Source organism: Frankia sp. EI5c (genome assembly GCF_001636565.1).
GTDB lineage: Bacteria > Actinomycetota > Actinomycetes > Frankiales > Frankiaceae > Parafrankia.
In genome coordinates this window covers 1-49,459 of the sequence record NZ_LRTK01000076.1, presented here as the reverse complement: position 1 = coordinate 49,459, position 49,459 = coordinate 1, and the positions used below count along the sequence as shown (strand labels likewise).

Genomic DNA, 49,459 nt, shown 5'->3' with positions numbered 1-49,459 from the left:
CGCCCATACCGCTCCAGGAACCCGAACGTCGACAACGGCTCGAAAATCGACGTCCACACCGTGTTGTAGTTCACCGACGACGCCATCACCGCCACCAGCGCCTCACCCGGCCCCAGCTCCGGCGTCGCCACCTCATCCACATGCAACGACTCCCGCGGATCCTTGTCCCGCGACGCCCGCCCCTCGAACAACCCCACCTCGTCCTTGCGCACCACCACCCCCCGGTACGACTCCGGCACCGGCAGGGCCGCGAACTCGGCCCGCCGCGCCGCCGAGGGCTCCCCGGCCGTCATGATCGCGTCGAGAACGTGCTTCATGTTCGATCTACCTCCGGCTGTCGTGAACTGAGGGGTGTCGGTGTGGGTCGCGACGCGATAGAACTTCTGGGACAACCTTGGAGGCTCGGCGCGCGTCAGACGTTCTGTGACCGCGCCCATGACAGTCGTGGAAGGGTGGCGACCCGTGCCTGCGCGGAGCGACGCCACCCGTAGCGCTGTCGCGCGCGATGCCGACGCCGCTCTGACGGCGCTCTACTCCGAGCACTACCGGTCCCTCGTCCGTCTCGCCGCACTGCTGCTGGATGACATCGGACTGTGCGAGGAGGTCGTCCAGGACGCCTACATCCGGGTGCACGGGGCCTGGGGCCGCCTGCAGGACAGGGACAAGGCACTGGCCTACCTCCGTCAGACGGTGGTCAATCTCGCACGATCGACCCTCCGTCGTCGACTGGTTGCTCTCAAGCACGCTCCCAAGCCGATGCCCGACGCGGCGAGCGCGGAGGAGGGGGCCTACTCTCTGGTTGAACGGGCCGCCGTGGTCCAGGCACTGCGCGAGCTGCCCAGACGGCAACGAGAGGCGGTCGTGCTCCGCTACTACGCGGACATGTCGGAGGCTGACGCCGCCGCGGTCATGGGATGCAGCGTCGGGTCGGTCAAGGCCTACACGTCACGAGGGCTCTCGGCGCTGAGCGGCAAGCTGGAGGGCCTGCGGTGAACGGCGGGCTCGAACCCGAGGAGCTCACCCGGCTTCTGCGGGCGGCGGTGGAACCGGTGCGCCCGTCCCCGGACGCGTTGCGGCAGATCCGGGCCGGTGTGGAGCGTCGTCGCTGGTGGCGGCTGCCGCTGATGGCCACCGGCGGCGTGGTGATGGCCGGGCTGATCGCGCTGGCCTTCGTCGCGGTGCGCCCGCATCCCTCCTCGAACCAGGTCGTCGAGCCGGCCGCTCCGCCGCTGGTGACCTCCTCGATCATGGAGCCGAACCCGCCGGCGACGTCGCGCCCGCCCGGCTCCGGCAGCGGCTCGGGTGGCTCCGGTGGCGGGTCGGGCGGTTCCACGACCCGCCGCCCGTCCACCTCCCCGCCGCCGACCACCGCGACGACACCGCCGGAGACGAGCCCGTCGAGCCCGACCGCGAGTTCGACGACGGGGTCGGGAGGCGCCGCCTCCGCCGATCTGCCGACCGCGGTCACCCGGCCGGCGGGCGCGAACGACGTCGACGGTGACGGCAGCCCCGACCAGGTTCGGCTCAATGGCACGAAGGTGGAGGTCGCCTTCTCCCGCGGTGGGTCGGCCGCGGTCGACCTGCCGGGCCTGCAGCTGCCGGCGGTGCGCGCGGTGGTGGACGCGAACGGGGACGGGTTCGCCGAGATCCTGGTCCGCACGGCCAGCCGGGACGGGATCGACGACTACGTCCTGCTGCGTTACGCGGCTCGCGGGGTCATCTCCCAGGCCACCCCCGCGGCGGGCCTCCGGCTGGCGGCCGGCGTGCGCGACGACGGCGGCTTCGGGTTCCGCNGCGACGAGAACGGGCTGCGCGTCATCTCCGGGACGTCGTCGGACGGCGCGGACTTCCAGATCGTCACCACGCCCGTCCAGATCACGCCGGACGGGCTGGTCGCGGGGCAGGCCGTCCGCACCCAGGCGACCGCGGCGAGCGCCAACGCGCAGTTCCTCGCGGCCTGCGGCACCTTTTCCTGACCCGGCCCGTTCCTGACCCGGCCCGGCCCGTCTCCCTGGCCCGGCCCGTCTCCCTGATCTGTCCGGCTCGTCCCGAACCGCCCTGGCGTGCCCGCGTCGGGCGGCGGGATGTTCGTCACACCCCCCGGCCGGGGAGCGGTCCGGAGGCTGGCGTCCCCGGCGCGCGGATCAAGATCACGTTATTGTGGCAGGGAGAGTTCCCAGTTTCTCCCCCCGGCGCGCCGTGGCGCGGCCGCGCCCGGTACCCGTGAACCTCCAGGAGGCGTCCATGCCCGGTTCTGTCATCGTGGCCGGTGCCCGCACCCCGATCGGCAAGCTCTCCGGCGCCCTCAAGGACTTCACCGCCGTCGAGCTCGGCGGAATCGCCATCGCCGGCGCCCTGAAGCGCGCCGGGCTGTCTCCCGAGGCCGTCCAGTACGTGATCATGGGGCAGGTGATCCAGGCGGGGTCGGGCCAGGCGGCCGCCCGGCACGCCGCGGCGAAGGCCGGGGTTCCGCTGACCGTGCCGGCGATGACCCTCAACAAGGTCTGCCTCTCCGGCCTGAACGCCATCGCGCTCGCCGACACCTACATCAACGCCGGTGAGTTCGACGTCGTCGTCGCCGGCGGCATGGAGTCGATGACCCGGGCACCGCACCTGATCCCGGCGCTGCGCCCGGGCGTGAAGTACGGCGACACCACCGTCACCGACTCCATCGCGGCCGACGCGCTGAACTGCGGCTTCGACCAGGTGTCGATGGGTACCGTGACCGACCGCTACAACAGCCGCTACGACATCACCCGCGCGCAGCAGGACGAGTTCAGCGCCCTGTCGCACCAGCGGGCGGCCGCGGCGGCGAAGAACGGGCTGTTCGAGAACGAGATCGTGCCGATCGAGGTGCCGCAGCGCCGCGGTGAGCCGGTCGTCGTCAGCGCCGACGAGGGTGTGCGCGGCGACACCACCGCCGAGAGCCTGGCGAGGCTGCGCGCCGCGTTCGTCGACGGGGGCACGATCACCGCCGGCAACGCCTCCCAGATCTCCGACGGCGCGGCCGCGGTGATCGTCGCCAGCCGGGCCAAGGCCGAGGAGCTGGGCCTGCCGATCCTGGCCGAGGTGGGCCACGCCGGCTACGTCGCCGGGCCGGACAACTCCCTGCAGTCGCAGCCGGCCGAGGCCATCAAGGCGGCGCTGGCGAAGGAGAAGCTGACCCCGGCCGACCTCGACCTGGTCGAGATCAACGAGGCGTTCGCCGCTGTCGGCATCCAGTCGCTCCGGGAGCTCGGGATCAGCACCGACATCACCAACGTCAACGGCGGCGCGATCGCGATCGGGCACCCGGTCGGCATGTCCGGCGCCCGGATCGCGCTGACCCTGGCGCTTGAGCTGCAGCGGCGGGGCGGCGGTGTCGGCGCGGCCGCGCTGTGCGGCGGCGGCGGGCAGGGCGACGCGCTGATCCTGCGCGTCCCGGCCTGACCGTGGGCTCCGCGGGGGTGCGGCCCGTGCGGATGTCCGCGCGGGCCGACCCGGCGGAGCTGACCGCCGCCGCGCTGGCGGGCGACCGCCGCGCGGTGGCCCGCCTGATCTCCCTCGTCGAGGACTCGTCCGCCGCCCTGCGCGAGGTCAGCGCCCTGCTGGCCCCGCACACGGGCCGGGCGCGGGTGATCGGGCTGACCGGGGCACCCGGGGTGGGGAAATCGACCTCGACCTCGGCGCTGGTCCGCGCCTACCGGGCGCGGGGCCAGCGGGTGGGGGTGCTCGCCATCGACCCGAGCTCCCCGTTCACCGGCGGCGCCCTGCTGGGCGACCGGGTCCGGATGGTCGAGCACACCGGCGACCCGGACGTCTTCGTCCGTTCGCTGGCGACCCGGGGCAACCTGGGCGGCCTGTCCTGGGCGACCCCGCAGGCCCTGCGGGTCCTGGACGCCGCCGGCTTCGACGTCGTGCTGGTGGAGACCGTCGGCGTCGGCCAGGCGGAGGTGGATGTAGCCGCCCTCGCGGACACGACGCTGGTCCTGCTGGCACCGGGCATGGGCGACGGCATCCAGGCCGCCAAGGCGGGGATCATGGAGATCGCCGACATCCTGGTCGTCAACAAGGCGGACCGCCCCGGGGCGGACCACACCTACCGGGACCTCGTGGGAGCGCTGCGACTGGCCGGCCCGGCCCGCTGGCGGCCCGAGGTCATGCGCCTGGACGCGGTCAGCGGCCAGGGCCTGCCCGAGTTGCTGGCCGCCATCGACCGGCACCAGAGCTGGCTGGAGTCCGAGGGCGCGCTGCGCGCGGGCCGGCTGCGGCGCGCGTCCGAGGAGATCTCCCAGATCGCGCTGGCGGGCCTGCGGGCCCGGCTGGGTGACCTTGACGACGGCCACCGGCTGGCCGAGCTCGCCGCGCGGGTGGCCGACGGCAGCCTTGACCCCTACAGCGCCGCCGACACTCTCCTGAGCCAGCTCAGGACGGCTTCCCCCGCAGGCCCGACCCCCTGAGGCCCGGGCTCAGCCGGCTGAGCCCGGGCTCAGCCGGCCGTGCGCTCGGGGGCGGTGCGCTCGGAAGCGGTGAGCTGGGAGGTCGCGGCGATCAGGGTCGTGATGTCCAACGGCGTCCCGAGGACCTGCGTGGCGCCGGCGCGGCGCAGGCGGGTCCACTCGTCCGGATCGGCGTCGGCGGCGAGGACCAGTGCCGGCACCATTCCGGCCACCGGGTCGGCCGCGAGCCGGGGGAGCAGGTCCACCGCGGTCACGTCCGGCATGTCGCGGTCGAGCAGCACCAGGGACGGGCGGGCCCGCCGGATCGCCTCGACCGCCAGCGCGCCGCGCGGCACGCTGATGGTGTCGGCCCCGAGCGCGCTGGCCAGCGCGTCGGTGATGAGCTCGCGCATCCCGGGATCTCCGCNGACGTGGACCACGCGCAGGCCACCGGGTTCGAGCTGCTGCTCGCCGGGCGCCTCCTCCGGGTCCTCGTCCGCGTTGTCGTACCGGATGTCGACGGCGTCGAGGACCACGGCGAAGACACTGCCCACCCCGGGCCTGCTGGCCACCGTCAGGACACCGCCCATCGCCGTCACGAGGGCGTGCGAGAGGGCGAGGCCCAGCCCGCTCCCTTCGACGCCGGTGTCCTCCGCGCCGAGCCGCTCGAACGGCCGGAACAGCCGGGACAGCGCGGACGGCGAGAGGCCGACCCCGTCGTCCTCCACCTCGATGCGGATCCGTGACCCCGTCACCGGGACGATGCCGACCCGGACGCTGCCGCCTTCCCGGCCGTACTTGAGCGCGTTGCCGATCAGGTTGAGCAGAACCTGCCAGAGCCGGCGCCGGTCGGCGTCGGCGATGAGCGGCCGGGCCGGGTGGATGACCCGCCGGATGCCGCGGCGCTCCGCCAGCGGCTCCACCAGCTCCACCACCCCCTGGACGATGTCCAGGACGTTCACCGGGCCCTTGTTGATGTCCCCCCGGCCGGCCCGCAGCCGGGCCAGGTCGAGGACGTCGTCGATGAGGGCCTGCATGTGCCGGCCGCCGGTGATGATGCGCTCGACGTCCTCGTGCAGGTCGGGCGTCAGCGGCTCCAGCTCCAGGAGCTGGGCGAAGCCGAGCATCGCGTTCAGCGGCGTGCGCAGCTCGTGCCCGAGCCGGGCGACGAACTCGTCCTTGGAGCGCGAGTCCGCCTCGGCCGCGCTGCGTGCTCGGGCGTCGACCGTGTCGCGCGCGACGATGACGATCCCGCCGGCGGGATCCAGCCGGGCCGTCACCGCGTAGGGGGCCACCGCCCCGCCCGCGTCGACCAGCCGGACGGTGCCCCGCCACACCCCACCCCGGGTCAGCGCCTGCGAGACCGGGTTGGCCAGGTCGGCCCGCGAGGCGGGCTCCACCACGCTCGACAGCTCGTGCAGGTGCGGCGCGGGGCCCACCCGGTCGGCGAGGAACGCGCGCGCGCTGGAGCTGAGCTCGCGGACGCGTCCGTCCGCGCCGACGATCACCACCAGGTCCGTCAGCGTGTCGAGGAGGGTACTCAGCCCCACCTAAGCCTCGTCCGTCTCGTCATAAATCTGCATCCACCCCACGGCGGGTCATGGTAGGGCTTACTGTCAGCGGGCGTTGTCCCGGGTTTGGCTGAGGCGGGTTGCGTCCCGGACTTTGTCGACGTCCGGTGACGAACCGACTCCGCAGAAGTGTAGGCGCCCGGTGTGGGCCGGCCGTGGTAGGTCTGTCGCATGCTTGTTGCTTTCAGCGTCACTCCGGTCGGTGTCGGCGAGGATGTCGCGGCTCCGGTCGCCGCGGCCGTCCGGGTCGTGCGCGACTCCGGGCTGCCCAACGAGACCAACGCGATGTTCACCATGGTCGAAGGTGAGTGGGCCGAGGTCCTGGAGGTCGTGCGGCAGGCCACCGAGGCCGTCGCGGCCCAGTGCGGGCGGGTGAGCCTGGTGCTCAAGGCCGACATCCGGCCCGGTGTCAGCGATGCGCTCCACGGCAAGGTGGCGAGCCTGGAACGGCATCTCGCCGACGGCTGAGCCGGCCCCGCGTGCCGCCNCCGCGGTGTCCGTCCTGAGTGGTCTCAGGGTGGTCGCCTGTTCCCGGGGGCTCGGCTTGGCGTCCGGGCCGGCCCTCAACGGCTCTGAAGGGGCTCTGAAGGGGCTCAGAACGGGCTCTGAGCCGTGTCTGAGCTCTTTCCGAGCACTGCCCGAGCGCCGGGCCGGGAGTCGGCCGGGAATCGGCACGGGCTCGGCTGAGGGCCGGCGAGGGGGCGGCAGGGGCCGGCCACACGCGAAAAAAGTCGCCCGGCGGCACCCGACCCGCTACCGCCGGGTGTAACGATGGAACCATGCAGCGGAGGTCACCTGTCCCACCCGGCCCGCAGCGCAGGGGCGGGCCGGGCCGAATGCCCGACTCTCTCGGCGGGCTGCGGCTCGCCGGCGCCGTTCCCCTCGACCCCAGGCCCGCCCCCCCGCCGCCCCCCGCCGGGCAGCCGGGTCCGGGCGCGGCGCCGCCCGCCGGTGCCGGCGGCCCGGTCGTCGTGGACGTGACGGAGGCGACGTTCGCCACCGAGGTCGTGAACCGCTCCATGGAGGTGCCCGTCGTCCTCGACTTCTGGGCGTCGTGGTGCGGGCCCTGCAAGCAGCTCAGCCCCGTCCTGGAGCGGCTGGCGGCGGCCGACGGCGGTCGCTGGGTGCTCGCCAAGGTCGATGTGGACGCCAACCCCGGCCTGGCACAGGCCGCCGGGGTGCAGGGGATCCCCGCGGTCAAGGCGGTGGTGGGCGGCCGGATCGTCGGTGAGTTCACCGGGGCCATCCCCGAGCGCGAGGCGCGGGCCTGGCTGGACCAGCTGCTCAGCGCGGTCGGGGAGCTGCCGGGCGGGCCGGGCGGCGAGCCCCCGGCGCCGCACCTCGCCGCGGCCCAGGAGGCGATGGCCGCCGGTGACCTGGAGGCCGCGGCCGAGGCATACAAGGCCCAGCTCGCCGAGGCCCCGGCCGATCCGGAGGCCACCATCGGGCTGGCCCGGGTGGCGCTGCTGCGCCGGGTGAGCGGCTACGACGCCGGCTGGCTGCGCCAGCGGCTCGCGGCCGACCCGTACGACGTCGAGGCCGGGCTGGCGGTCGCCGACCTGACGGTGGCCCAGGGCGACCCGGCCACCGCCTTCGACCGGCTGGTGGAGCTCGTCCGCCGGACCTCCGGGGAGGACCGGGAGCGGGTGCGCGCGCATCTGGTCGAGCTCTTCAAGGCGCTGGGCGACGACGAGCCGGCGGTCGCCCCCGCGCGGCGGGCTCTCGCGGCGGCGCTGTTCTGACGCGCTGTTCTGGCGCGCTGTTCTGACGATGGCCGGGCGCCTGGCAGGTGCCGGCGGGGCGGTCCCAGTGCCCCCGCCCGGGCCGGCACCTGCCCGGGCCGGGGCACCTGCCAGGGCCCGCCGGTCTCAGCCGGCGGGTGACTCCTGCGGGTCGTACAGGAACCAGATGGTGCCCAGCGGGGGCAGTGTGAGTGTCGCCGAGGCCGGCAGCCCGTGGGAGGGTTCCGGCAGCGCCGTCACCGCGCCCAGGTTGCCCATGCCGCCGCCGCCGTAGTCGAGCGCGTCGGTGTTGAGGATCTCGCGCCAGCGGCCGGCGAACGGCAGCCCGAGGCGGTGGCCGACATGGCCGACACCGGCGAAGTTCGTCACGCAGGCGAGCACCTGATCGCCGTCGGCCGACCAGCGGGCGAACGCGAGGACGTTGCTCTCCGCGTCGTTCGCGTCGATCCACGAGAACCCGCTGGGCTCGGTGTCGCGCTCCCACAGCGCCGGGGCCCGGAGATAGGCGTGGTTGAGGTCCCGCACGAGCTGCGCCNCCCCGCCGTGCCCGGGGTCGTCGAGCAGGTGCCAGTCCAGGGTGGTGGCCTCGCTCCACTCGTTGTCCTGGGCGAACTCGCAGCCCATGAACAGCAGCTGCTTGCCCGGGTGGGCCCACATGTAGCCGTACAGGGCCCGCAGGTTGGCCAGCTGGGTCCGCCGGTCGCCCGGCATCTTCCGCAGCAGTGAGCCCTTGCCGTGCACCACCTCGTCGTGGCTGAACGGCAGGATGAAGTTCTCGGAGTAGGCGTACATCATCGAGAACGTCATCTGATGGTGGTGGTAGGTGCGGAACACCGGTGCCCTCGACGAGTAGTCCAGGGTGTCGTGCATCCAGCCCATGTTCCACTTGAAGCCGAAGCCCAGGCCGCCGAGGTGGGTCGGGCGGGTCACCCCCGGCCAGGCCGTGGACTCCTCCGCGATCATCATCGCGCCGGGCACAACCCGGTAGACGGTGGCGTTGACCTCCTGCAGGAACTCGACCGCCTCCAGGTTCTCCCGGCCGCCGTGGCGGTTCGGCGTCCAGGCGCCGGAGGGCCGCGAGTAGTCCAGGTAGAGCATCGAGGCGACGGCGTCGACCCGCAGCGCGTCCACATGGAACTCCTGCAGCCAGTACAGCGCGTTGGCCACCAGGAAGTTGCGGACCTCGGNACGTCCGAAGTCGAACACGTAGGTTCCCCAGTCNGGCTGTTCGCCGCGGCGGGGGTCCGGGTGTTCGTAGAGCGGGGCGCCGTCGAAACGGCCGAGCGCGAAGGCATCCCGGGGGAAGTGCGCGGGCACCCAGTCGACGATCACGCCGATACCGGCGGCGTGCAGGGCGTCGACGAGGTGGCGGAAGTCGTCCGGGCTGCCGAAGCGCGAGGTCGGGGCGTAGTAGGACGTGACCTGGTAGCCCCAGGAACCGCCGAACGGGTGCTCGGCGACGGGGAGGAACTCGACGTGGGTGAAGCCGTTCTCCACCAGGTACTCGGGCAGCGTCTCGGCGAGCTCCCGGTAGCTCAGCCCGCGCCGCCACGAACCAAGGTGGATCTCGTAGATGCTGATCGGGGCCGCGTGCCAGGCGGTGGCCGCACGCCTCTCCAGCCAGGCCGCGTCCTGCCAGGTGTAGTGCGACTCGGTGACCACGCTGGCGGTGGCCGGTGGCCGCTCGGTCGCGAAGGCGAGCGGGTCCGCCTTCTGCCGCCACACGCTGTCGACCCCGAGGATCTCGTACTTGTAGCGGGTGCCCGCCTCGACCCCGGGCACGAACAGCTCCCAGACGCCGGACGAGCCCAGTGAGCGCATCGGCAGGCCGCGGCCGTCCCAGAAGTCGAAGTCACCGACCACCNGCACGCCACGGGCGTTCGGGGCCCACACCGCGAAGCTGACCCCCGGCACGGCCCGCTGGCGGCCGGCGACGTCCAGCCGGCGGACATGTGCGCCGAGAACCGTCCAGAGCTGCTCGTGCCGGCCCTCCCCGATCAGGTGCAGGTCCATCTCACCGAGCGTCGGGGCGTGTCGGTAGGGGTCGTCGACGACGTGGGTCGAGTGGGGGTAGCTGACCTCGAACTGGTAGTCGGCCGGCGTGCCGGGGACGACGGTGGCGAACACCCCGCCGCTGTGCAGTCGGATCATCGGGTGGCGGGCGCCGGCCACGAGCGCGGTGACGGCCCTCGCGTCGGGACGCAGCGCGCGCAGGACCGTCCAGTCGCCGGCGGGATGTGCCCCGAGAATGCCGTGCGGGTCGGGGTGGGCGCCACCGACCAGGCGGTCGAGCTCCTCGCGCGGCAGGTCGACCGCGGGGGCGCTGGCCGGGTCCGGCGCCGCGGGCCGCTCCGCCACGGCGATGTCGGTGGGTCGGGACAGGCGCACCGTTTCGGGGCGCCCGTTCACGGACCCGTGCCGTCCCAGGTCGTCGGGATCGTCCACTACGGCCACCTGTCCTTCTGTCTGTCGTCGTCGAGGTCTCGTCGTCGAGATCCCCTTCCGGCCGCGGCCGAAGCCGCCGCCTGCGCCGTCGCGCCGCCGTCCGCCGCGGCCGGGCCGCGCCGGGTCGCGGTCAGGTCGCGCTGTCCGAGCCCTCGAGGGCCGCCGCCACACTCCGTCCCGCGGGGGCGGCGGTGAGCCGGGCGACCGACCGCAGCGGGATGCCGATCCAACCTGGCCGGTGGCGTGCCTCGTACAGCACCTCGTAGACGGCCTTGTCCAGTTCGAGCGCGCGCAGCAGCGCCCCGCCGTCCCGCGGATCGGCGCCGGACTGGGCGCCGTACCCCCGGCAGAACGCGTCGCGGTTGCGCTCGGCCCACTCCAGCGCGCGGTAGGCCAGCGCCGGCTCGTCCTGCCGTTCCAGCAGCATCGACTGGGCCGCGTAGTCGAACGAGCGCAGCATGCCCGCGACGTCGCGCAGCGGGGACTCCAGCACCGTGCGCTCGGAGACCGGCCGGGCCGGTTCGCCCTCGAAGTCGAACAGCACCCACCCGGACTCGACCCGCAGCACCTGGCCCAGGTGCAGATCGCCGTGGATGCGCTGGAACGGGGCCGGATGGTCGGTGGAGCGGACCTCGTCGTAGGCGGACCGCAGCGCCGCCTCGAACGGCGCCAGCTCGGCCAGGGCCGCCAGCGCGCCGTCGAGCCGCCGGTGCAGGTAGTCGGCGACCTCGCCGAGCGCGGCGGCGTCGGCCGGCCGGGTCGGGAGCGCGGCGGCCAGATCGCGGTGCACCTGCGCGGTGGCGGCGCCGAGGCGCTCGGCCTCGGCGGCGAAGTCACCTCCCACCTCGTCGGCGTGCAGGTCGCCCTCGGCATAGAGGTCGCGCACGCTGGCGAGCGCCAGCAGCCAACCCTCGGCACCGGTGCGCAGGAAGTCCTGCATGAACGCGAACGTGGTCGGTACCCCGGAGAGCTGGCCGGACAGCCAGGCGACCGGCCGCGCGACGTGGTCGCTGCCGGCCCGCGCCAGCACCCGGGTGATCTCCAGGTCGGGGTTCATGCCCGGCCACAGCCGGCGGAAGACCTTCAGGATGTACGCCTCGCCGTAGACGATCGAGGTGTTCGACTGCTCGGCCCCCACCGGGCGCGCCGGGAGGTCCTCCTCCGCCAGGGTCTCCACGGTGGTCGCGGTCAGACCCTCGCGGCTCGCGCCGTGCCGCAGGTAGGCCAGCAGGGCGGCGTTGCCGTCGGCGTCACGCAGGCCGTCGTAGACCACACCGGTGGACAGCTCGCCGATCAGGAAGCCCTCGTGGCCGAAGGGCGAGTCCTCCCGGATGACCAGCGGCACCTGGTAGTAGTCGCTCGGCCCGCCGTCGTCGAAGCCGACCCTGACGACGAGCATGCGCAGCACCATGCCCGTGGCCGGGTCGGGGCTCAGGCGGACGTCCTGCTCGACGTGCGGCCGTCCGCCTGGGCGGCCCTTGCCCGCGAACCACCGCTGCCGCGGCAGCCAGTCCGCGAGCAGGGCCGCGAGCTCCGAGTGCTGGTCCGTCATGCTCGACCTCCCTGCGCGCACTCCCTGCGCGTCGCGTCGTCCTCGTCGCCGGCGGGACAGATCGTGGCGTCCAGTCTCTTTCACTACCGAGGCGGGCGTCGAGACCGAACCCGGCAGGTGCCGGGCGGCGCTGCCGGCCCGCCTATTGGGTGAATTCCCCCGAAGCAGTCAGCGCGAACCAGTAGTGCCCGTGGCCGGGCAGGGTCAGCAGGTACGGGAGCTCGCCGACCGGTGGGAAGTGCACCCGGCCGAGCAGCTCGACCGGCACCAGCCCCGAGAAGCGGCGCAGGTCCAGCTCGACGGGCTGCGCGAACCGGGAGAGGTTGGCGACGCACAGTACGCGGTCATCACCGAACTCGCGGACGAACGCGAACACCGACGGGTTGGACGCTCCGAGCTCCTCGTAAGTACCCAGGCCGAAGACGNGGTGCCGTTTGCGGACCTCGATCATCCGCTTCGTCCAGGACAGGAACGACGTCGACATCCGCTGTTCGGCCTCGACGTTCAGCGCCTGGTAGCCGTAGACCGGGTCCATGATCACCGGCAGGTAGAGGCGGGCCGGGTCGGTGGTCGAGAAGCCGGCGTTGCGGTCCGGGGACCACTGCATCGGGGTGCGCACACCGTCCCGGTCGCCGAGATAGATGTTGTCTCCCATACCGATCTCGTCGCCGTAGTACAGCACCGGGCTGCCGGGCAGGGAGAGCAGCAGGGCGGTGAACAGCTCCATCTGGTCGCGGCTGTTGTCCAGCAGCGGGGCGAGCCGGCGGCGGATCCCGATGTTCGCCTTCATACGCGGGTCCTTCGCGTACTCGGCGTACATGTAGTCGCGCTCCTCGTCGGTGACCATCTCCAGGGTCAGCTCGTCGTGGTTGCGCAGGAAGATCCCCCACTGACAGTTCGGCGGGATCTCCGGGGTCTGGGCCAGGATCTCCGAGATCGGGTAGCGCGACTCCCGGCGCACCGCCATGAAGATTCGGGGCATCAGCGGGAAGTGGAAGGCCATGTGGCACTCGTCGTCGTTGCCGAAGTACTGGACGACGTCCGACGGCCACTGGTTCGCCTCGGCGAGCATCACCCGGTCCGCGTACTTGGCGTCGATCTCCTTGCGGACGCGGCGCAGGTACTCGTGGGTCTCCGGCAGGTTCTCCCCGTTCGTGCCCTCACGCACGTACAGGTAGGGGACGGCGTCCAGCCGGAACCCGTCGAGGCCCAGGTCGAGCCAGAAGCGCAGGACCTCCAGCATCGCCTCCTGGACGTCCGGGTTGTCGTAGTTGAGGTCGGGCTGGTGGGAGAAGAAGCGGTGCCAGTAGTACTGGCCGCGGACGGGGTCCCAGGTCCAGTTCGACTTCTCGGTGTCGACGAAGATGATCCGCGCGTCCGGGAACTTGTCGTCGGTGTCGGACCAGACGTAGAAGTCGCCGTACGGGCCGTCGGGGTCCGACCGGGACGCCTGGAACCACGGGTGCTCGTCCGAGGTGTGGTTCATCACCAGGTCGGCGATGATCCGGATGCCGCGCTTGTGGGCCTCGTCGACGAGGTTCACGAAGTCGCCCAGGTCACCGAACTCCGGCAGGATCTGGAAGTAGTCGGCGATGTCGTACCCGCCGTCACGCAGCGGCGAGGAGTAGATCGGCAGCAGCCAGAGGCAGTCGACGCCGAGCCACTCCAGGTAGTCCAGCTTGCCGACCAGACCGCGCAGGTCACCGGTGCCGTCACCGTTGGAGTCGGCGAAGCCNCGCACGAGCACCTCGTAGAACACCGCCCGCTTGAACCACAGCGGGTCGTGGGAGGTCTCGTCCGAGTCGCCGGGAACCGTCTGGCGCAGGGCCTGCTCGGTGAAGGGTTCGGACCCGCTCACGGCACACGCCGCACGGTCAGCACGTGGGCGGGCTCGCTCGGGTCCAGCCGGACGTAGTTCTCCCGGCCCCACTGGTAGGTCGCGCCGGTCATCTCGTCGTGTGCCTCGAAGGTGTCGCCCCACTCGAGCCCGAGCGCGGGCATGTCCAGTCGCACGGTCGTCTCCCGGGCCATGTGCGGGTCAAGGTTGACGACGACGATCACGAGATCGTCGCCCGGGCCGAGGCGCTCGGGTTCGGAGGCGTCGGCTCCCGCGGTGCCCAGCCGTTTCGAGAACGCCATGATCTCGGGTGCGTCGGACTGGTGGATGCGCAGGTTGCGCAGCCAGTGCAGGGCCGGGTGCGCGCGCCGGATCTGGTTCAGGCGCGTCAGATAGGGGGCCAGCGTGGTCCCCGCCCGCTCGGCGCCCGCCCAGTCGCGCGGCCGGTACTGGTACTTCTCCGAGTCGAGGTACTCCTCGCTGCCCGGCCGGACGGCGGTGTTCTCGAACAGCTCGTAGCCGGCGTACACCCCCCAGGTCGGGGAGAGCATCGCCGCCAGGACGGCCNGGATCCGGAACGCCGCGGGGCCGCCGCGCTGCAGATACTCGGGCAGGATGTCCGGCGTGNTCACGAAGAAGTTCGGCCGCATGTAGTGGGCCGAGTCGACCAGTTCCCGGGCGTACTCCTCCAGCTCCCAGCGCTCGTTCCGCCAGGTGAAGTAGGTGTAGGACTGGGTGAAGCCGACCTTGGCGAGTGTGTGCATCATCGGCGGGCGGGTGAACGCCTCCGCCAGGAAGAGCACGTCCGGTTCGGTCGCCTTGACCTGGCCGATGAGCCATTCCCAGAACTCGACCGGCTTGGTGTGCGGATTGTCGACCCGGAAGATGCGCACCCCGCGGGCGGTCCAGAAACGGACCACGCGCAGGATCTCGTGATAAATCCCGACCGGGTCGGAGTCGAAATTCAGCGGATAGATGTCCTGGTACTTCTTCGGTGGATTCTCCGCGTAGGCGATCGAGCCGTCGCTGCGGACGACGAACCATTCCGGGTGGTGCTTGGCCCAGGGATGGTCCGGTGCGCACTGCAGCGCCAGGTCGAGCGCGACCTCCATTCCGAGGGAACGCGTCCGCGCGACGAAGAGGTCGAAGTCGTCCAGTGTCCCCAGGTCCGGGTGCACGGCGTCGTGGCCGCCCCGCACACTGCCGATCGCCCAGGGCGAGCCGGGATCGTCCGGGCCCGGTACCAGTGTGTTGTTCGGCCCCTTGCGGTTGACCTCGCCGATCGGGTGGATCGGCGGCAGGTAGACCACGTCGAAGCCCATCGCGGCGATGGCGGGCAGCCGCTCGGCGGCGGTGAGGAAGGTTCCCGAGCGCGGCGGGTCGAGGCTGGCGCCNTCCGATCGGGGGAACATCTCGTACCAGCTCCCGTACAGCGCGCGCTGTCGGTCGACCCACACGCGGTACAGCGGTGAGCGGGTGACCAGCTCGCGCAGCGGGTGCTCGTCCAGCAGGCGCACCAACCGCGGGGCGCAGGCCGGGGCGATGCGTTGGCGCGGGTCGGGGAGGTCGTCGTCGCGCAGCGCCGCGACCGCCTCGGCCAGCTCGGCCCGGTTCGGCTCCGGCAGCCCGGGCAGCGCGCGCAGCAGCAGCCGGGCGCCGTCCTCGAAGTCGACGGCCAGCTCGTCCGCGGTCTGGCCGGCACCGACCTTGAGCTCGATGCCGTGGCGCCAGGTGGCCACCGGATCGGTCCACGCCTCGACGCGGAAGCCCCACAGGCCTTCACGCCCCACGGTCAGATCCGCCTCGTAGCGGTCCGTGCCCGAACCGGACGGTTTCATCCGGGTGAACGGAGCACCCTGACCGTCGGGACCGGAAAGTACGACATTTGCCNCGACGAGGTCATGGCCCTCGCGGAAGATCGTCGCACTGACGGTGANGGTTTCCCCTTCCACCGCCCGCGACGGCCACTGGCCACAGGAGACGACCGGGCGCACGTCAGAGATGACAACCCGGCCTACTGAACGTCCGATCATCATGGGGACCTTATCCAGACGAACCACGACTCAATGGTCGACCCTGCACATGGCGTTCGATGGCACCGCCACGTGAACTGCATGCAACCACCGGATGGGCCTGTGTTGCTTCAGCGGTGTGTCTGGTCGTGCTGCGCCGATGGTCACGGTCCTGACCGATGTTCCCGGCTTGCTCCGGTCGTTAACCTTCCGCCGGGAATATTGCTCCCGTTGATCTTGTAGTGCTGCTGGAGGTCCAGCTCCTNGGGTCGGGCCGCCGGATCGTGAACCGCCCGCGCGGCCATTTCTGACGGTGTGCCCATCGGGCTGCGGGTGTCACGTGACGATCAGTCGGTGTGTCGGCTGAGTGACAGACCTCGCGGACAACGGTGGGCCTTTGGTGGTGGCAGGCTCAGTGATCTGGGAACTACGACGGACTGTCGTTCGTCTCGCTAACACGGAACTGTTGGACGTGGACCGGTGGACGTGGACCTGCGGAACGCGAACGCTCGTCGACCAGAGCACCGTGACAGGGGAGGCGTGGCACCGGAGCGGCGGCGTGTGGCCGGCTCGCGGCGGGTGGGAGTACGGCCAGGCGGCCGTGCGCCCTCGCGCGCGTTCGCGGCGCCCGGTGCGGTCGTCGGCGTGCCACCGGGCTCGTCCGGGGCCGGGGCGCGTTCGGCGGGGCGCCGGTGTGCGGCCAGCGGTTCCGGGCCTGTGACGTCACTGGTCACCTCGGGCCCGCGCGGGCCGCGGGCGGACACTCCGGTCCGGCGTGCGGCCTTGGGCGTGATGTGTGACGCAGTAGGCTGCCGCCGCCCGTACCCCTGGGTGGGGCGGCTGGCCCGCGGGCAGTGTGACGTCGGCCGGCCGGTGGCCCCGGTCCGGCGATCATTCCGGAACGTCAGACCCTGAACATCGAATCTGGAGGAGCAGTGGGAGTCAGCCTCAGCAAGGGCGGCAACGTGTCGCTGACCAAGGAGGCGCCCGGTCTCACCAACATCGTCGTCGGTCTCGGCTGGGACGTGCGGACGACCACCGGTGACGACTTCGACCTGGACGCGAGCGCGATCGCGTGCCGGGCCGACGGCAAGGTCGTCTCGGACGGGCACTTCATCTTCTTCAACAACCTGAAGAGCCCGGAGGGTGCCATCGAGCACCAGGGCGACAACCTCACGGGTGAGGGCGAGGGCGACGACGAGAAGATCAACGTCGACCTCGCCGGCCTGCCGGCCGAGATCGACAAGATCGTCTTCCCGGTCTCGATCTACGACGCCGAGAAGCGGTCGCAGAGCTTCGGGCAGGTCCGCAACGCGTTCATCCGGGTGGTGAACGCGGCCGGCCAGTCCGAGATCGCGCGTTACGACCTGACCGAGGACGCCTCGACCGAGACCGCGATGGTCTTCGGTGAGGTCTACCGGCACGGTGCGGAGTGGAAGTTCCGCGCCGTCGGCCAGGGCTATGCCTCCGGACTCGCCGGCATCGCCCGGGACTACGGCGTCAACGTCTGATCGGCCGGAAGCGGCGTGGTGGCACCCCGGGTAGGTGGTCCGACCCGGGGTGATCGCTGAGTGGGTTTCCGCCGGCGTCGGATTTCGGTCATGTGGACGAGCCTGTGCCTGAATACGATGCGCGGTGTCCACACCGCCGGGACTACCCGGTGCACTGGATTCAACGCCCGGCGACAGCGCGGTGATGTCATGAGTGGTGGGGTCGGTACGGACCGCGGTCCCCACCCGCGAATGCCTGTCGGAGCACTGCGACTCGGTCCGGGAGGTGTTCGCTAGAAGTGCATGCGCTTCGGATATTTGGTTGGTCGCTCGGGATCACGGTGATCGGGATTGCCGCGGCCGGCGTCATCGGTGGCGGCGACGCGGCGGCGGTGGTCGCGATCCTCGCCATCCTAGAGATCAGCCTGTCGTTCGACAACGCCGTGATCAACGCGACGATCCTGCGACGGATGAGCGAGGTCTGGCAGCGGCTCTTCCTGAGCCTCGGCATCATCATCGCGGTCTTCGGGATGCGGCTGCTGTTCCCGATCGTGATCGTCGCGCTCACCGCGCATCTGAGCCCGGTGGAGGTGTTCGACCTCGCGCTCAACGACGAGGCCGAGTACGCGGCGCGGCTGCACGACGCCCACCCCTCGATCGCCGCCTTCGGTGGGATCTTCCTGTTCATGATCTTCCTGGACTTCATGTTCGACCCCGAGCGTGAGGTCCAGTGGCTGAGGTGGCTGGAGGAGCCGGTCCGCAAGGCCGGCCAGCTGGACGTGCTGCCCGTCGTCACCGCGCTCATCGCGCTGCTGGTCGTCGGTGAGGCGTTCTCCGGCGACCACACCCAGCAGGTGCTGACGGCCGGGGTCGCCGGTCTGGCCACCTACCTCGGCGTCCGCGGGCTCGGCGAGTTCTTCGAAGCCCAGGGCATCGGCGCGGAGGAGGAGGACGAGGCCGCCGCGGGCAGCGTGGCGGCTGGCGACGGCACGCAGAACGGCCAGGCGGTGCCCCAGCGGCGAACCGGTACGCCGAACCTGGTCCTTGCGTCCGGCCGGGCGGCCTTCTTCCTCTTCCTCTACCTGGAAGTGATCGACGCGTCGTTCTCCTTCGACGGAGTGGTCGGCGCGTTCGCGATCTCCCAGAACATCTTCGTCATCGCGGCCGGACTCGGCATCGGGGCGATGTACATCCGGTCGATCACCGTTTACCTCGTCCGGCGCGGGACGCTGGGTGAGTACATCTTCCTGGAGCACGGCGCGCACTACGCGATCGGTGCTCTCGCGGTGATCCTCGCCGTCTCCATCGAGACCGAGGTGCACGAGGTCGTCACCGGGCTGATCGGTGTCGCGTTCATCGGCCTGGCGCTGGTGTCCTCCATCCGTTTCCGCGCGNAGGAGCGGAAGGCGGCGGCGAGCGACCCGGGCACCGGTGCCGACATCGCGGACGGCCCGGCCGACTCCGAGGGGCCGAGCATCGGGGACGGTGACGGCGTGCCGGCGGTCCGCACCCAGACCTGACGGCCGCCGGCCGCTCTTCGCCCGTCCTTATCTCACCGTCGCCACACCCACCAACCGCGAGGGAGCGGATCATGGGAATCGACTACAGCAAGCGACCCGCGGCGCCGGCGGCTGGACCACCGGTGTCGCTGAACAAGGTGACGCTCACCAAGTCCGCGCCGACCGTGTCGCTGAGCAAGCAGGGCGGCGGCGGCCGCCTGCACGTCAACCTCAACTGGAGTCAGAACGGCGCCGGCGGCGCCGGGGGCAAGGGCGGCTTCCTCAAGCGGGTGCTCAGCGCCGCGGGCGGTGGGGTCGACCTCGACCTCGCCTGCCTGTTCGAGCTGGCCGACGGCCGTTCCGGCGTCGTGCAGGCGCTGGGGAACGCGTTCGGCTCGTTCGACAATCCGCCCTACGTCCAGCTTGACGCCGACGACCGCACCGGCGCGGCGACCGGCGGCGAGAACCTGTACGTCAACCTTTCCCGGATCGCCGAGATCCGCCGCCTGCTGGTCTTCGCCTTCATCTACGAGGGGGCGGCTTCCTTCGACCAGGCGAACGCGGTGGTGACGCTGACTCCGGCGCAGGGGGCCCCGATCGAGGTCCATCTCGACGAGCGGGCGGGTGGTTCCCGCATGTGCGCCATCGCGCTGCTGACCAACACCGGCAACGACTTCAGCGTCAGCCGTGAGGTCCGGTACGTCGGCGGTCACCGTGAGCTGGACTCCGCGTACAACTGGGGGCTGAACTGGACTGCCGGCCGCAAGTGACCTGAATGTCATGGCTTGGCCCCGGTTGAGAGGATCGCCGGAAGGGTGCAGGCTGTGCGCAGTGTCCAGTGCCCGCGTTCCGGAATGATCCGTCCAGTGCCGCCTCCTGCCGGGGAAGGGCGTTACACCATGTTCCAGCCACGCCGCTCCTCCCGCACTGGACGTACCGGTGCCGGCTCCGGCCCCGCACCCTCGGACGAGGGGCGGGGCGGGGCCGGGGACACCTACCGGTGGTTCGCGCCCGATCCGCCGCCTGACCCCGCGGACGAGCAGGACGCCGGGCGGGGCGACGCCGACTGGGACGCGGCGGCGGACAGCACCGATCCGGGCCCCGGTGGATACCCCCGCCGTGGCCAGGTCGCCCCGGCGCCGGTCGCCCCGGTGCCGGTCGGGCGGCGCTCCGCCGAGCACGCCCAGGGCGGCCGGGAGTCGGTGTTCGCGCCGGAGAGCTACGAACGAGCCGGGTACGGCCCCCCGGAGGGAGCCGAGGATGCCGAGGCCCGGTACCGGCCCGGGTCGGCAGGCCCGAGCCACCGGGACGCCGCCTACCGGCTGCCCGCGTTCACCGGCGACGGGTACGACCCCACCGGGCGTCCTGACGACGCCGGCCGCTACGGCAGGACGGGTCGTTACGACGAGGCCGACCAGAACGGCGCGACCGGTCGCTACGGCGAGCCTGTGCACCCCGACGACCCGGAACGCTTCGACGACCCGGGCCAGCGGGACGGGACGGGGCAGCGCGGCGGGTACGAGGGCGCCGGTCGGCACGACGGCGACCCTCGGTACGGCGCTGCCGCTCGGGCCGGCGGGTACGAGGGTGCCGGCGGGTACGACGGTGCCGGCGGGTACGACGGTGCCGGCGGGTACGAGAGTGCCGGTAGGCAGGGTGGTGCCGGTGGTTACCGCGGTGCCGGCGGGTACCGCGAACCGGGAGCTTCTGAGGACCTGGACCGGTTCGGTGGCGCCGGGGACTACGACCCCGCGGGGGACTACGACGCCTCAGGGGACTACGACGCGGCTGGAGGTTACGGCGGCACAGGTGGCGAGTACGGCGCCGCCGGGCACGACGACGCCTTCCAGCGCGACGGCGGCGGTGCTGACGGCTATGGCGCTGACCGCTTCGGGGCGGCCGACGGGTACGGGGCCGACGGGTACGACGGGGCTGCCGGCTACCCCGCGCCCGGCCGGCCGGCCGATGCGCCCTACCCCTCTGATGCCGGCTACCCGGGTCCCGATGACACGGACACCGGCTACCCCGGGGACCAGCCATACCAAGGAGACGCTGACGACCTCCCACCGGTGCCCGCAAAGAAGATCGACTTCTTCCGGCGCGACGACTCGCCTCGTTCGGAGCCCGCGGTGCCGCTCGTGCCGCCGCCGACGGTGTCGGNCGACTTCGCGCAGGACAGTCGCGAGATCGCCCGCCCGGAGGCTTTCGACCTGCTGGACTACGAGATCCTCGGCGGAAGCGCCCCCCCGCGGGATGACCTCGCCCCGGCCAGGGATGGCCGAACGCCAGCTCGGGGTACCGCGGCCGCCGGAGCCGCCGTTGTCCCTGCCGACGGCGCCGGCGCCGAAGAGGCAGACTCCGGAGCTGTCGGCGCCGGAGCGGTCACGGATCCTGCCGCCGCGAACCCCTCGGCCCCGGGCACGGACGGCACCGTTTCTGACCGCACCGCCGTTTCTGACCGCACCGCCGTTTCTGACCGCGCCGCCGCTGCCGGCGCCGCCGACGAGCGCCCGGCCCCCGCGGTGGACCCGATGACGTCTTCGTCGCGGGTGCCGGCCACCGCCCTCCCGGGCCTGCGCGGCGCCGACACCGCGGGTGGAAGCGCCCCTGGCGGCGCCCACCCCGGGGAGCCGACCCTCGACCAGCGGGCGCTCGAGCGTCTTACCGAGCGGGTCGACGAACTCGTCCGCCTGCGCCGGCACGACGCCGAGCTCGTCGACCGGCTGCATGCGGAGAACGGCCGGCTGCGCGGCGGCGAACTGACCGAGGCGATCACGCCGTTGCTGCGTGGTCTGATCCGGCTCTATGACCAGATGAGCAGTCTCGGCGCCGAGGACGGGCAGAGCGTGGCGGGGATCCTGCGCAAGCAGCTGCTCCAGATCCTCGACCTGGCCGCGGATGTCCGCCCGTTCACCCCGGAGGTCGGTGATCCGTTCGATCCCGGCCGGTGCCTCGGCGTCCGCAGGGTCGACACGGACAGCCCGGCTCTGGACGGCACGGTCGCGCGGACGGTGCGGCCCGGTTTCCTGCGCGGCGAGTCGACAGTCGTCCGGCCCGCGGAGACAGAGGTCTACCGGTCGCGCTGAGTGCCGACGCGGGCCTCCGTCCGTGTCCGCGTGTGTCCGTATGTGTCCGTGTGGACACGTGTGGGCCTGCCTGGGGGCGGCCGGCTACAAGTACGCCTGACGGCCCCGTCATCATCATGAGGCAGACGCCGACGGGGACACCGCGGGCCGCGGGCTGTCGGTGGCAGCAGTCGTCAGCGGAAGGGAAGATCAGACGGTGGCAGGCACCAAGGTGTTCGGAATAGACCTGGGCACCACCTACTCGTGTATCGCCCAGGTCGACGAGTACGGCCGCCCGGACGTCATCCGCAACATCGAGTCGCAGCCGACGACTCCCTCCGCGGTCCTCTTCGACGCCGGCAGCGCGGGAATCACCGGCGGTGAGAGCGGTGAGAGCGGCGCCGGCGGTGAGAGCGGGGCCGCGGGCTCCTTCGTGGTGGGCTCGCAGGCCAAGCGCCAGGCCCGCATCCGTCCTGACGACGTCGCCCGGCTCGTCAAGCGGCACATGGGCACCTCGGACTGGCGGTTCGTCGCGCACGGCGTCGAGTACAGTGCCGCGTCGGTGTCGAGCCTGGTGCTCAAGGCCCTCGCCGCGGACGCGAAGCGCGCGACCGGGATACCGGTGACCGACGTCGTCATCACCGTCCCGGCCTACTTCGGTGACGAGGAGCGCAAGGCGACCAAGCTCGCCGGCGAGCTCGCCGGCCTCAACGTGGTCGACATCATCAACGAGCCGACCGCCGCCGCGTTCGCCTACGGGTTCGCCCAGGACGGGCAGTCCGCCTCCACCGTGCTCGTGTACGACCTGGGTGGCGGAACCTTCGACACCACGGTGATCCGGCTGGACGGCAACGACATCACCGTGGTCGCGACCGACGGCGACCACGAGCTCGGCGGCGCCGACTGGGACAACGAGATCGTCCGCTACCTGGCGCAGAAGTTCGTCGAGGAGCAGCCGGACGCGGGTGACCCGCTCGACGACGTCTACGACGAGCAGGAGCTGCTCACCGCGGCCGAGGACGCGAAGCTCGCGCTGTCCGGGCGGGAGAGCGTGGACGTCCTCGTCGTGCACGGCGGGCGGCGGTGCAGCGTCACGTTCACCCGCGCCACGCTGGAGGAGATCACCGGGCCGCTGTTGCAGCGCACCGTCGACCTCACCGGCTCGGTTCTGCAGCGGGCGAAGGAGAAGGGGGTCGACACCATCGACCTGTGCCTTCTCGTGGGCGGGATGAGCAAGCTGCCGGCGGTGGCCCGCCGCCTCGGCGAGGCGTTCGGGCTCACCTGCCGGCTCGCCGACCCCGACCTCGCCGTGGCCAAGGGTGCCGCGGTCTACGGGCAGAAGAAGGCGCTGGAGCGGGATGTCCGCGCCCAGCTGGTGGAGAGCGGGCGGCTGCGCCCGGACCAGCCGCTGGACGCGGCGGCGACGGGTGACCTGGAGGTCGCCGCGGCCGCGAGTGCCGCCGCCGCCGGGCTCACCACCTCCTCCGTGGTCGATCTGGTGCGCACCCGGGTGACGGACGTCACCTCCCGCGGCTTCGGGATCTTCGCGGAGGATCGCGGGACGGCGGTGGCGGCCTTCCTGGCCCACCAGAACGACGCCCTGCCGATCCAGGTGAAGCGCACCTTCTACACGATCTCGGACGACCAGGCGGAGGTCGACATCCGGGTCTTCGAGCAGGGCACCGGGGTCGAGTCGACGCGCATCCAGGACAACAAGGTGATCGTGGCCGGCGCGATCAGCGGCATTCCGGCCGGTCACCCCCGCGGCACACCGGTCGAGGTCACCTTCGAGATGGGGCGGGACCAGACAATCAAGGTCACCGCGACCCATGTCGGTGCCTCCGAGCCGCTGGTGCTGCGGGTCACCGCGGGCGTCGGCAGCGAGAGCATGAAGTCGGAGGAGTCGGCGAAGGTCAGTCTCCTCAAACAGCGGGACTGACCACTGCCGTGTCCGCGGACCAGGTTGGGGTCCGTACCCTCGTCCTGGAGCGGAGAGTCCCGGGCGGGCGTTCGGGCGTGCGGGCGGCGGCTAGCGAGGGTGGAGCGGTGAGCGCGGCATTCGACGGCAGCGGCTACCGGCGACGGGTCCTGGCTCCGCTGCGCGCCCGGACACCGGTGGACACCACCGACGCGTTCTGGATAGCGGATCTCGACCCGCGCGAGGAGCACACCGACTCGGAGGTGGCCGCCCAGCTCGCCCGGGTGATGGCGTTCCTGCAGCGGGAACGCAACTCGGCGAAGTACGCGGCGCTGGCGACCGAGCTCGTCCGCCGGCGCGCCGAGTGGGAGGCGCCGCTGCTGGACGGCGACCTCCGCGCGCGGCTGCGTCACCAGGTGCTGGAGGCCCGGCGCAGCGGTGACGCGGAACGGCTCGCCAAGGTCGACGGCTACCTCGTCACGCTGCGTGATCGTTTCGGGGGTATTCCGGCGTCCCGGGTGGACGGCCTGCGGCGGCTCGCCGCCGCCGCCGGTGTGCCCGGGCCGGCGTTCGACGCGCGGCTCGCCCGCGAGACCATCCTTCCCGACGGGGAGGGCGCCGGGGTGCGGGCACTGGCCCCCGAGGTCCGCAACCAGATCCGCCAGCGCCTGGCGGACCTGCGTGTGCTGCGCGGCGGGGACCAGCTCGGCACGGCGTCGCTGTGGGACTTCCTCGGCGTGGAGCCGGACGCCGGGCCGGAGCGCATCCGCGCCGCCTGGGAGGCGGTCGCCGCGGGCAACGCCCGCCGCCCGCACGACCGGGAGAAGACGCTGACGGCCGACCTGCTGGCGCTGGTGCGGTCCCGGCTGATCGAGAGCGACCCGGCGGCCTACACGGCGGGCCTGCTGGCCGATGTGGCGGACGAGCTGCGCCCCACCGTCGAGGAGCATGTGGTGCTCGACGGTGAGCTGACCGCGGTCGCCTACGAGGGCCTGGTCCGGGCGGCGCTGGCCGCCGGCGGCGGTCTCGGGGCGGAGCGGGTGAAGTCGGTCATCCTCGGCATCGCCCGCGATCTCGGCGCCCCGGTGAGCACCGGCGGCCCCGTCGACTACGTGCTGTGCCCCGGCTGTGGGCGTCCCGAGCCGGTCGGCGGTTCGCTCACCTGCCGGTACTGCGACGCGAAGCTGTACACCTCCTGCCCCGCGTGCGCCGCGCTCACCGAGGCGGCCGCGGTGACCTGCCGGCGATGCCGGCACAGCCTGCGGGAGGTCAGGGCGGCCGGTGACGCGCTGACCGCGGTGCGCCAGGCGCTGGAGGGCGGGCGGCCCCGGGAGGCCCGTGACGGGCTGGCCCGCCTCCGCGCCGCGCTCGCGGCGGCCGGTCCGGCTGCCGGCAACGGTGTGGCCGGGGCGGCGGACGAGCTTGAGTCGCTGGTGCGCGCGGCGCTGGGTGCCGCCGAGGCCGGCTGGCGCGCGCTGGCCGAGGAGCGCGCGACCCTGCGCCCGGACGCGGCGGTCGAGCGTGCCCGCTGGCTGGTGGCACGCGCCGCGGACATGCCGGGCCCGGACGGCCGTACGCCGGCGGAGGTGCTCGGTGAGCTGACCGCGGAGCAGGCGGTGATCCGGCGCCGGGTCGAGGCGGCCCGAGGGCTGCCACCGGACCAGCGGGAAGCCGCCCTCGTCGCGGTGCTGGCGACCGCGGCGGACAGCCGCGAGGCGCTGGCCGCGCTCGCCGCCCTGCCGCTGGAGCCGCCGACGGACGTGACCGCGGTGCCGGTGGACGGCGCCGTCGTGCTGCGGTGGCGGCCGTCCCCGTCCGCGGGGCCGGTCAGCTACAAGGTGGAACGGATCGTCGTGGAAGCCGGGTCCAGGCGGGTCGACCGGCAGCCCCTGGGCACGACGAGCTCCACCGAGCTCTCGGACGCGGGTGCCCCGGCCTGGGAGGCGGTGCGGCACGAGGTGACGGCGGTGTCCGGCGAGCGGCGGTCCCGCCCGGTGAGCACCGCGCCCGTGATCGCGGTACGCGACCTCACGGACCTGCGGGCCGAGGCGACTCCGGCCGGTGTCCGCCTCACCTGGCGGCCCGGCGGGCCGTCGGACACGGTGACGATCGAGCGGACGGTCGACCCGGGGTCCACCGCCGCCGCCCCGGCCCGGCGTGCCCGGGTCACCGGCGCCAGCTTCCTGGACCCGGATGTGCTGCCGGGCGCGGGTTATCACTACCGCGCGTTCGTCGAGTACGTCGACGTCGACGGCAGCCCCGCGCGGACGGCGGGGGCCCAGACGACGTTCGGCGTCGTCGCCCGCCCACGGCCGGTTACCGACCTGATGATCGGCACCGAGGACGACCAGGTCTCGTTGCGCTGGACCGCGCCGGCCACGGGGGAGGTGCGGGTCTACACCGTGCCGGTGCCGACCACCGCCGCCGCGGGCTCCGGACCGCTGGCCCTGCTGGGGCCGGAAGGCACCCAGCTGCCGCTCACCGAGCTGGTGCCGCCGCTCAGGCTGGTCGGCGCGAGCCGGAACGGGCATCTGCGGGACGCCGCCGCTCCGCCTGACGCCGGTACCGGTGAGCTGATCTACGTGCCGGTCACGGTCTCCGGCGACCTGGGTGTCGTCGGCCGGTCCGTGCGTCACCGGGTGGCCGCCGCTGTGCCCGCCTTCTCCGCCGGCCCCGCCTTCTCCGCCGGCCCCGCGGCCGCCGGCCTGCCCGGGTCCGCCGGGATACCCGGCGTCCCCGGGCACTTCGGTGCGACGTCAGCACCGGCGACGCCCTCGTCCACCTCGTTCGCCGCGCCGGTCTCCGCTGGTTATGGGCCCGGCCAGGATGTCCTGCCGCAGCTCGGGGGCCCGCTGCCGGCCCTCTCGCCGGGCACCCAGCCGGTGGTGATCGACGTCATGCCGCCTCCGGCCCCGGCGGTCGCCGCGGTACCCGCGGCGGCGGCCTCCACGGCGCCGGCATCGCCCCCCCGAACGCAGCCGCCGGCGCCCGCGCCGATCTCCCGGCCGCAGGCATCGCCGCCGCCACCGCCGCCACCGCCGCAGACACCGCCACCGCCACCGCCGCCGCCGCAGACACCGCCGCAGACGCTGGCCGCACCGCAGACGCTGGCCGCACCGCAGGCACCGGCGCCGCCATACGGTTCGGCTCAAGCCCCGGCGCCGGCTCCGCCGCCCGCACCAGGTCACCCCCCGGTCGCGGCTCCGGCACCGGGGCCGCTGCCGCCGCCCTCGCCGAGCGTGTCCGCGCCGGACCTCACCGACCTGACCTCGGTTTCGTACTCCGTGGCGAAGGCCGGCTGGCGGCGGCGGCGGGTACTGCGGGTCCAGGTTCGCTCCACCGGGCCGACGCCCCGGCTCGTGCTGGTCGCCCGGCCCGGTGAGGAGCCGCCCGGCGCCCCGGCCGAGGGGCAGGTGCTCGCCGACCTGGAGGCCGGTCCGAGCTCGGGTTCGTGGACCATGGAAGTAACGCTGGAGGGCGCCCAGCTGCCGTGGGGGGTCAGGCTTCTGCCGGTGGTGACGCCGGAGGGGCCGGCGGTGTGGGTCGACCATCCTGAGGACGCCCAGCTCGTCATTCGCTGAGAGTTCGTCCGAACCGAGAAGGAATTCTCCGCAGCGCACCCACTCGATCAGGCCGGGCCTGGTCAAGGGCCAGTTGTGTATCCGTTACTTAAACTCACGGTAAGCGGATGGTAGGTGCCGGTGGGTTTTCCCGGCAACGCGCCGGATATTTCCCGGTAGGACCACCCCCGTTCTGGTTAGTCCCTTACGATGAGGCACGTCAGTCGAATGTAGTGCGGCCGGATTCTTCCCGATCCGGCACGCGAAGCCGGAGATTCGGACGGACGCCGTCGGCTCTGGCACCGACGCGGCGCGCTGGGCCCTCACCAGGACGGTGGCGGGCTCGGAGGGGACGAGCCGCGGGCGGCCCTTGTCGGTCCGTCGTGTGCCGGACCGTTGTCCGTCGATGATCCATGCCACGACCGAAAGGCGGCACGCGAGCATGGCCTCGACAACCGGCGGCCGACCGACCCCTCGGGTCGACCGTTCATCCCGAGCCGGGTCCTGCCGGCGTTCCAGAGCTGTCTCCCTGTTCGGCCCGTGGGAGCTGTTCGGCCTGTGGGAGCGGCGCCGCCGCGGCCGGCTCGGCCGCGGGCCGCGGCTGAGCCTGACCGCCGCGTTCGCCCTGTTGCTGCCGTTGGCGCTGGTGGCGCCCGCCGGCGCGGCCCCCACCAGCACCAAACCGAGCCCGACCCGGCCGGCCGGCCCGGAGGGTGCCGGCGGCGCCGAGGGCGCGGGCGGCCAGGAGGTACCCGTCACCGGCCTGACGGCGGGGCCGGCGGCGACCGGGGCACCGACCCTCACCGTGGTGCTTTTCGACGGTGACATCGTGCTCGCGGGCGGCCGTGGCTTCAGCCCCGGCAAGGACGTCGCCGTCACCGCCGCCACCGCCGACCTCGGCGGATCCGCGACGGCCCGGGCTGGGGCGGACGGCCGGTTCATCCTCGGATTCCAGGTGCCCGCCGGTTTCTCCGGCCGGGTGACGGTCACCGCCCGGCAGGACTCGCTGGAGGCGAGCGGCACCCTCGATGTCGTCGAGACGGAGCTGGTCGCCGCGGACCAGGCGGGGGAACCGGAAGCGGATCCGGCGGAGGACCCGGCAGAGGACCGGGTGGTCTCGGCGCCGACCACCCCGGCCACTTCGACCCCGGCCACTTCGGCTCCGGCCACCTCGGCTCCGACCGCTTCCGCGGCGCCCCGTCCGTCCGCGAGTGCGTCGGCCGGTGGCGGGTCGCGTTCGGGTGCCGGTGCGCCCACCACCAGTAGCGTCGGGAAGTTCTCCGGTCTGCCCTGGATGTCGGGTGTCTACCCGTCGCACGTCCTGGCGCAGGTGCTGTCCTTCGGGAACTGGCGCGGGCGGGCGAACGACATCGCGCATGTGTTCACCGTCCGTAGCAAGGGCTGGTCGGCGATGGTCGAGCCCCGCTGGCCGCTGGACCTGTACAAGAACTTCCCCGGCAAGCTGGTCATCAGCCAGCCGACGTTCCCGAAGGGGCAGGGCAGCAACGCGGCCTGCGCCCGCGGCGAGTACGACAAGTACTGGAAGACCTTCGGTACCTTCCTGAAGAACAACGGGCGCGCCGACTCGATCGTGCGAATCGGGTGGGAGTTCAACGGAACCTTCATGTACTGGCATGCGGACAATGCCGGTACGGAATTCCGCGACTGCTTCCGCAAGATTTCTACGGCCATTCGGTCCACTGATCCGGAAGTGAAGATCGACTGGACCTTCAACGCGCACAGCTCACCGGTGCCGAAGACCGGTACGCCGTGGGCCGCGTATCCCGGCGACGAATANGTCGACTACGTGGGTATCGACTCCTACGACTGGTACCCGCCCTCCCGCAACGAGGCCGAGTGGAACAAGCAGTGCAACACCCCGAACGGTCTGTGCTACCTGATCAACTTCGCCCGGGAGCACGGTAAGAAGGTCGGCGTCGGGGAGTGGGGTGTGGCCTCCTGCAGCCGCGGCGGCGGCGGTGACAACGCCTTCTACATCCAGAAGATGTTCGACACGTTCTCTAAGAACACCGACGTGATGGCGTACGAGGCGTACTTCCACGACGCCGCGCCCGGGAACGTCTGCTCGACCATCCAGAACGGCGGCCAGAACCCGAAGGCCGGGTCGCTGTACAAGAAGCTGTTCGGGTCTGCCTGAGGCTGGTCTGCCGCAGGCTGACCGTCTGGCCGGGTCCGCCTGATCTCGGCCTGGCCTGATCTCGACCTCGCCTGATCTCGGCGGTACAGGCCGCCGCCCCGAGTCTCGGGGCGGCGGCCTGTTTGCCTTCGGACAGACAACTGTCCACCTGGCCGTCGTGTGATGTTCTGTCCCGGATGTCACGGGACGCGGGGTACCGTCGGCGGCAGGTGTTCTGCGCTGTGCCGGTGCCCCGTGACCTGCGCTGCCGCACGCTCCGGAGCGGGAGAGCCCCGCCTGCTCCGGGCGCCGTGGGTGGATCTGATCGTCGGACCGTCTTGACAGGAGCGCACCGCTTGCGTCACTTCAGCTTCCTTGACGGGCAGGTCGCCGGGGCGCTGTTCCATCGCGCTCCGCAGGAGATCGTGGCCGCTGACGACCGCCGGCTCGTGGCGACCGCGCTCGGCGCCACCCTCTACGCCCCCGGTACCCGGCCCTGCCTGGCCAGGGATGTCCGGCGGCAGGTGGCCGCCGGTGTGACCTCGATGGTTCTCTGCCTGGAGGACGCCATCGCCGATCACGAGGTGGCCGACGCCGAGGCGAACGTCATCGCCGCGCTGGAGGATCTCGGCCAGTGCCCGCCGGCCTGCGGCGACGGTCCGCCGATGCTGTTCGTCCGGGTACGTGCGATCGCGCAGATGCCGGCCCTGCTGGCGCGTCTGAGCGGGCCGGGCCGAGCCCTGCTGGCGGGATTCGTGTTGCCGAAGTTCGGAATCGAGAACGGTGATCCGGCGCTGGACGCGGTGCTGCGCGGCTCGGAACTGCTCGGCCGCCCGCTGTGGGCCATGCCAGTGCTCGAAAGCCCGTCGGTGATCTACCGCGAATCCCGGGTGGCGGCATTGACCGGCGTCCGCGACCTGATCGACAAACACGCGGACAACGTGCTCGCCGTGCGGCTCGGGGCGACAGATCTCTCCGGGCTGTTCGGGCTTCGCCGCGACCGCGATCTCACCATTTACGACATCGCTGTTGTCCGGGACTGCATCGCTGACATCGTGAACATCTGCGCCCGTGGCGGTGACCATGTTGTCACCGGGCCGGTATGGGAGTACTTCGCGCAGCCCGAGAGACTGTTCGTCAGTGCACTGAGAGTGACGCCGTTCGAAGGGGCGGACCTGGTGCACGGCAGCGGGCGGGGTGCGCGGATCCGATCCGAACTGGTGTCGGCCGACCTCGACCGGCTGATCCGGGAGGTCGTCCTGGACAAGGCGAACGGGCTGATCGGCAAGACGGTGATCCATCCGAGCCATGTGCCGGCGGTGCACGCGCTGTACGTCGTCACCCAGGAGGAGTACGAGGACGCGGAGGTGGTTCTTGCGGGCGACGCGGGCGGGGTCCGGGCCAGCAGTTACGAGAACAAGATGAACGAGCTGCGCCCGCACCGGCTGTGGGCGGAGGCCGTGCGGCGGCGGGCTCGGGCGTTCGGCGTGCTCCGGGAGGGCCTGACGTTCGTCGACGTCCTCGCCGCGACCCAGGACGCGCTCCGATGACCGCCGTGGCCCGCGGGGGACCGCACCGGAGCGGGACACCGGCGGCTTCCCCGGCCCCGGCCCCGGCCCCGGCCCCGGTCCCGGTCCCGGTCCCGGCCCCACTCCCGTCCGACCCGGACTGGCTGTGGGAGGAACTGGGCCTGCGGGTGGAGATCCGCGGACACAACCTCGACCGGCTCGGCCCTGACCGGCTCGGCCTCAGTGGTCTGGAGGCTGGCGGGCGGGACTCCGCGGGGCATGCGCTGCGCCGTCTCGTGGGCCTGGCGCTGCGCCGCAATCCCCGGCGGGCGCATCTGCTGGTCAGCCGGGTTCTCGGCAAGCACCTTCCGGTGCCGCCGGCAGCGGCCCTCGACGCCGGTGCCCGCCTGGCCGCGCTCGTGCGCGCGCTGCCCGAGCCGGGTCACTGGTCCGGCCCGGGACCGGCGGCGGCCGAGGTACCGCTCGTCATCGGCTACTGCGAGACGGCGACGGCCCTCGGCCACTGCGTCTCCGACGGCCTCCCCAACAGCCATTACCTGCACACGACGCGCCGTCGGGTCCCCGGCCACAGCCCGTTGCTGGAGTTCGTGGAGTCCCACTCGCACGCGACGCACCACTGGCTCATGCCGGCGGATCCCGAGGTGCTGACCCGCCCGGGTCGGCTGCTGCTCGTCGACGACGAGCTCTCCACCGGCCGGACCGCGCTGGGCACCATCCGGATCCTGCACGCGTTCGCCCCCCGGACGGACTACGCGGTCGCGGCGCTGGTCGATGCCCGCCCCCCGGCGGCCCGGGCGGCCTTCGAAGCGCTCGCCGCCGAACTGGGCGTGCGGCTGGACGTCGTCTCGCTGGTCGCGGCCACCGTGGCGGTGCCCGAGGACGTGGCCGCCCGCGCCGCCGGCATCCGCGGCCGGCTCGACACCCGCGCAGCGTCGGGCGGTGCCGATCCGCTGGCCGCCGGTGCCGCGGAACCGCCGGGTGCCAGCGCGGCGGTGCCGTCCAGCGCGGCGGTGCCGTCGAGCCCCACGGGGGCCGTGACCCACGTCACGGTGAGCTGGCCGGCTGGCCTGCCGGACGGAGCGCGTCACGGCTGGTCCCAGCGGACCCGGGAACGGCTCACCGCCGAGCTCCCCGCCGTGGCCGGCCAGGTACTGGCGGGGATGCGCGCGGGCGGCGGATCGGAGCCGGCGCGCGGGGGCGAGATCCTGGTCCTGGGTACGGAGGAGCTGATGTACGTGCCGATGCGCCTGGCGGACAGCCTGGCCCAGGTGAGCGGCCGGTCGGTCGTCTACCAGTCGACCACCCGGTCACCCGTCCACCCGCTGGACGTGGACGGCTGCGCGATCCGGTCGTCGCTGACCTTCCCCGCGCCCGACGACCCGGAGCGGGTCAGCCACGTCTACAACGTGACCCCCGGCCGCTACGAGGACATCGTGGTCGTCGTGGACTCCGGCCTGGACGGCCTGGGCCCGGTGCCCGCCGGTCCCGCGCTGGACGGCCTGATCGGCGCGCTGCGCACCTGCGCGCCGGTGACCGTGGTGACCATTCCCTGCTACGTGCCGGCGGACGGCGGGCACCAGGAGCGTGCCGAGTGACTCGCACCAGCCGCGGCGGCCGGCCGCTGATCGGTTCCGGTTCCTACCTGCCGGAGGACGTCACCTTCCTGCTCACCGACCTGAGCGCCGCGAACCTCGAACGGCCCACGGAGGACCGTGAGGAGGGGTTCCAGTCCGGCCGGCACTACTCCGAGGACCTGCCGGTCGAGTTCCAGCCGGACGCCGCCTACCTGGACATCTACCGGCAGGCGCTGGACCGCTCCGCACGGCGGGTGGCGCTGGCCACCGGCGTCGTGGCCGAGCTGGTCCGGCACACCAAGCCGGCGCCGGTGCTCGCCTCGATCGCCCGCGCGGGCACGCCCATCGGCATCCTGATGCGGCGCTGGTACCGGTTCCGCCACGGCCTGGACGTCCCGCACTACGCGATCTCGGTCATCAAGGACCGGGGGGTGGACCACAACGCGCTGCGCCACATCACCGAGCGGCACGACCCCGCCGCGGTCCAGTTCGTGGACGGCTGGACCGGGAAGGGCGTGATGACCAGGGTGCTGGCCGAGGCGGTGGGCGGGCTCGGCCTGGACGACACCCTGGCCGTGCTGGCCGACCCGGCCAGATGCGTGCCGCTGTACGGCACCCGGGACGACTTCCTGATCCCCAGCGCCTGCCTGAACTCCACGGTGAGCGGGCTGGTCAGCCGCACGGTGCTCAACGCCGAGCACATCGGCCCGGACGACTTCCACGGGGCGAAGTTCTACCGCGAGCTCGCGGAGCACGACCTCTCCCGGCACTTCGTCGACACGATCGTCGACCGGTTCGACGAGGTCGCCGACGAGGTGGACCGCGAGTGGCCCCGGCTGTGGTCCGCCGACCGGACGCCGACCTGGGAGGGCTGGGCGGCGGTCGAGCGCATCGCGGCCCAGTTCGACATCCCGGACGTGATCATGGTCAAGCCCGGGGTCGGGGAGGCGACCCGGGTGCTGCTGCGCCGGGTTCCGTGGCGGATCCTGGTCGCCCCCGACCGCCTCGGCGAGCTAGCGCACGTGCTGGCGCTCGCCGAGGCGCGGGGTGTGCCGGTGGAGGAGATGGCCGGCCTGCCGTTCTCCTGTGTCGGGCTGGTCCGGCCGGTCCGTGCCGAGGCGCGGCCGGTGTTCCACACCCCGGCGGCGCGCTGGCGGCCGGTGGCGCCGTGACCGCGCTGCTCGCCTGCGACCTCGACCAGACGCTGATCTTCTCCCGGCACCATTTCCACCTCGTGCCCGGCGTGCCCGAGCCCGAGATCGCCCTGGTCGAGCGGATCGACGGCGTCCCGTCCGCGTACTCCAGCGCCGCGAGCCTGCGGTTGCTGGCGGCACTGCACCGGACGGCGGTGTTCGTTCCGGTCACCACCCGCACGCTCGCCCAGTACCAGCGGATCGATCTCGGGGTGCGGCCCCGGTACGCCGTCGCGGCCAACGGCGGGCACCTGCTGGTCGACGGTGTTCCCGACCCGGCCTGGGCGGCGGAGGTCGCGGCGCGGCTCGCGGGGGCGTGCGCGCCGCTGGCCGAGATGGCGGCGCTGGCCGGTGAGCTCGGCGCCGAGGAGTGGGTGCGCCTCGTCCGGGAGGCCGACGGCCTGTTCGTCTACCTGGTCGCGCACACCCGGGAGGCGATCCCGGACCTGACCCGGGTCGCCGAGCGGGTGGCCGCCGGCGGCTGGGCGCTGTCCCGCCAGGGCCGCAAGGTCTACCTGGTGCCGGAGCCGCTGACCAAGCAGACGGCGGTGGCCGAGGTGGCCCGCCGGGCCGGTGCCACCCGGGTGTTCGCCGCCGGCGACTCCGTCCTCGACCTGCCCATGCTGACGGCGGCCGACCGGGCCGTCCGGCCGGCGCACGGCGAGCTGCACGAGCAGGGCTGGCAGGCTCCGCACCTCACCGTGACCGGTGCCCGTGGGCTGCTGGCCGCCGACGAGCTGCTGGGCCTGCTTGACGCCTGGGTGCGTTCCCCGTGCACCGCCGCACCGTCCACTGCCGCACCGTCCACTGCCGCACCGTCCACTGCCGCACCCGTCCAGCCGTGACCTGACCGTCCAGCCGGGACCCGCCCGGGCATCGTGCGTGTCCTGACCGTGCACCGTGCCGGGACGCCCTTTTCGTGCTCGGCCACGCACGTACGGTGGGCGGTGGGCACCCTCGACGGCTCTGGGAGCCGACGGGCTTCCGTGATACACCGGTGAAACCGGGGTGATCGCGCTGTCGGGGCCTTCGCCGACGTGGGCCGATGTGGGAGGAACGCGTGACCGTGACAGGTGCGGCTGCAGGTGGCGGGGGCGGGGCGGACGGCGCCGGCCTGGCGGCGGAGCTGGAACGGCTGCTGACCGTCGAGCGCTTCGAGCCGCCGGCCGGCTTCGTCCCGCGCCAGCCGGAGGACGCCGACGCGGCAGCGGCCGCCGCCGACCCGCTGCAGTTCTGGGCGGGTAAGGCACGTGACCTGCTGACCTGGGACAAGCCGTTCACCCGGGTGCTCGACGACACGAACCCGCCGTTCTACCGGTGGTTCGACGACGGCGAGCTCAACGTCTCCGCGAACTGCCTGGACCGGCATGTCGCCGCCGGCCTGGGGGAGCGGGTGGCGTACCACTGGCGCGGCGAGGAGGGCGAGCGCCGGGACGTCACCTACGCCGAGCTGCTCGCCGAGACGCAGCGGCTGGCCAACGGGCTGCGCTCGCTGGGTGTGGCCCCCGGCGACGTGGTCGGCATCTATCTGCCGATGATCCCCGAGGTCGCGGTGGCGATGCTCGCCTGCGCGCGCATCGGCGCGGTCCACAACGTGGTCTTCGGCGGGTTCGCGGCCTCCGCGGTGCGGGAGCGGATGGAGGTCTCCGAGGCCAAGGTGCTGATCACCGTGGACGGCGCGCGCCGCAAGGGGCGCACGGCCGCGGTGAAGGCGGGCGTGGACGAGGAGATGGGCGACCTGCCGACGCTGGGGCATGTCGTGGTCGTCCGCTCGACCGGTCCCGTCGGCGGGGCCGAGACCCCGATGACTCCGGGGCGTGATGTCTGGTACCACGAGCTGCTGGCGGCGGCCGAGGCGGAGTGCCCGCCGCTGCCGGTCTCCGCCGAGCACCCGCTGTTCATCCTCTACAGCTCGGGGTCGACGGCGAAGCCGAAGGGCATCCTGCACACCACCGGCGGGTACCTGCTCGGCGCCACGTACACCCATCGCGCGGTCTTCGATCTCGATCCNGGCAGCGATGTCTACTGGTGCTCCGCCGACGTCGGCTGGATCACCGGCCACTCCTACATCGTGTACGGACCGCTCTCCAACGGCGTGACGAGCGTGATGTACGAGGGTGCGCCGGACTATCCCGACTACGACATCTGGTGGCGGCTGATCGCCGAGTACCGGGTGACCGTCTTCTACACCGCGCCGACGGCGATCCGGGCGTGCATCAAGTGGGGCGCGCAGTACCCGGCGCGGCACGACCTGTCATCCCTGCGGATTCTCGGTTCGGTGGGCGAGCCGATCAACCCGAAGGCGTGGCTGTGGTACCACCAGGTGATCGGCGGCGGGCGCTGCCCGATCGTCGACACCTGGTGGCAGACCGAGACCGGCTCGATCATGATCTCCCCGCTCCCGGGTGTCACGGCGACCAAGCCCGGCTCGGCGACGAGACCGCTGCCCGGGATCACGCCCGCGCTGCTGTCCGAGGACGGCCGGCCGGTGACCGAGGGCACCGGCATCCTGGTGCTCACCAGTCCGTGGCCGTCCATGCTGCGCACGCTCTACCGCGACGACGAACGTTTCGTGCAGACGTACTTCTCCCGCTTCGGGCCGCGGACCTACGTGGTCGGCGACGCCGCCCGGCTCGACGCCGACGGGTACTACTGGATCATCGGCCGGATCGACGACGTGATCAACGTGTCGGGGCACCGGCTGTCCACCGCCGAGGTCGAGTCGGCGATCGTCTCGCACGAGGCGGTCGCCGAGGCGGCCGTGGTCGCCCAGGCGGACGAGGACACCGGTCAGGCGATCGTCGCCTTCGTCACGCTGCGCGGCGGGCGGGTCGGTGACGACGCGATGATCGACGAGATTCGTGACCACGTCGCCCACCGGATCGGCAAGCTGGCCCGTCCCCGCCGCGTGATCTGGGCCGACGACCTGCCCAAGACCCGCTCCGGCAAGATCATGCGGCGGCTGCTGCGGGACGTCGCCGAAGGCCGGGAGCTCGGCGACGTCACGACACTTCGGGATCCGGCCGTGATGTCGGCACTGGCGGCAAAGGTGGCCTCCGCCCCGGACGAGTAGCCGTTCCGAGGGGGTCGGGAGCAAGTTGTTACGGCTCTTTCCGCGACGCGCCCAACCCGCGTGTGGCGAGTTCATGCACCGTGTTTAGGCTTCCCGTTTCGTGAGAGCGCTGCGCCGATTCACTGTCCGTGCCCAGCTCCCCGAGCAGCTCGCTGCGCTGGGAGAGCTGGTCCTGAACCTTCGCTGGTCGTGGCACCCGGAGACGCTCGACCTGTTCGAGTCCGTCGATCCGGAGCTGTGGCGGACCTGCAAGGGCGATCCCGTCCGCCTGCTCGGCGAGGTCGACCACGACCGTCTCGTGGCGCTCTCGGCTGACCGGAAGTTCCTCCGCCGGCTCTCCGACGCCGCCGAGGACCTGCAGGACTACCTGACCACCGACCTCTGGTACCAGAAGCAGGCGAACCCGGACGCCCCGCGCGCGATCGCCTACTTCTCGCCGGAGTTCGNCATCACCGAGGTCCTTCCGCAGTATTCCGGCGGTCTCGGCATCCTGGCCGGGGACCACCTGAAGACCGCCAGCGACCTCGGGGTGCCGATCATCGGTGTCGGCCTGCTCTACCGGGCCGGCTACTTCGTCCAGTCGCTGTCGCGGGACGGCTGGCAGCAGGAGCGCTACCCCGGGATCGACCCCCACGGCCTGCCGCTCACCCAGCTCACCGACGCCGACGGTTCCCCGGTGAAGGTCGCGGTCGGACTCCCCGAGGGCCGCACGCTGCACGCGCAGATCTGGAAGGCGCAGGTCGGCCGGGTGCCGCTGCTGCTGCTGGACTCCGACGTCGAGGACAACTCCTCCGCCGAGCGCAGTGTGACCGACCGGCTCTACGGCGGCGGGACGGACCATCGCCTGCTGCAGGAGATGCTGCTGGGCATCGGGGGCGTCCGGGCGCTGCGCGCCTACGCGGCGGTCACCGGCACGCCCGCGCCGGAGGTCTACCACACCAACGAGGGGCACGCGGGCTTCCTCGGGCTGGAGCGCATCCGCGAGCTGACGGAGACCGGCCTGAGCTTCGACGAGGCGCTGGAGGCGGCCCGCGCCGGCACGCTGTTCACCACGCACACACCCGTGCCGGCCGGCATCGACCGGTTCCCCAAGGACCTGGTGGCCCACCACTTCGGCGGTGACAACAGCTGGCCCGGCGTCCCCGTCGAGCGGGTGCTGGAGCTCGGCGCCGAACCCGACCCGAACGTGTTCAACATGGCCCACATGGGCCTGCGGCTGGCCCAGCGCTCCAACGGCGTCAGCAGCCTGCACGGCATCGTCAGCCGGGAGATGTTCGCCGCGCTGTGGCCCGGGTTCGACCACGGCGAGGTGCCGATCGGCTCGGTGACCAACGGCGTGCACGCACCGACCTGGGTGTCGCGGTCCATCGTGGAGCTCGCCGACCGCCAGACCGGCCCCGGCCTGCTCAGCGGGGACGCCGCCGGGTTCGCCCAGTTCGACCGGGTGTCCGAGGAGGCGATCTGGGCGACCCGGCGGGAGCTGCGCGAGCAGCTCGTCGCCGAGGTCCGGCGGCGGGTGCGCGCCTCCTGGCTCCAGCGCGGGGCCGCGCCCGGCGAGCTGGACTGGGTGGAGTCGGTGTTCGATCCCGACGTGCTCACGATCGGCTTCGCGCGCCGGGTGCCGTCCTACAAGCGCCTGACTCTGATGCTGCGGGACTCCGAACGCCTCAAGCGGCTGCTGCTGCACGCCGAGCGCCCCGTCCAGATGGTCATCGCCGGCAAGGCACACCCGGCGGACGACGGCGGCAAGATGCTCGTCCAGCAGATCGTGCAGTTCACCGACAACCCGGCGGTGCGGCACCGGATCGTCTTCCTGCCCGACTACGACATCNGGATGGCCCGGTTCCTCTACGCCGGGTGCGACGTCTGGCTGAACAACCCGCTGCGCCCGCTGGAGGCCTGCGGCACGTCCGNGATGAAGGCGGCGCTGAACGGCTGCCTCAACCTGTCCATCCGGGACGGCTGGTGGGACGAGATGTTCGACGGCCACAACGGCTGGGCGATCCCGACCGCCGACGGCGTGGAGGACCCCGACCGGCGGGACGACATCGAGTCGGCGGCCCTGTACGACCTGCTGGAGAACACCGTCACCGACCGCTTCTACGACCGGGCGGTGCCGGCCGCGCACCCGCCGCGGTGGACGGCGATGGTCCGGCACACCCTGTCGACGCTGGGCCCGCAGGTGCTCGCCACCCGCATGGTGCGGGAGTACGTCGAGCGCTACTACGTCCCCGCCGGGGTGTCCGCCCGCCGGGTGGCGGAGCGGGACCTGGCGGGTGCCCGGGACCTCGCCGCCTGGAAGCGGCGGGTGCGGGACGGCTGGTCGGGTGTGCGGGTCCTCAACGTCGACTCCGCGGGGCTCGGTGACACCCCCCAGGTGGGCCAGTCGCTGGTCGTCCGGGCGACCGTGGACCTCGGCGGGCTCGAGCTCGACGACGTCGACGTGATCGCCTCCTACGGGCGGGTGGACGAGACGGACCGCATCCTCGCCCCGGGCACGCTCTCGCTCAGCGAGGTGGGCGAGGGCGAGGGCGGCCACGGCCACCGATTCGAAGGCACGATCCCGCTCGGCCGGACCGGGCCGTTCGGCTACACCGTGCGGGTGCTGCCGCGGCACCCGCTGACCGCGAGCCCGGCCGAGCTCGGCCTGGTCACCAACCCCTGACCGCGCCCCGGCCCGCGCCGGTCGCCGGACGCCGGACGCCGGTCCCGACCGGGAACCGGGACCGGTGCGGGCCGGTTCAGGGCTGGGTGGGCAGCGCCCGCAGAACCAGGACGGAGTGGCCGGGCACCCGCAGCGTCTCCCCGGCGGCCGCCGTCCACCGGGGTTTGCCGATCGTGTCCGGGAACCCGGCGAGATCGTCCTCGGCGGTGTCCAGCAGGAGCTCGTAACCGGCCGACCACGGCGCGCCCGGCAGGACGACCGGGCCCTCCGCCGCATCCGGACGGATCACGAGCAGCAGGCTGCCCCCGCGGACCGGCTCGCCGGCCGGGTCGGTCCACTCGATCGCGCTTCCGGCCAGGTGTGCCACCAGGATCGCCACCTGCGGCGCGTTCCAGTCCGCCGGTGACATGACGGCGCCGTCCGCCCGGAACCAGGTGATGTCGGGCAGCGCGTGTTCGTCCGCCGTGCCACCGCGGAAGAACCGCTCCCGGCGCAGGACGGGGAACTCCCGGCGCAGCTGGTTGAGACCGCTGACGAGGGTGATCAGTGCGGGGTCCGGGCCGGCCGGGTCCGCCGCCGGAACATCACCGGTCCCGGTCCCGGTCCCGGTCCCGGTCCCGGAATCGGTGCCGGTGCCGTCCGGCCAGGCCAGCCAGGAGACCGCGTTGTCCTGGCAGTAGGCGTTGTTGTTGCCCCGCTGCGAACGTCCCAGCTCGTCGCCGGCGAGCAGCATGGGCACCCCGGCCGACAGCAGGAGCGTGGCGAGCAGCGCGCGGCGGACCCGCCGGCGGGCGGCGAGGATCTCCGGGTCGTCGGTGGGGCCTTCCACGCCGAAGTTCGCCGACCGGTTCTCCGACTCGCCGTCCCGGTTGCCCTCGAGGTTGGCCTCGTTGTGCTTCTCCCGGTAGGAGACCAGGTCCGCCAGCGGGAACCCGTCGTGCGCGGTGACGAAGTTGACCGAGGCCCAGGGCCGGCGCCCGCCGTGCTCGTACAGGTCGGAGGAGCCGGTGATCCGGTAGCCGAGATCCGCGACCCGGCCGGTGCGCCCGCTGAAGATGTCGCGCAGCGTGTCGCGGAACCGGCCGTTCCACTCCGCCCACGGCGCCGGGAACGCCCCCACCTGGTAGCCGCCCCACCCCAGGTCCCACGGCTCGGCGATGAGCTTGACCGCGCTGAGCAGCGGGTCGACGTGCAGCGCGGTGAGCAGCGGTGCCGCCGGGTCGTAGCCGTCGGGCGCGCGGGCGAGCGCGGTGGCGAGATCGAAGCGGAACCCGTCGACCCCCATCTCGGACACCCAGTGGCGCAGCGAGTCGCAGATCAGCTGGACCCCGTACGGGGACGTCGCGTCGACGGTGTTGCCGCAGCCGGTCACGTCCCGGTACCGCCGTGGGTCGTTGGGCTCAAGGCGGTAGTACGCCCGGTTGTCCAGCCCGCGCAGGCTCAGTGTGGGGCCGCGTTCGTTGCCCTCGGCCGTGTGGTTGTAGACGACGTCCAGCAGCACCTCGATGCCCGCGTCGTGCAGCGCGGCCACCATCGAACGGAACTCGCCGACCGGGTCGCCCGTGGCCGCGTAGCCCGGGTGCGGGGCGAAGAAGGCCAGCGTGTTGTAGCCCCAGTAGTTGGTGAGGCCCTGCTCCAGCAGCGCCGTCTCGGAGACGTGGGCGTGCACGGGCAGCAGCTCGACGGCGGTGACGCCGAGACCGCGCAGGTGGTCGAGGACCGCCGGGTGGGCCAGGCCGGCGTAGGTGCCGCGCAGCTCCGCGGGCACCGCCGGGTGCAGCCGGGTGAACCCGCGCACATGCAGCTCGTAGACGACGGTGTCGGCCCAGGGCGTGGCCGGCCGGTTCGCCGTGGGGTCGGGGCCGGCGGGCGGCCCGGTGACGACGCCCTTGGGTACGTACGGTGCGGAGTCGCGGTCGTCGGGGGCCAGCCCGTAGGGGTCACCCTCGGCATACCCGTACACGGCGGGATGCGGCACCAGCCCGCCGGCCACCTGACGTGCGTAGGGGTCCAGCAGCAGCTTCGCCGGGTTGTAGCGGGCGCCGCGGTCCGGGGCGTACGGACCGTGCGCGCGCAGACCGTAGAGCTGCCCGGGCCGGACGCCGGGCAGGTACCCGTGCCAGACGCCGCCGTCCCGCTCGGGCAGCCGGTGCCGGGTCTCGCCGGCTCCGGTCGGGGTGTCGAACAGGCAGATCTCCACCGCCTCGGCCCGCGGGGCAGCGACGGCGACATTGATCCCGGCCCCGTCCCAGCGAACGCCGAGTGGCTGGGCCGCGCCGGGACGGATCATGGCTTCGACGCTAACCCGGCGGGCCCGGCAGGTCCCGAAAACGCCTCCCGCGCCGGTCGCAAGTGACCTGCATCACTTTGGGTCGGCGACGTGCTGCGGCGGGCATCCCCGCGGGGGTTTTCCGCACCCGGCCTCTGACGGCCCGTCGCACTAGGGTTGGCAGGGTTCGGGGGTTGGCAGATCGAGTTGGCGAGGGTCGGTCGGGCCGGCGAGGTTCACGGTCTCGCGGTGATGCGGAGGTTCCAGATGTCGCTCGTGCGGCTGGAGGTCGCCCAGGGAGTCGGGACGATCAGGCTGGACCGGCCACCCATGAACGCCCTCAGCGCCGCTCTCACCGCCGACCTGCGGGCCGCGGCGCTGGAGGCGACCGCCCGGCAGGACGTCCGGGCCGTCGTCCTGTTCGGCGGCGAGAAGGTGTTCGCCGCGGGCGCGGACATCAAGGAAATGGCCGGCCTGGACGTCGCCGGTATCGCGGCGTGGGTCCGGGACCTGGCCGCGGCCTTCGAGCTGATCGCCCGGATCCCGAAACCGGTCATCGCCGCGGTCACCGGCTACGCCCTCGGCGGCGGGCTGGAACTCGCGCTGTGCGCCGACTTCCGGGTGTTCGCCGACAACGCCAAGGTCGGCCTGCCCGAGATCACGCTCGGCGTGATCCCCGGCGCCGGCGGCACGCAGCGCCTGCCGCGGCTGGTCGGTGCGGCGCGGGCCAAGGACCTGGTGTTCAGCGGTCGGCAGGTGCGCGCCNCCGAGGCCGAGGCGATCGGGCTGGCCGACCGGGTGGTGCCGGCGGGCGAGGTGTACGCGGAGGCGCTCCGGATGGCCGGGCGGTTCGTCACCGGGCCGGCGCTGGCCCTGGCGGCGGCGAAGCAGGCGATCGACGACGGCTCCGAGCTCGCGCTCTCCGAGGCGCTGCGGTTGGAGTCCGCGCTGTTCACCGGCCTGTTCGGCACCGAGGACCGCCGGCTCGGCATGGACTCGTTCCTGGAGCGCGGGCCGGGCAAGGCCGACTTCGTCGGGCGTTAGCCCGACCGCGCCGCGGGAGCCCGGCCGCGTGGTCAGCGCATCGCGAGGTCGACGACCACCGGCTTGTGATCACTGCCGAACGCGGAGCCGACCCGGTAGCCGGTGACCGCGAACGCCGGCGAGGTCAGCACATGGTCGATGCGCAGCACCGGTGGGAAGGCGACCATGTCGGCGTTCCAGGTGGGCGTCCAACCGGCGCCGACCACGTCGTGGGCGTCGCGGACGCCGGCCGACACCAGTTCGCGCAGCGGCCGGTGGTCACGGGTGGCGTTGAAGTCCCCGGCCAGGACGACCGGCAGGCGGGCGGCCCGCACCTCGTCCCGGAGCGTGTCGAGCTGTTCGCGCCACCGTCGGGTGAAATCGCCGGAGGTCGGCGAGATCGTGTGCACCGCGTAGACGACGAACGAGCGGCGCTCGTCGACGCGGACCGTGGCCCGCAGCGACATGGACCCACCGACCTCGGGTGCCGCCGCGTCCGAGAGCGGGAAGCGGGAGAACACCGCGGCACCGAACGCGCCCGGACGCGGGCGGACCTCGGAGTAGCGGTACGCGCCCAGCGCGCCCGAGTCCTGCACCTTCGCCAGGGTCAGGGGCGAGACCTCGACCAGGACGAGGACATCTGGGCTCGTCTCGCGAATCTGGCGCCCGAGCCGCCCGGCGTCCGCGTTGTGGTAGAGCAGGTTCGCGGTCATCACCCGCAGGCGGGCCGAGCCCTGCGGGGCGTCCTCGGGGCTGCCGGGGATCAGCTCGGGCACCGTCCAGAACAGGTGCGCCGCCGCCACCAGGACGCACAGGATCATGAGGCGGCCGCGCCGCAGGGCGAAGCCGACGGTGACGGCGGCGTACACCGGCAGGTACAGCAACGGTGTCAGGGCGTTGATCGCCGAATACGGCCAGACCAGCGCGTCGTCCAGGTGGACGAGCCGGCCGACGGCGAGGACGGCGAGTGCCGCCGTGACGAGCCAGGCCGCGGCGACGATCAGCCGGCGCACTCTGCCGGCGCTTCCGCCGGCGGAGCCGGACCCACCGATCCGGCCGGACCCGCCGGTTCCGTCCGACTTGTCGATTCCGCCGTGGTCCCAGCCGGTGGGCAGATCGTTTCCGGTGGGCAGATCGTTGCCGGTGGGACCGCGGCGACCAAGACGCCGCCCGAGGTCCTTTGCGAGACTCACCGGACAAGCGTGCCTGGTCACCGAGGCCCACCCGGCGGCGGGCCGCTTGCTGGGGGCCAGATCCCGAAGCTCAGACCCCGGGGATCAGGCCGAGGCGCCCACCGGCTCCGCCGGAGCACGGCCCACCACCGCGGAGACCCGGGAGCGCCACTCCCGCGCGGCGACCGTTCTGGAGAAGCCGGCGACCGCGCCGTCCAGCTCGGAGAGCTTGTTGGCTATCCGGGTCGACGAGACGGAACCGGCGAGCTCGACCGCCTTGTACCCCGCTTCCAGCGCGGCCTCCAGGTCGGGCTGCGGGCGGCGGAGGTAGGACAGCGCGAGATCCGCCTCGGCATAGGCGCGGCTGCGCGCCCGGGCAGGGCCCTGCAGGTCACGGGCCTCCAGGAACCGCTGTTCGGCCATGGTCGCCTTCCCCAGCAGCAGGAAGCAGTGCCCCTGGCACTCGGCGACGTCCCCGGAGTTGTAGTGCCCGGCCCAGGACGGAGCATCGCCGGGCTCCCGGGAGATCACCCGCTCCATCTCGGCGAGCGCGCGCAGGCATCCGGCCTCGTCGCCGTTGCGGGCCAGCGCCCACGCCAGCCTGTCCTGCAGCATCGCCTGCACGGGGGGCGCTGACTGGCGGGCCGCGCGGTCGATCGCGGCGCGGGCCAGCGCGAGGCTGTGCCGGGGGTGCCCCAGCGCGGCGGCCTGGTCGCTCATCGCCGAGAGGACCCGGCCGGCCATCATGACGTCGTCAGCGTGTTCGGCGAGGGTCAGCGCCTGGATGTAGTAGCGCTGCGCCAGCGCCTGCCGGTTGCAGTCCTGGGCGAGCCAGCCACTGAACTGGGCGAGTTCGGCGAGTGCGCTGAAGGTGTCGGCGTCCGCGGGCCCGTCGGCGGCGGCCCTGGTGCGGTCGTGCAGGAAGGTGACGACCTGCGGGCGGATCTCGCTGCTGCCGAACCGGGCGTCGAGCCGGCGGAACGTCGCCGTCATGTCCCGGATCATGGTGCCGCCGGAGGGGGAGGCGGGTGCCTCCNTGGTGAGCCGCTGGATGACGCCGGTGAGGCTGGACAGCACAGGGTCCGCGAAGGCGGCCGCGGCGAAGACCGCCCCGTCGTACAGCACGTCACGTCGCCGCATGTCTCGTCCCGAAAGTCCGGCCAGCGTCCGCAGGGTGTCGTCGGGGAGATCCGCGACGGCCAGCCCCAGGTCGTCACGTTCGTAGGCTTCGCCGCGCCAACCCAGGTCGGCCGGCGGGACCGGGTAGCCGACCAGCGCGGAGAGCTCGGCGGCGGCCAGTTCGGCGACCATCGGGTCGCGCGGCTTCATCCCGCGTCGCCAGTGGCCGACGGTGGTGCGGGCGAGCCCGAGCTCGACGCGCCGGTGGGCTCGGGCCCGGTTGTTCACCTGGCGTGCGAAGCGGGTGTCCGAGACCCCGGCCTCGGCGAGCAGCCGGGCGAACAGGTTCGGGACGTCCGCCGCGCCCGCCGTGCCGGGTGTGCCCGCCGTGCCGGGTGCGCCCGCAGTGCTCGACNGGTCAGCCGGGAACTGTTTGGTGGTCCGTGGGACCGCGGTGTTGATCGCGGGGAGTGTCGAGGGCCCCGGCTGCGCGGTGCGCCGGGTGTCGGTAGGGCGTGCGGTGACCGTGAGCTCTTCCGTGACCATGCGTCCCCCGTATGCGCCTGCCTGGCCGAAGGGGCCGATACCAGGTCGGTGGCGACCCCATAGGGCAGAAAGTAGCCGATCGGTCACACATCTAGGAAGNGGGTGTGCATTAGTAGGCCACAATGCACGGGCATGGCGGGACCCGGGACCCTTGCGCTTTCCGTTACCAAAGAGATCGATGCCCGAACCTGCCGCGGGCGCGCCGGGCCCGCCCTATGGGGCCGGTCACAGGCCGGCGGGGCCGGGTGTGCCGCGGACATCACCCCGACGGCGCCGATCGGGTAACCATTGGCCGACAGCAGGCACTCCGGTTGGATGAGGTTCGCGGCCGTCGTCCGGCCGTTGTGATCAGCGCCACCCGGCCGCTCGCTCGCGGCGACCGTCGCGGCCGGGATCATCGGGCACGTCAGCGCGTCAGATGCGACGATGCGGGGAGGACCGACATCGAAGTTGCTGGCTACGGAGGCCCCAAGGCGTGAACATCGTGGNTACCGTCAAGCAGGTTCCCGATACCTGGGCGGAGAAGAAGCTCGACGCCTCGGACAAGACGGTCGACCGCAAGAGCGTCGACAACGTCATGAACGAGATGGACGAGTACGGGGTCGAAGAGGCCCTGAAGATCAAGGAAGCCCACGGCGGCGAGGTGACGGTCGTCACGATGGGTCCGGAGAAGGCCGTCGAGACGATCCGCAAGGCGCTGTCGATGGGTGCGGACAAGGCGGTCCACCTCAGCGACGAATCGCTGCACGGTTCCGACGCGCTCGCGACCTCCGCCGCGCTCGCGAAGGTGATCTCGACCCTCTCGCCCGACCTGGTCATCACTTCCTCGGAGGCATCCGACGCCCGGGGCGGCGTCATGGGCGCCCTCCTCGCGGAGCGGCTCGGGCTCCCGCAGCTCACGCAGGCGCGCAAGGTCACGGTCGACCCGGGCGCGGGCAAGGTCTCGGTCGAGCGGCTCGCCGACAACGGCTACGCGCTGGTCGAAGCCGCCCTTCCCGCGGTCGTCGGTGTGGTCGAGAAGATCAACCAGCCGCGTTACCCCTCGTTCAAGGGCATCATGGCGGCGAAGAAGAAGCCGCTGACCAAGCTTTCGGCGGCGGACGCCGGTCTGGACGCGGGTTCGGTCGGTCTCGCCGGCGCCGCCTCCACGGTCGTCGAGGCCGAGCCGGCTCCGCCGCGCCAGAGCGGCACCATCGTCAAGGACGAGGGCGACGGCGGCGCGAAGGTCGCGGCGTTCCTCGCTGCGCAGAAGCTCATCTGAGGAAGGTCGTTCGATGGCTGAAGTACTTGTTCTCGTCGAGCACACCGACGGTGAGCCGAAGAAGGTCACGGCCGAACTGCTGACGCTGGCCCGCACGCTGGGCGAGCCGTCCGCGGTCTTCCTGGGCGGGCCCGGCACCTACGCCAAGGCCAAGGACTACCTGGCGCAGTACGGTGCCGCCAAGGTCTACCTGGTCGAGTCCGACGATGTCGCGGGTTACGTGGCCGCCCCCGCGGCGGAGATCCTCGCGAAGCTGGTCGCCGACACCTCCCCGGCCGCCGTGCTCGCCGCCGCGACGCCGGATTCGCGTGAGATCGCGGCCCGCACCGCCGCCCGGACGAACTCCGGCCTGATCTGGGACGCCACCGCGCTCACCCCGGACCTCACGGCCACCCANGGCATCTTCGGCGGCGCGACGATCGTGAGCTCGAAGGTCACCAAGGGCACCCNGATCGTCGTCGTCCGGCCCAACTCCACCGCCCCCGAGGCTGCCCCCTCCACCCCGGTGGAGAGCCAGGTGGACCTCGCGATCTCCGACGCCGCCAAGGGCGCGAAGATCGTGGACCGGGTGGTCGAGGCCAAGTCCGGCCGCCCGGACCTCACCGAGGCCCAGGTCGTGGTCTCCGGTGGGCGCGGGCTCGGTGCCGCCGAGCACTTCGCCCTGGTCGAGAAGCTCGCGGACACTCTCGGCGCGGCCGTCGGTGCCTCGCGCGCGGCCACCGACGCCGGCTGGTACCCGCACCAGAACCAGGTCGGGCAGACCGGCAAGACCGTGTCACCGCAGCTCTACATCGCGGTTGGCATCTCCGGCGCGATCCAGCACCGGGCCGGCATGCAGACCTCGAAGACCATCGTGGCCGTCAACAAGGACCCCGAGGCCCCGATCTTCGAGTTCGCCGACTACGGCATGGTCGGCGACCTGTTCAACGTGGTGCCGCAGCNGACCGAGGAGATCGAGAAGCACAAGGCGGGTTGATCCTCCCGTCACTCGGCACGGCAGGACGGCCGGGTGCGGACCCTGGACTCCAGGGGCCGCACCCGGCCGTCGGCGTTTCGCCGGGGCCATCTCGGCTACTCTTGGTAGCGGGATGGCGGCGGGAGGTGTCGGAGTGTCACTGCGTCACGGGTTGTTGGGTTTGCTGGCCGAAGGTCCGGCCAGCGGCTACGACCTCACCCGTCGCTTCGAGCAGGTGCTCGGTGCGGTCTGGCCCGCCGGGCATCCGCAGATCTACGGCGAACTGAGCCGCCTTGCGGGTGACGGCCTGATCGAGATCGACAGCGAGGGCCCGCGCGGCCGGAAGGCCTACCGCATCACGGAGCCCGGGCTGGCGGAGATCAGGCNGTGGCTCGGCGAACCGTCCGAGGTGGACCACACCACGCGGCTGCAGTCCCTGCTGCGCTCGTTCTTCTTCTGGCTCATGGAACCGGCCGAGTTGGAGGCCCACCTGCGCCGCGAAGCCGACTACTTCGCGGCGGCCGCGGGGCGGTACCGGGCCTATGCCGACGCCACCGACCACGGCGAGTACTCCGACACGCCGCAGCAGAGATCGTTGCGGGTCGCGATCGAAGGCGGGGCCCGCCTGTACGAGGCACTGGCCGGGTGGGCTCGGTGGGCGGCCGACCGGCCGGAGATGGCGACCGAGCGGACGCGGTTGTGATCCGCGGTGATCCGCTGCCCGGCCAGTCCGCTGGTCGGCCGATCGGACGGCCCGGCAGCCCGCGCGGTTCGGGGGATCGGGCGCGGTTCGGGGGATCGGGCGCGGTTCGGAGGTTCGGTGGCGGGAGCGATTCGTGAGTGCGCCGGTGTGTGCGTTCCGCCGGCGGTGGGAACAGACATGGTCGGAGCCCGATGCAGGTGTCGGGTGCGAACCCGGCGCATGCACCGGACGCATGTACCGCGTGCGGACTGCGGACGCACCTGCCGTGGCCGGCCGAACCGGACCGGACGACTCACCGGCCTCCGCCGGATGCGGACGGGTGCGCCGCCCGCGGGGCGGTAGGCCACGAATGCATGTCCGGCGGGGCCTGTCCNCCCCCTCGGATCGCTCGTGTATAGTTCCATCTCACCGCCTCACCGGATCCAAACGGACCGGTGGTTGGCGGGCCCAGGATCCTCCGAGGGGGCACAGACCCCCCGAGGCAACGGCCCGAAAACAGTGCGGTAAGGTACGAAAGAGTGGCAGTCGCCGGCAGCGCCGGAGCGATTTGACACAAACCCGAAAGCCTCGGTAACTTAACCGAGTCGCCACAGCCGGGGCTGAAAAGCCGAATCGGATGAGGCATCGCGAAGGNGAAAGAATCGCCGGAAACAGCGATTTGACACCAGCGAAAAACCCCGGTAACTTAACCGGGACGCCACAGCCGGGGCCCGAAAGGCCGAATCGGATGAGGCAAAAGCCAGTAAAAATCGCAAACACAGCGATTTGACACTGGCGAGAAACACCGAGTAAACTGCAAAAGCACCGGAAAACACCGAAAGGCAGACTCCGGTAGCATCTGCTCCTTGAGAACTCAACAGCGTACCGAATAGTCAGTGCCATTTTTTAAAACCCCCGTCCATGGCCAGGGCTTAAGTGCTTCTGGTTGTGGTGGGAAATTCCTTTGGCAATGACAGACGATCTTACGAGGATCTGTCTTGTCAGGATCGGCTGGGCTTGGCGGCCCGGCCATCTCTTTCAAAGCATTGATGGAGAGTTTGATCCTGGCTCAGGACGAACGCTGGCGGCGTGCTTAACACATGCAAGTCGAGCGAGGAGCTTGCTCCTAGCGGCGAACGGGTGAGTAACACG

The 49,459-nt window shown here is 72.3% G+C and carries 23 protein-coding genes, 1 rRNA gene and 26 pseudogenes; 30 read left to right on the top strand and 20 right to left on the bottom strand.

What is annotated here, in order from left to right:
- Window positions 1–317 (bottom strand): annotated as a pseudogene (locus UG55_RS22095) (crotonyl-CoA carboxylase/reductase); the annotation flags it as partial.
- A 118-nt stretch (window positions 318–435) separates the two neighbouring features.
- Between UG55_RS22095 and UG55_RS22090 the strand changes: the two are divergent.
- The 3 genes from UG55_RS22090 (at window position 436) to meaB (ending at window position 4,439) form a co-directional block, all read left to right on the top strand.
- Entirely contained in the window at window positions 436–993 is a 558-nt protein-coding gene (locus UG55_RS22090) for a SigE family RNA polymerase sigma factor (RefSeq protein WP_066072586.1), read from the top strand.
- Window positions 994–2,244: 1,251 nt separating this feature from the next.
- On the top strand, window positions 2,245–3,429 hold the full coding sequence (locus tag UG55_RS22080) for an acetyl-CoA C-acetyltransferase (RefSeq protein ID WP_066072569.1): 1,185 nt from the start codon (window positions 2,245–2,247) through the stop codon (window positions 3,427–3,429).
- Window positions 3,430–3,461: 32 nt separating this feature from the next.
- The gene (meaB, locus tag UG55_RS22075; protein WP_066072583.1) at window positions 3,462–4,439 is read left to right on the top strand and encodes a methylmalonyl Co-A mutase-associated GTPase MeaB; all 978 of its coding nucleotides are present in this window, start codon (window positions 3,462–3,464) and stop codon (window positions 4,437–4,439) included.
- Between the two features lie 29 nt (window positions 4,440–4,468).
- Here meaB and UG55_RS41735 read toward each other — a convergent pair whose 3' ends face one another.
- Both UG55_RS41735 and UG55_RS22070 read right to left on the bottom strand, forming a co-directional pair.
- Window positions 4,469–4,831, bottom strand: a complete 363-nt coding sequence (locus tag UG55_RS41735) for a two-component system response regulator (RefSeq protein WP_396230972.1) — start codon at window positions 4,829–4,831, stop codon at window positions 4,469–4,471.
- 15 nt (window positions 4,832–4,846) lie between these two features.
- Window positions 4,847–5,968, bottom strand: a 1,122-nt coding sequence (locus UG55_RS22070; RefSeq protein WP_242424933.1) for a HAMP domain-containing sensor histidine kinase, incomplete at its 3' end; no start/stop codon positions are given.
- 192 nt (window positions 5,969–6,160) lie between these two features.
- Here UG55_RS22070 and UG55_RS22065 point away from each other — a divergent pair.
- Both UG55_RS22065 and UG55_RS22060 read left to right on the top strand, forming a co-directional pair.
- Window positions 6,161–6,457, top strand: a complete 297-nt coding sequence (locus UG55_RS22065) for a thiamine-binding protein (protein WP_066072561.1) — start codon at window positions 6,161–6,163, stop codon at window positions 6,455–6,457.
- A 368-nt stretch (window positions 6,458–6,825) separates the two neighbouring features.
- Window positions 6,826–7,731 carry a tetratricopeptide repeat protein gene (locus UG55_RS22060; protein ID WP_066072556.1) on the top strand — a complete coding sequence of 302 codons (906 nt, stop codon included), beginning with the start codon at window positions 6,826–6,828 and terminating at the stop codon, window positions 7,729–7,731.
- Window positions 7,732–7,857: 126 nt separating this feature from the next.
- Here UG55_RS22060 and UG55_RS41730 read toward each other — a convergent pair.
- The 13 genes and pseudogenes from UG55_RS41730 to UG55_RS41675 form a co-directional block, all read right to left on the bottom strand.
- Window positions 7,858–8,266, bottom strand: a pseudogene (locus UG55_RS41730) (alpha amylase C-terminal domain-containing protein); the annotation flags it as partial.
- A 1-nt stretch (window position 8,267) separates the two neighbouring features.
- Window positions 8,268–8,918: pseudogene (locus UG55_RS41725) on the bottom strand (1,4-alpha-glucan branching enzyme); the annotation flags it as partial.
- A gap of 35 nt (window positions 8,919–8,953) precedes the next feature.
- A pseudogene (locus UG55_RS41715) lies at window positions 8,954–9,595 on the bottom strand (alpha-amylase family glycosyl hydrolase); the annotation flags it as partial.
- A gap of 1 nt (window position 9,596) precedes the next feature.
- A pseudogene (locus UG55_RS41710) lies at window positions 9,597–10,176 on the bottom strand (1,4-alpha-glucan branching enzyme); the annotation flags it as partial.
- Between the two features lie 130 nt (window positions 10,177–10,306).
- Window positions 10,307–11,728, bottom strand: coding sequence for a maltokinase N-terminal cap-like domain-containing protein (locus UG55_RS22050; RefSeq protein ID WP_066072550.1), 1,422 nt, complete (start codon window positions 11,726–11,728; stop codon window positions 10,307–10,309).
- 142 nt (window positions 11,729–11,870) lie between these two features.
- Window positions 11,871–12,153 (bottom strand): annotated as a pseudogene (locus UG55_RS41705) (alpha-glucosidase C-terminal domain-containing protein); the annotation flags it as partial.
- A 1-nt stretch (window position 12,154) separates the two neighbouring features.
- Window positions 12,155–13,463: pseudogene (gene treS, locus UG55_RS22045) on the bottom strand (maltose alpha-D-glucosyltransferase); the annotation flags it as partial.
- Window position 13,464: 1 nt separating this feature from the next.
- Window positions 13,465–13,658: pseudogene (locus UG55_RS41700) on the bottom strand (trehalose synthase); the annotation flags it as partial.
- A pseudogene (locus tag UG55_RS41695) lies at window positions 13,583–14,132 on the bottom strand (alpha-1,4-glucan--maltose-1-phosphate maltosyltransferase); the annotation flags it as partial. The pseudogenes UG55_RS41700 and UG55_RS41695, both read right to left, overlap by 76 nt.
- A gap of 61 nt (window positions 14,133–14,193) precedes the next feature.
- Window positions 14,194–14,959, bottom strand: a pseudogene (locus UG55_RS41690) (alpha-1,4-glucan--maltose-1-phosphate maltosyltransferase); the annotation flags it as partial.
- Window position 14,960: 1 nt separating this feature from the next.
- Window positions 14,961–15,455, bottom strand: a pseudogene (locus UG55_RS41685) (maltotransferase domain-containing protein); the annotation flags it as partial.
- A 1-nt stretch (window position 15,456) separates the two neighbouring features.
- Window positions 15,457–15,501: pseudogene (locus UG55_RS41680) on the bottom strand (hypothetical protein); the annotation flags it as partial.
- A gap of 1 nt (window position 15,502) precedes the next feature.
- A partial coding sequence (locus UG55_RS41675) for a maltotransferase domain-containing protein (RefSeq protein ID WP_242424936.1) occupies window positions 15,503–15,601 on the bottom strand: 99 nt, incomplete at its 3' end.
- Between the two features lie 911 nt (window positions 15,602–16,512).
- Between UG55_RS41675 and UG55_RS22035 the strand changes: the two genes are divergently transcribed.
- The 16 genes and pseudogenes from UG55_RS22035 to UG55_RS41640 form a co-directional block, all read left to right on the top strand.
- Window positions 16,513–17,088 carry a TerD family protein gene (locus UG55_RS22035; RefSeq protein ID WP_066072539.1) on the top strand — a complete coding sequence of 192 codons (576 nt, stop codon included), beginning with the start codon at window positions 16,513–16,515 and terminating at the stop codon, window positions 17,086–17,088.
- A gap of 278 nt (window positions 17,089–17,366) precedes the next feature.
- Window positions 17,367–18,461: pseudogene (locus UG55_RS22030) on the top strand (DUF475 domain-containing protein); the annotation flags it as partial.
- A gap of 197 nt (window positions 18,462–18,658) precedes the next feature.
- Window positions 18,659–19,336 carry a Tellurium resistance gene (locus UG55_RS22025; protein ID WP_066072533.1) on the top strand — a complete coding sequence of 226 codons (678 nt, stop codon included), beginning with the start codon at window positions 18,659–18,661 and terminating at the stop codon, window positions 19,334–19,336.
- A gap of 2,512 nt (window positions 19,337–21,848) precedes the next feature.
- Window positions 21,849–23,570, top strand: coding sequence for an Hsp70 family protein (locus UG55_RS22015; protein ID WP_066072527.1), 1,722 nt, complete (start codon window positions 21,849–21,851; stop codon window positions 23,568–23,570).
- Window positions 23,571–23,677: 107 nt separating this feature from the next.
- Window positions 23,678–27,130 carry a hypothetical protein gene (locus UG55_RS22010; RefSeq protein WP_066072524.1) on the top strand — a complete coding sequence of 1,151 codons (3,453 nt, stop codon included), beginning with the start codon at window positions 23,678–23,680 and terminating at the stop codon, window positions 27,128–27,130.
- A 1,777-nt stretch (window positions 27,131–28,907) separates the two neighbouring features.
- Window positions 28,908–29,267, top strand: a pseudogene (locus UG55_RS41670) (beta-mannanase); the annotation flags it as partial.
- Between the two features lie 335 nt (window positions 29,268–29,602).
- On the top strand, window positions 29,603–30,796 hold the full coding sequence (locus tag UG55_RS22000; protein ID WP_066072522.1) for an HpcH/HpaI aldolase/citrate lyase family protein: 1,194 nt from the start codon (window positions 29,603–29,605) through the stop codon (window positions 30,794–30,796).
- Window positions 30,793–32,370, top strand: coding sequence for a phosphoribosyltransferase family protein (locus tag UG55_RS21995; protein ID WP_066072519.1), 1,578 nt, complete (start codon window positions 30,793–30,795; stop codon window positions 32,368–32,370). The genes UG55_RS22000 and UG55_RS21995 overlap by 4 nt, the downstream gene beginning before the upstream one ends.
- On the top strand, window positions 32,367–33,521 hold the full coding sequence (locus UG55_RS21990) for a cysteine protease StiP family protein (RefSeq protein ID WP_066072515.1): 1,155 nt from the start codon (window positions 32,367–32,369) through the stop codon (window positions 33,519–33,521). Before UG55_RS21995 ends, UG55_RS21990 begins: the two co-directional genes overlap by 4 nt.
- Entirely contained in the window at window positions 33,518–34,387 is an 870-nt protein-coding gene (locus UG55_RS21985; protein ID WP_066072512.1) for a sucrose-6-phosphate hydrolase, read from the top strand. The genes UG55_RS21990 and UG55_RS21985 overlap by 4 nt, the downstream gene beginning before the upstream one ends.
- Window positions 34,388–34,587: 200 nt before the next feature.
- Window positions 34,588–35,552: pseudogene (locus tag UG55_RS41665) on the top strand (AMP-binding protein); the annotation flags it as partial.
- 1 nt (window position 35,553) lies between these two features.
- Window positions 35,554–36,615, top strand: a 1,062-nt coding sequence (locus UG55_RS41660; protein WP_242424932.1) for an AMP-binding protein, incomplete at its 5' end; no start/stop codon positions are given.
- 100 nt (window positions 36,616–36,715) lie between these two features.
- A pseudogene (locus UG55_RS41655) lies at window positions 36,716–37,061 on the top strand (DUF3417 domain-containing protein); the annotation flags it as partial.
- A gap of 1 nt (window position 37,062) precedes the next feature.
- Window positions 37,063–38,446: pseudogene (gene glgP, locus UG55_RS41650) on the top strand (alpha-glucan family phosphorylase); the annotation flags it as partial.
- Between the two features lies 1 nt (window position 38,447).
- Window positions 38,448–38,528 (top strand): annotated as a pseudogene (locus tag UG55_RS41645) (hypothetical protein); the annotation flags it as partial.
- Between the two features lies 1 nt (window position 38,529).
- A pseudogene (locus UG55_RS41640) lies at window positions 38,530–39,280 on the top strand (DUF3417 domain-containing protein); the annotation flags it as partial.
- Between the two features lie 76 nt (window positions 39,281–39,356).
- On the opposite strand, the gene glgX reads toward UG55_RS41640, so the two are convergent.
- Complete coding sequence (glgX, locus tag UG55_RS21970; RefSeq protein WP_066072504.1) at window positions 39,357–41,570, bottom strand: glycogen debranching protein GlgX; 2,214 nt, start codon at window positions 41,568–41,570, stop codon at window positions 39,357–39,359.
- Between the two features lie 246 nt (window positions 41,571–41,816).
- Here glgX and UG55_RS41635 point away from each other — a divergent pair.
- Both UG55_RS41635 and UG55_RS41630 read left to right on the top strand, forming a co-directional pair.
- A pseudogene (locus UG55_RS41635) lies at window positions 41,817–42,314 on the top strand (enoyl-CoA hydratase/isomerase family protein); the annotation flags it as partial.
- 1 nt (window position 42,315) lies between these two features.
- The coding region (locus UG55_RS41630) for an enoyl-CoA hydratase/isomerase family protein (RefSeq protein WP_242424931.1) at window positions 42,316–42,593 on the top strand (278 nt) is incomplete at its 5' end.
- Window positions 42,594–42,625: 32 nt separating this feature from the next.
- On the opposite strand, the gene UG55_RS21960 is transcribed toward UG55_RS41630, so the two are convergent.
- The 3 genes and pseudogenes from UG55_RS21960 to UG55_RS41620 all read right to left on the bottom strand — a co-directional run.
- Window positions 42,626–43,765, bottom strand: a complete 1,140-nt coding sequence (locus UG55_RS21960) for an endonuclease/exonuclease/phosphatase family protein (RefSeq protein ID WP_396230971.1) — start codon at window positions 43,763–43,765, stop codon at window positions 42,626–42,628.
- Window positions 43,766–43,849: 84 nt separating this feature from the next.
- Window positions 43,850–44,780, bottom strand: a pseudogene (locus UG55_RS41625) (transcriptional regulator); the annotation flags it as partial.
- Window position 44,781: 1 nt separating this feature from the next.
- A pseudogene (locus tag UG55_RS41620) lies at window positions 44,782–45,278 on the bottom strand (transcriptional regulator); the annotation flags it as partial.
- 620 nt (window positions 45,279–45,898) lie between these two features.
- Here UG55_RS41620 and UG55_RS21950 point away from each other — a divergent pair.
- From UG55_RS21950 to UG55_RS21935, 7 genes and pseudogenes are all read left to right on the top strand, one after another.
- On the top strand, window positions 45,899–46,670 hold a 772-nt coding region (locus UG55_RS21950; protein ID WP_255360518.1), incomplete at its 5' end, for an electron transfer flavoprotein subunit beta/FixA family protein.
- Window positions 46,671–46,683: 13 nt separating this feature from the next.
- Window positions 46,684–47,066 (top strand): annotated as a pseudogene (locus tag UG55_RS41615) (electron transfer flavoprotein subunit alpha/FixB family protein); the annotation flags it as partial.
- 1 nt (window position 47,067) lies between these two features.
- A pseudogene (locus UG55_RS41610) lies at window positions 47,068–47,119 on the top strand (hypothetical protein); the annotation flags it as partial.
- A gap of 1 nt (window position 47,120) precedes the next feature.
- Window positions 47,121–47,611: pseudogene (locus tag UG55_RS41605) on the top strand (electron transfer flavoprotein subunit alpha/FixB family protein); the annotation flags it as partial.
- A gap of 168 nt (window positions 47,612–47,779) precedes the next feature.
- Window positions 47,780–48,011: pseudogene (locus UG55_RS41600) on the top strand (PadR family transcriptional regulator); the annotation flags it as partial.
- A 23-nt stretch (window positions 48,012–48,034) separates the two neighbouring features.
- A complete protein-coding gene (locus UG55_RS41595; RefSeq protein ID WP_313954634.1) occupies window positions 48,035–48,328 on the top strand; it encodes a hypothetical protein in 294 nt (97 codons plus the stop codon).
- A gap of 1,025 nt (window positions 48,329–49,353) precedes the next feature.
- A 16S ribosomal RNA gene (locus tag UG55_RS21935) occupies window positions 49,354–49,459 on the top strand; the annotation flags it as partial.

What these genes read in the sequence shown, in the direction of transcription:
- UG55_RS22090 (WP_066072586.1), top strand. Translation starts at nt 436, where the DNA reads ATGACAGTCGTGGAAGGGTGGCGACCCGTGCCTGCGCGGAGCGACGCC.
- UG55_RS22080 (WP_066072569.1), top strand. Translation starts at nt 2,245, where the DNA reads ATGCCCGGTTCTGTCATCGTGGCCGGTGCCCGCACCCCGATCGGCAAG.
- meaB (WP_066072583.1), top strand. Translation starts at nt 3,462, where the DNA reads ATGTCCGCGCGGGCCGACCCGGCGGAGCTGACCGCCGCCGCGCTGGCG.
- UG55_RS41735 (WP_396230972.1), bottom strand. Translation starts at nt 4,831, where the DNA reads ATGCGCGAGCTCATCACCGACGCGCTGGCCAGCGCGCTCGGGGCCGAC.
- UG55_RS22065 (WP_066072561.1), top strand. Translation starts at nt 6,161, where the DNA reads ATGCTTGTTGCTTTCAGCGTCACTCCGGTCGGTGTCGGCGAGGATGTC.
- UG55_RS22060 (WP_066072556.1), top strand. Translation starts at nt 6,826, where the DNA reads ATGCCCGACTCTCTCGGCGGGCTGCGGCTCGCCGGCGCCGTTCCCCTC.
- UG55_RS22050 (WP_066072550.1), bottom strand. Translation starts at nt 11,728, where the DNA reads ATGACGGACCAGCACTCGGAGCTCGCGGCCCTGCTCGCGGACTGGCTG.
- UG55_RS22025 (WP_066072533.1), top strand. Translation starts at nt 18,659, where the DNA reads ATGGGAATCGACTACAGCAAGCGACCCGCGGCGCCGGCGGCTGGACCA.
- UG55_RS21995 (WP_066072519.1), top strand. Translation starts at nt 30,793, where the DNA reads ATGACCGCCGTGGCCCGCGGGGGACCGCACCGGAGCGGGACACCGGCG.
- glgX (WP_066072504.1), bottom strand. Translation starts at nt 41,570, where the DNA reads ATGATCCGTCCCGGCGCGGCCCAGCCACTCGGCGTTCGCTGGGACGGG.